Below are 57,671 nucleotides of genomic sequence, written 5' to 3'. Positions count from 1 at the left end.
TTGGCATCAACCTGGTCATTGCCCAACACCTCGAGGAGCCGAGCAAAGAGATTTGGCATCTGCATCCTGATCTGGTGGTGGCGCTCCGGCTCATTCGGGAAGGCGATCGCTGGTACCGGCCCGAAGAAGGGTGGCCGGAGGTCGTTCGCCTAACCCGCAACGATGCCGGCGAGCCGGTTTGCCTTGAGATCAAGACCGAATTCCTCAACGACTACCTCGTGGCGCGGGACATGCGTTTCTTTTGCTCTAGTTATACCGAACGGACGGCAGTGACCGAGAAAGACCCTGGCTATGGCTGGTCTCGCAAACCCATTAATGAGAAAAAAGGCCGAGATCAGCTCGAGTACATTACCGCGCCGGCGGGTTGGCCCCATCCTCACCGAACCTTCTTCACAAGGGGTGCCATATGGCGAACGGAGTGGCTGGACCCCGGTACGATCAGCACGCGCATCCGCGGCGATAAGGCGACCGATGAAGTCTCTTTTGTGACCAAGCCGGACGGTACCCGAGTGGCAGCAGGTCGGCTTGATGGAGATATCGGCTGGCTCTACTTTGACGCAGGAGTGGTCAATGCGCTTCTCCGACATCGCGGTGGACGGCTCCATTGGGCATCGAGAGATACCGGTGGTGTTGGTGCGACTTCGGACACAGTCCATTTTGGCGTAAACGACCTTGGCCTGATCACCGTTTTTGCCAAGGATATCAGCATGCTCAAGCCCTGGGAGCAGCGGACTTGGGCGGCCCACAATGTCACCCCCGATGGGGGCGTGTCAGAGGAGCTGTTCTCAGCGCAGATGATGGTGCAGCCGGCATCAACTAAGGCGCCCGAGGCCCTTATTGAAAAGGCTATTAATAACCTCGCTTCGAGCTTTCGCGAAAGGTACGGTCAGGAACTGCTGCGTGAGAATGCCCAAGTATCCGATATTCTCAGGCGGGCTCACCGGTTTCGCTGTGTGGAGACGGAGGGGCTGCTGGACCTTTCCAAGCAGGTGACGCGGCTGTTCACCGAACGCGTTGATGTTGATGCCGTACTTGCGCACTGCCCACCGCTCGCCAAGGGCGAGAAAAAGCCGGCGTCGCTAAAGGCTATTGAGCGGCTGTTGGGCACAATCCTACCCGAGGAACAGGCAAGGAAGATGATGGGGCCACTGTTTGGCCTTAACGATCTTCGCAATGCAGGATCGCACCTTGGTTCCAGTCTCGTGCAAAGTGGTCTTGAGCGCCTTGGCGTCGACGATAGAAAGCCACACGCCATGCAGGGCTTGCAACTGCTGGAGAGCGTGGTCAGTACGCTGCATGAGGTCGAGGGGGCGATTGCCGTTCCAAAGGCGTGACCGCCTCTGACAATAAGCAAGACTACCCGGCTCGTTTGATCGATCCGGGTAGTCAGAGCGGCTAGGCCGTTTCGGAATCGCCGCACCAAACAATCCGGCCTGAGCGCAACCAGAAATGCGATCTGCATCCTGTATTTCGCCAGACCGATGGTCGCAAAGTCGGCCGACCGTTTGCATTGACGGCAATGTCCCACCGAGGGTTCGCGCCATCGACGACGAGCATTTCGATAGTGGCGCCGCATGGACACATCATACCTACACTCCAGCGTTCGCCGTCGTCGATAGTGAGCACTAGGTCCCTGGAAAGGTCGTTGCCGCCCAGCGGCGGCTGTTCGGGTGCCGGAGTTCAAAAAGCGTCTGGTTGGTTGGTCCGCTTCAATTCTAAATGCGCCAAAACCAGACATTCCGCTTCCGGCCCCTCAGTTGCCCTTCGCGAGCGCTTCTTGTTGTTGAGATTGTTTCCAATCCCTTTCGAAAACGAAGTTGGACAAACGGGCAGCTTCAACCAGCCGCATCGAACGCCATACGGGCGACCTTGATTGCGGCTTGGCTTCGATTGGCCCATTGGACGAGGGATGCCAACGGTTCAAGAATTGTGGCGCCAAGGGGCGTCAGCCGGTACTCGACGCTTGGCGGCTTGGTGGGGAACACCGTGCGCGCGACCAGGCCGTCACGCTCCAAATCGCGAAGGGTCTGCGTCAGCATCCGCTTGGATATGTCCGGAATCGCCCGCAGGAAAGCGCTGAATCGGTGCGGGCCCACCGCGAGGGTGGCCAGGATCAGCGTCGACCATTTGTCACCGATGCGGTCCAGAACATCCCGCACCGGGCATTGGGAGTCGAGTGACCCGTCGGGCCGGCGCGCCAATACCAATCCGCTCGGTGTGGTATCAGGTGCCGGCACGGTTACTTCTGTCTCACCCTGTCCCAAAATTCTGCCTCCTTCACGACGGCATCGGTCTCACTTAATTACCTTGTGCCAGATATGAACCACAAGGAGAACGACCCATGCCCACGACGCCGAAGCTTTTCGTGACCGGCGCAGCCGGCCAGCTAGGCACGCTCGTCATCGACGCGCTGCTCGAGATGGTGCCTGCCCGTGCCATCGTGGCGGGCGTGCGGGATATCACCAAGGAAGCTGCAGCCAGGCTCCAGGACAGAGGCGTCGAGGTCCGTATTGCCGACTACTCCAGGCCGGAGACGCTGACGAGCGCGTTTGCCGGCGTGGATCGACTTCTCCTGATCTCCGGCAGCGAGATCGGCAAGCGAACGGTACAACACCGCAATGTCATCACCGCCGCCAAGGAGGCCGGCGTCGGCATGATCGCCTACACCAGCATCCTTCACGCGGATTCGTCTCCGCTGTTCCTCGCCGATGAGCATCGCCAGACGGAGGCCGCGCTGGCGGAGGCCGGCGTGCCGTTCACGCTGTTGCGGAACGGCTGGTATACCGAGGTCTTCACATGGCGCCTGCCCGCTGCCCTGAGCCAAGGCGTGCTCATCGGCGCAGCGGCAGAAGGGCGCATCTCGGCCGCTGCCCGCGCCGACTATGCCCTGGCTGCGGCGACGGTGCTGGCCGGAGAAGAGCATGCCGGCCGCATCTATGAATTGGCGGGTGACGCCTCCTTCGCACTGGCCCAATTGGCTGCCGTCGTGTCCGAAGCCTCGGGCAAACCGATCGTCTACCAGAACATGACCCCGGACGAATTCCGATCGGCGGCCGCCAGCGCGGGCGTACCGGAGATGTTTGCCGAGATCCTGTCGGACACCGATGCCGGCGTGGCAAAGGGGGCACTGCTCGATGAGGGCGGCGACCTGGCCCGGCTGATCGGGCGGCCGACGACCCCTTTCCAGGCCACAATCTCGGGGTTCGTCCACGATCAGCAAGCGGCCGGCCAGGCGCCGAGCCACACATAAACGGCCTCGTCTCCGCGCTGCATTTCTCCAGCTGCTTCCACGCCGGCGTGCTTCTGGCGCGCTGGCGTCTCGTGCGGCCCGAAGATCTGCTTCAATTGTCGCAGGTTACAAAAGCCATCCTAATTGCCGCTGTCTCGTGCTGCTGTATTTCATTCGCGATCTCGCCAATACCTTGGGGGCGCTGGCGCTAGGGTCGCCCGCTAAGTCCGGTCAAATCGCTCCCAACGATGGCGGTGAAGGAGCCTGCGACCTAAGCGCCGACAATTGTCTCTGAGCCACTTCAGTCCGGCCGCAACATGTTTTCGTCCCAACGAGAGCACCAGGAGCGCCACTGCCAAATAGGAGATCATGCTCGTACCGGGGACGGGGCCGGGAATCTGCACCAACGATACATCGTCCACCCGCAGCGGTGCCGTCAACAATCCGGGCAGGTTCGTAAAGACAAGGCTCGTTAAACCGGCAGGCAGGCTAACCGTGAGCGTATAGAGGTTGTATCCCCCCAAACCGAGTATCGTTACGTTGTAGGTTCCGAGGTAGGTCTGTCCACCGAGCTGGACGCTGAAGTTGAGGGTGCCTAGCGAAAGCGAAATCTGTGGCGCCAGGTAGAAACTCAATCGGTAAGAACCCGCAATCGGAATATTGATAGTTTGCGAAATTGTGCCGCCATTGAGGGCGAGCGAACCGAAATTGCCTCCTCCGTGCGCCGGTACCAACAACGTTCCCGCTGTTCGCCCGGATCCCCCGCCATACGTCCAACCGGAATTGTTTGTCTCAAAACCTCCGTTGGTAATGAGCTGTGCATGGGCTCGCACAAGCGAAACTGGCGAAAGAAGGAGGGCGAACACGACGAGCAGTGGTCCCCCTGCCCTGCGCAGTACATTCATGCCGTACCCCGGCCGCTATTCGTAGATCGACTCGCTCCGCAGGTTAACCCAAGGATGGAGAGGCTACAACCAGCCGATAGCGGCGATATGGCGTTGAGGAATCTTTTCTTATTTTCGAATATTCGACAGAGAAACGAATTCTTTCTTATTTGCTATTCTATATTTGAATGAAGATATTCTTAAATATAACTTTGCATGATTTTAATTATTCGCTGAGCATGGATTTAGAGCGTGCTTCATTTAGACGGAGGCATATCCGGATTTTGTAAGATAGTTATTGCATTCGCTTGGCGAGAAGGCGTGGAGCAGGTCTCCAACCTTTCGCCAAGCCGTCTCTACGGTTCTGGGTTCGGCCTTTCTGATTAGGTGTTTGAGCTTGGCGAAGAACTGTTCGATCGGATCGAGGTCGGGATTGTAGGGCGGCAGGAAGAGAAGGTGGGCGCCTGCCTGCCGGATGGCGCGTCGTGCCGCCTGGCCCTTGTGGCTGCCGAGGTTGTCGAGGATGACGATGTCGCCCCTGGCGAGGGTCGGGACGAGAACCCTCTGGACGTAGAGGGTGAAGATCTCGCCGTTGATCGGGCCATCGATGACCCAAGGTGCATCGACGCGATCGGCCCGGAGCGCTGCGATGAAAGTGAGCGTTTCCGAACGGCCGTGCGGTACGCGAGCTGGAAGGTGCTGTCCCCGCGGCGCCCAACCTCGTAACGGCGCCATGTTGGTCTTCACCCAGGTCTCGTCGATGAAGACGAGGCGGATGAGATTGATCCAGGCCTGATGTGCCTTCCAGCGAACCCGTCTCCGCCTTGAGTTTGCGCCACTTCGAGACGCAGGACGGGCTGATCTTCAGCGCCAGTCCAATGGAGCGGATCGTTTCCCCCGCCTCAAATCGAGCCCGTGCACGCCCGCAGAGATCTTCGGAATAAGGTCTCCTCATCCCTGCCGGCCGCCTTCTCCGGCAGAGATCATGCCGCCGCATAGGTTCATCGTATGCTGGCGTTGAATGTTCAAACGCCTTCATCCAGATCGGTTACTTCGACCGCGCGTCTACCAGCGAGCAGATCCTTTTGAGCACCCCGTGGAAGCATGAACTTCGGATCCTCGTCTGCAGCGAGCAATGACCTACTTATGGCGGTCAAACGATCGCATGGCCGCTGCTTCGTATGCGACGTTGCCGCAGTGGTGCTTTGGCGACAATTCGCAAATCATCCCCCATAGCTGGCGACAGCCGGCCCGAACATGCCGGGTTCCGGCTTGACGCCAAGGCCGGGGCGTTGCGGAACGGCGATGTGTCCCTCGACGATCCTTATCGGGTTGGCGCCGTCGTAATGGCCGTCAATATATTCCTGGGCGATCCAGGCCCCTTCGCAACGGCGCGGTTCGACTGTCGAAGCCAGATGCGTACATGCCGCCGCGATAATGTCGCCACCCCAGGCGTCGTCGCAGGTGTGGGGCAAGGATCGGATGGCACATATGTCACGCACCGTCGTCATCTTGGTCAGACCGCCGAGCCGGGTCACCTTGAAACCGAAGCCGTCGGCTATGCCCATGGAGACCGCCCGCAGCACGGCATTCTGATCCTCGGTGCTTTCGTCGAGATAGATGGGATGGCTGACCCTTCCCTTCAGGGTGGCGATCTCTTCCATGGTGTTGCAAGGCTGTTCGAGCACGAAAGGGATGGACTGGCACAAATGGCTGAGCTGCATGGCGGCAGCCACGGTCATGCCGCGATTGCCGTCGACGGCGATGCGCGCCTTGAAGCCGACCGCCTCCCAGACCTTGCGGACTGTTGCGACGTCCTGCTCGAGGCTGCGGCCGCCGATCTTGACCTGAAGGCGGGGATAGCCTGCCCTGACCTTGTCGGCGGCAATTCGCGCCGTTTCGTCCGGCTCGCCGACGATCAGGGAGTAGTAGCTCTCGACGCGATCCGTCAGCGCGCCGCCGAGCAGCGTCGAAACCGGAACGCCGAGCTGCTGGCCGAGGAGATCGAGGAAAGCGATATCGAGCGCGGCCTTGGCATAGCCGTGACCGTTCAAACGCTCATCCATGCGCTTGGCGAGCAGCCGAATGGACTGCACCTGCTGACCGATCAGGCCCGGAGCGATCTCGGCGATCGCTGCACGAGCACCGAGGGCATGCTGGGGCTGATAGACCGGGCCGATGGGACACGTCTCGCCCCAGCCCGTCAGCCCCTCCTCCGCCACCACTTCCACCAGAGTACTATCGAGCGATTGAACGTCATCGCTTGCCATCCGGTAGATCCCACCCTTCACGGGCAGAAGGACTTTATAGACGTTGATGGTCTTGATGCGCATTGTCGGGCTCAATATTCGTCGTTCAGGGCGTCAACAGCCGGAATTTCGCGGGAGCGCCGCGCGATATAATCACGCAGTTCCTCGTCTTTAGCCTGGTCCAACACCGGCTCCTGATAGTCGGCTAACAGATGCCTGGCGTGTTCGAGCGCCCGGCGGTTGATGTCCTTCTCGCCCTCGGCCTTCCACTGCTCGATCGAATTGTTGTCGAAGAGCTTTGGGATGAAGAACGCCGTCTGGAAATTGGCCTGCGTGTGCGGATGGCCAAGATAGTGTCCGCCCGGACCGACATCCCGCACGGCCTGCAGGGCTTCCTCGAAATCGTCCCACTGGATGCCCTGGGTCATGCGATATCCCATGGCGCAGACTTCGGCATCCACCACGAACTTGGCGATCGAGCAGTGCATGCCGGCCTCGTTCCAGCCGGCCGAGTGCCAGATATAGTTGGCGCCCGACATGAGGACCGCCATCATGGTCATGGCGCTTTCATAGCCGGCCTGGGCGTCGAAGACCTTGGCGCCGCCGAGCAGGTTCGACGTGCGCCAGGGGATATTGTAGCGCCGCGCCATCTGCCCGATCATGAAATTCATCAGGGAGATCTCGGGCGTGCCGGCCATCGGCGCCCCCGATTGCATCGAAACCGTCGACAGATAATGCCCATAGATCGCCGGGCATCCCTTGCGGATGACCTGGGTATAGGCCAGCGCCGAGAGCGCTTCGGCATTGAGCTGGGCGACCGCGGCAGCCGTCGACGCCGGCGTGTTCGCACCTCCCAGCACGAAAGGAGAGCACAATACCGGCTGGTTTCGCCGGCAGAATGCCCGCATCGCGCCCAACATGACCTGGTCCCATACCAGCGGCGAGTTGCCATTGCAGTTGCCGGTCGTCACCGCATGATTGTCCAGGAAGCCGGCGCCGAACAGGATATCACACATGTCGAGCACGTCCTCGGCATTCCTGGCCGAGGTGGTCATCCCCATGAAGATCTTGTCGGAATGCTTCATCGACGAATAGGTGATGTGGAGATGGCGGTGTGCGACCACGATGTCCATCGGCTCGACGATGTGATGCGCCGACGAATGCAGCGCCGGCATCATATGAGCGAGCTTATGAAAAGTGCCGAGATCCTCGTTCGTCGGCAGCCGCCTGACATCGTCGAGGTCGCGCAGATAGGGCGCGCCGGTCATCGGCACGAAGATGGAATTGGGACCGCCGAGTTCCACATTCTTGGCCGGGTTGCGCGCATGATAGGTGATATCGGGCGGGATGGTGGCGATCAGGTCCATCACCAGGCCGCGATCGAGATGAACGCGTTCGCCTCGTACATCCGCGCCCACCTTTTTCCAGTCTTCGAGGGCGACGGGATCGCGAAACACCACCCCGATCTCTTCGAGAATGGCCAAGGACGCCTGGTGGATGCGCTCGACCTGATCGGCATCCATCGGCTCGACCACGGGCAAGGCACGTTTGAGCGTGGGGAGCATGTCGACCTTGGGCGCCATTCGGATGGCGCGGCGGGCATCACGCCCGCTCCTTCGAGTTGTGCTCTCCTGAATGGTCACGCTCGCCTCCGCTTGTCTTAACAATACTGCGGCTAAGGCCTTGCAGTTACAGGGACTATTGCTGCAAGCTAGGGCGATGTCCTAATGCAAAAGTCTCACGCGCGTGTTGACTTAATTGCTGCCCCATTCGACCTTGGAAAGAAGCCCGGCTCAGCATGGTCCGCCGCTATTACGATCTGCCCTCTCTTACCACCCTGGCGGTTTTCGAAGCCTCGGCTCGGCATCTCTCGTTCAAGCTTGCCGCCCGCGAGCTCAATGTCACACCCGGTGCGGTGAGCCGGCAGATCAAGGCGATCGAGGACGAATTGGGTGTGCCGCTCTTTGCGCGCCTCGGTACCGGCGTAGCGCTGACGAGCGCGGGCGAGGATCTCTATGGGGTACTCTCGAACAGCTTTTCGCGAGCCGCCGAGGTCGTGCGGACGATCAAGCGGGGAGACCGCTCGAGGAACGTCACCATCGCCTGTACCGACGCCTTCGCCACGATGTGGCTGGTGCCCCGCATGCGCGGCTTCTGGCAGCGCTACCCCGAGATCACCGTCGACCACCTCATCTCCGACAATCCGCGCGATTTCCGCCGGGCCGAGGTCGAGTTGCGCGTGCGCTACGGACTTGGCTCCTGGGCGGACGAAACGGCCGAGCTTCTGTTCGACGACACCATCTATCCGGTTTGCGGCCGAGGTTTCGCCGCTGAGCATCGGGATGCAACTGCCGAAACGCTGGCCGAACTGCCGCTCGTTCACGTGGATTGGGTCGATCCGGAATGGTCGGATTGGGACGAGGTCCTGCGCCGGTCCAACATTCCGCACGGTCCCCTGCGGGGCCGGCGCTACGGGAAGTTCAGTGTCGCGCTTCAGGCCACCCAGGCCGACCAGGGCGTGGCCGTCGGCTGGCATCGACTGGTGCGGTCCCTGGTCGAGAAGGGGCGGCTCACGCGCCTGACGGACCTGGAAATACCGGCACCGGGCGGCTACTATCTGACCTGGAACGACAATAGGGTGCTGAGTCCGGCGGCCGAAACCCTTCGTAGCTGGCTGAGAGAGATCGCCGAGAGCGAACGGCAAGCCTTCAACTGAACGCGGGACCGGCGGGCAGAACGCGTTTCACCCTGGGCTTTGTTCCCTCACATTTCCCGGCCCGCGCGCCTTTGCAGCCACCACAGCTTCGCCTTGGCGCCAAGGGACATGAACGGTTCGGGATAGAGCTTGCGAGGCGCGGCTTCCGACAGCGTCTCCTCGACCATCGGCTCGCCGCTGCCGGCCGCCAAGTCGGCGATGAGCTTGCCATAGAGCGTGCCCTTGACCGTTCCCAGCCCGTTGCAGCAGCAGGCCGAATAGATGCCCCGCTCGACCTCGCCGAAGGCCGGCACGCTGTTGAGGGAAAGGCACAGATGCCCGGCCCAGCGAAACTCCGCCTGCACATCGGGCAGCATCGAGAACCGCTCGCGGAAGGAGCGGTCATGTGCCCGGCCAAAGTTTTTGACCAAATCTTCCGAAACCCGCATCGAGGGATTGTAGGTGCAGGAATTCCGCACCACGATCCGGTCTCCGAAGCGTCGGACGGTCGAGCCGAGCGGGTCGGCCGGGATGAGGCCCCAATAGTCCTCGCCGCCGAGCTGCGACATCTGTGACGAGCTCAGCTTTTGCGACATGCTCGCATAGAGGAAAATATGCATGAGGCGGCGGCGAAAGAAGCCAAAGCTCTCGACCTGCCCGTTTACCGTCATGATGATGCGGGGAGTCTCGACTTCGCCCTGCGGCGTCGACACCGTATGCGTCGCCCCGCTCTTGATCGAGACGACTGGCGAATTCTCGAAGATCTCGACCTTATCGGCGAGGCCGCGGGCGACACCGCGAATATAGGCTGCCGGCTGTATCATCACCGTGCCCGGCGTGAAGGTGCCTCCGGCATAGTAGGAGGTGCCGGTCACGCGGCGCAGATCGTCGGCGCCCAGTTTTTCGAACGGCTCGCCGAGGCTGGACAAATGCTGCTCGAACTCGGCCAGGACCCGCTGGCCTCGTTCCGTGGCGGCGCCATGATATTTGCCGGCCCGAATGAAATGAGGTTCCAGCCCGTATTCAGCGGCAGCACCGGCCGCGAATTCGATCGCGGCCCGGTTCATGCGGATCTGCTTGATGTCGTGGTCGCGGCCGCCCGCGTAGTTGTCGCTCGCCAGTTCGTGCGGCAGATCGATCATGAAGCCCGAATTACGGCCCGCGGCACCCCATCCGATCCGCTGCGCATCGAGGACGACGATGCGGGCGCCGGGCTGCAGCTGGCTCAGGCGGCGTACGGCTGCCATGCCGGCGAAGCCTCCGCCGATGACGACCCAATCGGCCCTGCGCCTGCCCTCCAGGACGCGCGGCGGTGGCGGTTTTGGCAGGAGTTCGTACCAGCCCGATCCGGCCAGGTCGGCCGGAGCCCTGATCGCAGTGTGGAGAGCCATGGCGAAGCCGGTTCAGTCGAGAGTCTTGGTCGCGCGGGGGTCGGAGATATCGGCCCAGACCGTCTTCAGCTCCGTGTACTGGTCATGGGCATGCAGGGACTTGTCGCGGCCGCCGAAACCCGATTGCTTGAAGCCGCCGAACGGCGTGGTGATGTCACCCTCGCCATAGCAGTTGATGGTCACGGTGCCGGCACGGATATCGCGCGCCATGCGATGCGCCTGGCCGAGATTGGCCGAGAAGACCGAGGCGGCAAGGCCATACTGGCTGTCGTTGGCGACGCGTACCGCCTCGTCGGCGCTTGCCACCGTGATGATCGACAGGACGGGGCCGAAGATCTCCTCCCTGGCGATCGTCATGCCCGGCTTGACGTCGTCGAAGATGGTCGGCTCGATGAAATAGCCCTTGCCGATCTTGCGGGCCTCGCCGCCGGCGATGATTTTCGCGCCCTCGGCCTTGCCCTTCTTGATGTAGTCCACGATCGTCTGGAACTGTTCCTTGGAGACGATAGCGCCGAGCCGGTTGGCCGGATCGAGCGGATCGCCGAGCGGCCAGTCTCTCAACTTGGCGATGATCTGCTCGACGAGCGCCTCCTTGATCTTCTCATGCACGATGAGCCGGGAATTGGACGAGCAGTTCTCGCCCATGTTCCAGAACACGGCCTGGGTGGCGTGCTGCGCCACGACATCGAGGCACTCGGCATCGTCCATGACGATGCAGGGGTTCTTGCCGCCGCATTCGAGCACGACGCGCTTCAGATTGCTCCTGGCCGAATATTCGAGGAATTTGCGGCCGATATCGGTGGAGCCCGTGAATGCGACCATGTCGATATCGGGATGCAGGCCAAGCGCCTGGCCAGTCACCTCGCCGGGGCCGGGCAGGATCTGCAGGACGCCGCTCGGCAGGCCGGCCTGGTGGGCGAGCTCGGCCATGCGCAGCGCCGACATGTTGGTCTGCTCGGCCGGCTTGACGATGACGGAATTGCCGGTGGCGAGCGCCGGCCCGATCTTCCAGGCCAGCATCAGGATCGGGAAATTCCAGGGCAGCACGCAGGCGACCACGCCGAGCGGCTGGCGCACGATCATCGAGACCACGTTGTCGCCCGAAGGCGAGGTCTGGCCGTAGACCTTGTCGGCGGCCTCGGCATGCCATTCCAGGCAATGCAGGGCCTCGGGAATATCGATCGTCTCGACGTCGAAGATCGGCTTGCCGCTCTCCAGCGTCTCGATGACGGCCAATTCGTGGGCGTTGTCCCGCAGCAGCTTGACGAAGCGCTTGAGCACGCTCTTGCGCTCGCTGGGATGGGCCCGCGACCAGGTGCCGGCCTCGAAGACCTGGCGAGCCTTCTCGACGGCGAGGTCCACGTCAGCCTTGCCACAGCTAGCGATCCTTGCGAGACGCTCGCCCGTCGCCGGATTGATGGAATCGAAGGTATCCGCGGACAGAGCCGGCCGCGCCTTGCCGTCGATCACCGCATTGGTCGGCAGCGGCAGGCTCTGGGCCAGGGCCGCGTACTCATCACGCGTTAAGAGCAACGACATTCGGGGCACCCTTCCTGATGGACTTGTTGTCGATGGAAGCGATCACTGCCTTGAGCGTGCGGATCGTATTCGCGAGTTCCCGCCGCTCGTCCTCTTCCAGCCCGCGCATCGGCTTGCGCACGGGCCCCGCCGGCAATCCCGCCAACTCGCAGCCATATTTGATGGCCTGGACGAATTTGCCGCCTTGCTCGAGCACGCGCATCAGCGGCAGCAGGGCGGACATGATCAGCCGGCCCTTGGCGAAGTCCCTTTCGACGACGCAAGCATTGTAGAGGGCGAGATGCTCCTCGGGCAGGCAATTGCCCGCGCCGCACACCCAGCCCCTGGCCCCCCAGACGAAGAATTCCAGCGCCTGGTCGTCCATGCCGCAGAACAGATCGATATGCGGATAGTCGCGCGCCAGGATGTGCAACTGGTTCACGCTGCCGCTGGACTCCTTGATGGCACGGAAATTGGTGTTGCGGCCGACGCGGTCGAGGAACTCGGTGTCCATCATCGTGCCGGTGCGGCCGGGGTAGTTGTAGAGCATGATCGGCATGTCGGCCGCCCGGTCGATCGCCAATGCATGGTTGGCGAGTTCCTGCTGCGTGGGCACCGCATAATAGGGCGAGCCGATCAGGATACCGTCATATTTCAGATCGCGGGCGATGAGCGCATATTCGATGCAATCCTCGGTCCGGATGGCGCCGACGCCGGCAGTCAGCGGCACACGGCCATGGGCGATCTTCGCGGCCAGCTTGAGCAGGCCCACCCGTTCGTCCCGTGACTGGGCATAGTACTCGCCCGTGGTTCCACCGACGATGACGCCGTGGACACCAGCCGCGATGAGATGCTCCAGGACGGTTTCGAAGCCGGCTCGATCGATCGACCCGTCCTCGTGGAATGGCGTGATGATCGGCGGGATGACGCCTTTGAAGGACATGGATTAGCTCCGCTGTAGCTCACGGAAGGATTGCGAAGAGACGCTACAGAAGTCCGGGCGCTTGGACAGTCGAAATAAAGTCAATCGGCAGGCTACTTTTTTGCGCCCGCTGGTTAGAGCAAATCCATGTTACGCATTTCTCACCTGATAAGGGTGACCTGAACAAAACTGAAAAGCTCGGCAATCCATGAATTGTCAAGCAACCATCACCAGGAGAGGGTACGATGTCGAAGATGCCGAGCTTCGAGGCTTCACGGCGACAATTTCTACAGTTGGGTGGTAGTGTGGCCCTGACGGCGGCGGGGTTTTCAACAACAGCTCTTGCTGATGCCTCGCGTCCGCTGGTCTATGCTTATGCGAATTGGTCCGATGCTCTCGCAATTACCTTTATCGGAAAGAAGCTGATCGAGGACAATTTTGGTTACAAGGTCCAGCCTCTGCAGGCCGATCCGGGCGTCATCTATGCCTCGCTCCAGTCCGGCAAGGTGGATGCCTTCTCGAATTCCTACATGCAGGGCACGGGCCCGCTGAAGGGCGACTACAAGGGCGGCCAGGCGGACTATGTGAAGAAAGTCGCCAGCGCGATCGAGATTCTCGGCGTCTCCGAAGGGCCGATGACGCAGGGCCTGGCGGTGCCCGACTATGTCGAGATCAACTCGATCGAGGAACTGAACGCGCACGCCGAGAAGTTCGGCGGCAGCATCGTCGGCATCGATGCGGGCTCCGGCCTGATGCAGTCGGCCGACAAGACCGTGAAAGCCTATGACCTCAAGCTCAAGCTCGTGGCGGGCAGCGAAGCGGCCATGGAAGCCGCTTTCGGCCGGGCCGTCGGCCGCAAGGACTGGATCGTCGTCACCACGTGGGAGCCGCTGCCGATGTGGACCCAGTACAAGATGCGCTACCTCAAGGACCCCAAGGCGACGATGATGGAAGAGCCGTTCTACTGCTTCCATGCCGTGCGCAAGGACTTCAAGGACAACTTCCCGAAGGCGCACGCATTCTTCCAGAAGTTCCACATTCCCAACGATCAGGAAGCGCTCGTCATGAGCTGGATCGACAAGGGAATGAAGCCCGAGGAAGCCGCTGCCAAGTGGATCGACGACAACAAGGGTAAGGGCCTCATCGAGCAGTGGATCGCCTAATTCTGCTTCTCACTTCGCCACGACGTTCGGGAGCGGATCTCTTCGTTCCTGAACGCCATCCCATTTGACGAGGGAGGGGTTGGATGGACGCCAGCAAACCGGCCATCGAAATCAAGGCACTGTACAAGCTCTACGGCCATAGCCCGCAGACAGCGCTGGACGCGCTGAGGGACGATCCGAGCGCCGCCAGCGTGCCAGGGCATTTCGTGGCCCTCAGGAACATCAATCTCTCGATCCAGCCGGGCAAGATCTGCGTGATCATGGGGCTTTCCGGCAGCGGCAAGTCCACGCTGCTGCGGTGTATCAACCGGCTCATCGATCCAACCGGTGGCCGGATCCTCATCGGCGGGCGCGAGATCACCGGCGCCGGCAAGAAGGATCTCCGGCAGATCCGCTCGAGCACGATAGGCATGGTGTTCCAGCATTTCGCGCTGCTCCCCCACATGTCCGTCGTCGACAATGTGGCTTTCGGGCTGCGCATTGCGGGCATGCCGCGCAGGGAGCGGCGGGCCAAGGCGTCCAGGGCGCTGGAACTGGTCGGCCTCAAGGATCTCGACAACCGCAAGCCTTCGAGCTTGAGCGGCGGCATGCGCCAGCGGGTCGGCCTCGCCCGTGCATTGGTGATGGATACGCCCATCCTGCTCATGGACGAACCCTTCAGCGCCCTCGATCCGCTCATCCGCGAGGAAATGCAGCAGGAACTGCTCCGCCTCCAGGCCACGCTCAACAAGACGATCGTCTTCGTCACCCATGATCCCAACGAAGCCGCGACGCTGGGCGACCGCATCGCCATCCTCCTGAAGGGCGAAGTCGTGCAGGAGGGATCGCCGATGGACATCGTGCTGTCGCCCGCCAACGACTATGTGCGCAACTTCGTCAAGGGCATCGACGTCTTCAAGGTGCTCACCGCCGGCCAGGTCATGGAGGCGGATGAGGGTTTCCAGGCCGCCGAATGGAAAAAGCAGGATGTCGTCAAGGTCGGCGCCGATGACCTCATCGCGCCCTACCTCGACCGGCTCTCGTCGGATTCGGGAACCCTGGCGGTGGTCCGGGACGATGGCAGCTTTGCCGGCCAGGTCACCGGCGCCTCCCTGCTCAAGGCGCTGGCGGCCAATATCTCGCCTCCGAACAGGAAGCCTCAGCCCGCTGCCGTCGCCGGCACGTCGAGCAGGAAAGGCGTGGCGGAGGCCATGCAGCGAGCAGTCTGATCATCGCGCCCAGCGCATGAACAAGGAGACGCGTGATGGATTTCTCGGAATTCGCCGACTCGATCGCCACGTCGATCGATGATTTCACTACCTATCTTTCGACGAACTACAGCTTCATCTTCGATTTCATCGGCTCGATCATCAACGGAATCAACGGTCCGCTGGCCACGGCACTCACCAGCGTTCCGGCCTGGGTCATCATCGCCGTCGCCGTCGTCGGCGGCATTCTGCTCGGGCGGATCACGCTCGCCGTTCTCGGCGGGGTAGGCCTCACCTTCATCCTTGCCATGAACCTCTGGGCGGCGGCGATGCTGACCCTCTCCCTCGTGCTGACCGCCGCCTTCATCGCCCTGCTGATCGGCATTCCCCTCGGCATGCTCATCGCCGAGTCCAAGAAGGTCAATGCGGTCGTCGAACCGGTCCTCGACTTCATGCAGACCATGCCGCCCTTCGTGCTGCTGGTCCCCGCGGTGTTCTTCTTCGGGGTCGGCACGGTTCCCGGCGTGATCGCCACGATCTTCTTCGCAATTCCTTTGCCGACGCGTCTCACGGCGCATGGCCTCAGGATGGTCGAAAGCGAAATGGTGGAGGCAGGGGAGGCCTTCGGCGCGGGCCGCATGACCATCCTGTTCCTGATCAAGCTGCCGCAGGCCTTCCGCTCGATCATGGCCGGCGTCAATCAATGCATCATGATGTCCCTGTCGATGGTCATCATCGCCTCGATGATCGGCGCGGGCGGGCTGGGCGACGAGATCATCCGTTCCATCTCCCGGCTTCAGGTCGGCAAGGGGGTGGAGGCGGGCCTGGCCGTGGTGGTTCTGGCGATCGTCATCGATCGCTTCTCCAAGCGCATCAGCCAGAAGGTCGATCCGACCGCCTGAGACGCCCTTCCGGCACGGGACCCATTGCGACGGTGCGGTCAGACCGCGCGGGGTTCCCGCGTCTTTGGCCGCGCCCATGAGACCTGTGCGGCGCGCGGGGAACTCAACCAAGACATGAGACTTTTGCAGCTTCAAGACACTGGAAACCAGCCCGATTTGAGGGAAACCTGCCCCAATTCCAGGCACATCGTTCACGGACATGGGAATGACTGACGATATCATCAAGACTGCAGTGATAACCGGCGCGGCGGGCGGCATCGGGCGCACGATTGCCCGCAAATTCATCGGGAACGGCTTTCGCGTGGTTCTCGGCGATGTTGACGCCGATCAGCTCGCTTCGCTCTGTACGGACCTCAACGCTGACGGCGAGGTGGCCTGGGCGGTGCCCGGGGATCTTCGAACCAAGGCCTATTGCGAAGATCTCGTCGATGCGGCGCTCGACAGGACCGGGCGGATCGACGTTCTGGTGAACAACGCCGGGATCATCACGCGCGGCAACATCCTCGAGACCTCGGACGACGACTGGATCAGGACCTTCGACGTCAATCTCACGGCGGTCTTCTATACCTGCCGCAGGGCGATCGGGCACATGAAGGCGGCAGGCGGCGGCGCCATCGTCAACATCGCGTCCTGCTGGGGTCTCTATCCCGGCCCGGGCCATCCAGCCTATTGCACCAGCAAGGGCGCAGTCGCCACGTTGTCGAAATGCCTGGGGCGCGACCATGCCCCCGATGGCATCCGGATCAACGCGGTATGCCCCAACGAGGTGAACACCCCGATGCTGCGCACCGGCTTCATCAAGCGCGGCTTCGATCCCGACACGGCCATCGACGAGCTCAACCGCAGCGTCCCCCTCGGCCGGATCGCCGAGCCGGAGGACATCGCCGACGTGGTCTGTTTCCTGTCGTCGGATGCGGCCCGCTACATCGCGGGCACCGCCGTCGAGGTCAATGGCGCCAAGCCGGTATATTGAGAGAAGTTCCATGTCGAAGAGACTTGAAGGCAAGGTTGCGATCATCACCGGCGGCGGGCGGGGCATCGGGCTGGGCATCACGCAGCGCTTTGCCGAGGAAGGCGCGCGCATCGCGATCGTGCAGCGAAACGCGCCCCCGCCCTCGATCCTGAGCGAACAGACGGTCTTCATCCAGGCCGATCTCACCCTCCCCGACGAGATAGCCGGTGCCGTGGACCGGACCGTCGAGCGCTTCGGCGGCCTCGATATCCTGGTGAACAATGCCGGCATCATGTTCGAGAAGACCGTCGAGGACATGTCCGAGGCAGATTGGGACCAGATGATGACGGTCAACCTCAAGGCGCCATTCCTGCTCACCAAGAGGGCCGTGCCGCTGATGCGGTCTCGCGGCGGTGGGAGCTTGATCAATATCGGCTCGATCGAGGGGATCGGCTCCAATCCCGGCCATCCGGCCTATTCAGCCTCGAAGGCCGGCATTCATGGCTTTACCGCTGCAGTCGCCGTCGATCATGGGCGGGACGGTATCCGCTGCAACGCGATCGCGCCGGGCTGGATCAATTCGGACCTCAGCGAGATCTACCTGGAAAGCATGCCCGACAGCGCGCGGATCCGACGCGAACTCCTGGCCATGCATCCGGCAGGCCGCCTTGGAGAGCCGCGCGACATCGGCAATCTCGCAGTATGGCTTGCATCCGATGAGAGTACATTCGCGACGGGGCAGGTCTTTGTCGTGGACGGAGGCCGCACCAAGAAGCTGCCACTGCCGATAGGCTGATTTTCATCCTGTTGTCGGCGGCTTGCGACCCTCGTTGCCAACTCACGCCGGTCGAACAATCGGTTCGGCCGGATGCCGTGGCGCCGAGCAACAATGCTCACCGCCTCATCTGGCTCATAGGCCTCCTGAACAAGGACAGGCTTTCCGGATGTTGACTAGCGCCGATGCCGCTCTGGTTCTCGACTCTTCCGTTTTCCGATTGTGGCTGGTCATAACCGGCACACTACCTCTCACTGAACGAGTGGAAGATCGTGGCCGCGAACTCGGGGAGTTGCTTTACACACTGATAGCGGGGTGCTCGCGCGGTGGCCGGACCTTTGAGTATCGGGGAGACCTCACGTCGCTGCCGCAACCGGCCGTGTAGTGGGATGGATCGCGTCCTTGTTACCTAATTCAGCAGGCGTGCGCGGTCGCTCCCATGAATCCCTATCGAGAGCTTCTTCTCACTGAAGGGTATGAGAAACTTCTCTCATTTCATTGACGCTCACGCTTGATTGTCTGCGTTGTAAAATACCCGGAATTTGCGACACATTACGCGGCAATAACCGATGCGTAAGAAGCTTTAGGAATTGCGCGACCGGCGGGCCTGCAGCTGCTTCCGTGACTTTCTCGGGACCGGTCTAGAGCATGTCCTGCGATCGATGAATCGATTGTGATGTGACAGGTGGCTTGTGAGCTGATTCAACATCTGCCTTGTGGGAGAGGTTGATGATGGGAAGAGCCCTGAGCGGAGATCTACGGTCACGGGTCCTGAAGGCCTCGGCAGAAGGCATGTCGGCGCGTCGGGCTGCAGCGCGGTTCGGTGTCGGCGTTTCGAGTGCGATCCGCTGGATAGCACGAGCGAAGGTAGGCGAGTTGGCGCCTCGGCGGCCTGGCCGTAACCGCTCCTCCAGCCTCGATGTGCATGAAGCCTTCATCGTCGGGCTGATCGAGGAACGTAAGGACATCACGCTCAACGAGATGGTGCGGCGGCTGGAGACCGAGCAATCGGTCGGGATCAGCCGCAGTGCCCTGAGCGCCTGGCTTCGTGGCCATGGCTGGACGTTCAAAAAAAGTCCGCACATGCACTGGAGCAGGATCGGCCCGACATCCTGAAACGCCGCCAGGCTTGGTTCGACGGTCAACTCGATCTCGATCCGGCAAGGCTCGTGTTCATCGATGAGACGGGGCTGTCGACGAAGATGGCGCGCTTGCGTGGAAGAGCGCCCCGTGGTGAGCGTTGCCGGGCGGGCGTTCCCCACGGTCATTGGAAAACGACCACTTTCACCGGCGCCCTGCGGTTGACCGGGATGACCGCGCCCTTCGTCTATGACGGCGCCATGAACGGCAACGCATTCCTTGCCTATGTCGAGCAGGTCCTGGTCCTGACCCTTGAGCCCGGCGACGTTGTCGTGATGGACAACCTGCCGGCCCACAAGACCGCCGGCGTGCGTAATGCGATCGAGACGGCAGGTGCGAGCCTGCTCTATCTGCCGCCCTACAGCCCCGACTTCAACCCAATTGAAAATGCGTTCTCCAAACTCAAGGCGCTGCTACGGGCAAAGGCCGAAAGGACCATCGATGCCCTATGGGAGGCAGTCGGCTCGATCATCCACCTCTTCAGCCCAGCCGAATGCGCGAACTACTTCCAGGCAGCGGGCTATGAACCAACTTAAACAAGATACGCTCTAGGTTCCATGCGGTCGCATAGTTGAGATTTTCCGAGGCTAGTCGCAATTAACTCGATCGAGTGCTATTTATTACGCGAATTGGCACTGCCCTTTTGCGCCCTCGCGTTCCCCGCTTCCGCGGCACTGTCTTTCCATGTTCTTCCCACCAAGTCGTCAGCGCTTGCATCGTAGGACCGAGGCCGCGGGCTTTTGTTGTGATCTCATATTCTACGCGCGGCGGCACCTCTGCGAAAACTGTGCGCGTCACGAGGCCGTCCTTCTCCAGTTCCCGAAGGCTCGCAGTCAGCATGTGCTGGGTGATGCCGGGGATCGCCTTTCGCAACTCGCCGAAGCGATAAATTCGCTGGTTTAGAAGCCACATGATCTCGAGCTTCCATTTGCCCGAGAGCATCGCGAATGCGCGGCGCATCTCGTCCTGCATGCTGAAATCGCTGTTATCCATTAGTCAGCTTTTCCATACTTACTGGCAATAATTCATCCTACTTGCCAATTTAATCCAACATAGCAAATTCAACATATTCAATCCACCACTGCGGTGACGCAGCGGCTGGAATGCCGCTGGATTAAACACACAGCGTCGCTGCGGTATCGCTACGATGAAGGAACTCTTATGACCTCAATATACATCTATTGGATCAGTACAGCCCTACTTTCATTGCTATATCTGTCATCGGCTTTCTTATACATCACCAAAAAAGACTTCGTGCGGCAGGCACAGGTCGATCTTGGCTACCATGCGCCTCACCTTGTGCCGTTCATGATCGTGGTGAAGATACTCGGCCCGATCGCGATCCTGTCGCGCGTCAGCTTGTCGCTCAGCGATCTCGCTTACGCCGGCATCTTCTACCACCTCATCCTGTCAGGAATGGCTCATCTCGGCGTGCGTAATGTCAAGGGTGCTCTGCCGGCAGCTATCGGTCTTGTGCTGCTAGCAGGTTCCTTCGTCACGCAGAACGCTGCACGCGAGGTGCCGTCCTCCTACGTCCAGGCCGCCGTCGTCCGATGACGCAGCCAGGACCGTCGCTCTCTTCATCAGGCGGCTCCAGTGAGTACGGCGATAGCCCGGCAACTTGGTTCGCACCGTCGCGCAAGCTGCACTGACACCCTCGTCTATAAACGCTTCACAAAGGACAAAAGCATGAGAATCTACGCTATCACCTTCGACTGCGAGAACCCTCAATCCCTGGCGGCTTGGTGGTCGCAAGCCCTCGGGATCGCGATCGGCGACGATTACGGCAACATCGTTTTGCTGCCGCCCACCGCCGACACACCCCTTTTGCTTTTCCAGAAGGCCACCGAAGTGCCGATCCAGCGGAACCGCGTGCATGCCGACTTTTCCACGCCCGACCTCGATGAAGAGACAGAACGTCTAGTCTTGCTCGGCGCATCGGTCGTCGAGAAGTTCAATCTGCCACAGATCCGCTACACGACCCTGACTGATCCGGATGGCAACAAGTTCGACCTCATCCAGGGATAGTCGAGCTAGATCGGCGCGGGCGGGCCTCGAATTCAACAGGGCGCGCCCGCGCAGCGAGAGTCAGCGAACTTCACTCACTTTCTTCTCTGACCTCGGTTTGCCTGGCCGGCATCCCGATAGCCCATTCAGCAAAAGGCCATATGCGCCAAGAAACCGGCGATAGCCATGAGAACGGCGGCCGAGCTGAGATCGATCATTGTCTCCATATGTTCAATTCCTCCTGGAACTATCGGCAGGTTCACGACGAGCGGATCTTTTTCAGACGCGAAGAAGTGTCTTGATGGCGCGGCGCTCATCCATGGCGCGGTAGCCCTCGGCGACATCGGCAAGCGGTAGCGTGAGATCGAAGACCTTGCCGGGATTGATCTTGCGCTCCAGCACCAGGTCCATCAGATGCGGCAGGAAGCGGCGCACCGGTGCCGGCCCACCCAGCAGGCTTTTCTGGGCGAAGAACAGGCCTTGGCCGTCGAGTTGGACGCCATGCGGCACGCCGACGAAACCGATATGGCCTCCGGGACGTGCGCAGGCGATCGCCTGCATCATGGATTCCTGGGTGCCGACGCATTCCAGTACCGATTCTGCACCGATATTGTTCGTCAGTTCCTTGATCCGGGCGACGCCCGCATCGCCGCGCTCCGAGACGATATCGGTGGCACCGAATTCGAGCGCGAGATCCTGGCGCGTCCTGTGCCGGCTCATGGCGATGATGCGCTCCGCTCCCATCTGCCTGGCCGCGAGGACGCCCATCAGCCCGACGGCACCGTCTCCCACGACGACAGCCGTCGATCCGGGCTCAACGCGCGCCGCATCGGCCGCATACCACCCTGTGCCGAGCACGTCGGATGCTGCGAGCAGGCTCGGTATGAGGTCGTCGTCAGGCATGGCCGCCGTCGCGACCAGCGTGCCATCGGCGAGCGGCACCCGCGCATACGGCGCTTGGGCATGGCTCATGAACTCGCGCTGTTCGCAGGAGGACTGGAAGCCGAAGCGGCAATGCGGGCAGGTATTGTCGGAAATGCAAAACGAGCCGACGACGAACTGGTCGGCCTTCACAGTCTTGACCGCGCTGCCGACTTCGACGACCACGCCGCAATATTCGTGGCCCATATGCATCGGCTCATCGACCGGCTGGAGCCCCCGATAGGGCCACAGATCCGAGCCGCAGATGCAGGACGCCGAGAGCTTGATGATGGCATCCGTGGGATGGAGGATTTTGGGCTCCTCGACTTGCTCGCAGCGGATGTCGCCGGGGCCATGAAGAACGGTTCCGAGCATGGGGTGCTCCTTTCGAAAGGTCTGGATCAGGCGATGCGCGCGATGCGCAGCGGGAACTTGCCGCGGATCAGCAGCGGCTCGCAGCCGCCGTCGAGACGGCCGAGCCGGATCAGGCCACGCGACCAGCGGTAGCTCGCGTAGAAAAAGGCGAGATTGCCCCAGGGCGCGTAGTAGCAAAGGTCGCCGGCACGCTCGTCGCCGAATGGGCCGCTACCCTCTTGGGTGAGCTTGCGTGGCAGGTAGCTGATCTTCTCGTTGTCGGCATAGTTGTCGATCGAGAGATCATCGAGCGGCAGCAGCGACGCGAAATCGTGCGCGGAGGGATTGTCTTCCAGTGTCGCCGTCATCGACTGACGATTGAACGAAATGCCAATCTTCATGGGCGCTGATCCTTGGGCGTATCCACGCGTCGTTCCGGCGAGACCGAGGGTGACTGTTGCAAGCAGTCCAGCCCGCAGAATGGTGCGACGGGTAATCGAGCCGGCATTCATGTCGCGATCCTTCGTTGGTCGATCGCGGCCGCGGCCGCAACAAATCCCGAGCCGAGCAGCAGGATGGCGCCGAGCGCGAACGGGCTCCACCACCCGAGGGCATCGAAGAGCAAACCGCCGAGGGCAGCCCCGAGCGTGATGGCGAGTTGGATGACGGCAACCTGCAGGCCGCCGCCGGCTTCGGCGTCATCGCGCAGAGCCCGGCTAAGCCACGTACCCCAGCCGACCGGCGCGGCCGTACCGAAGAAGCCCCAACCGATCAGCAGGATCGCAACGGCCACCGGCTTCGAGCCCAGCACGACCAACGCCGCAGCGATGAGCGCCATGACGAGCGGAATGGCGATCACGATGCTGTAGAGCCTCGCCCCCAACAATTGGCCAATGGCCCAGGTCCCCGCGACGCCAGCCAGCCCCATCAGCAGCAATATCGCCGAGAGCACGGACACGCCAACGCCGGTGACGCTTTCAAGGAACGGGCGCAGATAGGTGAAGAGCGCGAACTGTCCCATGAAGAGCAGGAAGATCGCGGCCATGCCAAGCGCCACCTGCCGGTGCAGCAACAGCCTGAAGACATTGCCGGATCTCTCGCGACCGCGCGGCGGCAGGGACGGCATGCCGATCCACTGCCAGATGAGCGCCAGCAAAGCCAAGGGCACCACGAGGAAGAAGGCGCCGCGCCAGCCGACATGGTCGCCGAGCAGGCTTCCCAGCGGTGCCGAGACCGTCGCCGCGATGGCATTGCCGGCATTGATCAGCGCCAGCCCCTTGGGCACGGACCCTTCCGGCACCAGGCGCATGACGATCGCCGTCGACATCGACCAGAACCCGCCGATGGCGATGCCGAGCAACGCACGTCCGATCATCAACACCGCGTAATTGGGCGCGAAGGTCACAATCAGGCCGGAAACGACCAACAGAAGGGAGAACGAGATCAACACGAGCTTGCGATCGAGCCGTCTCGTCAGGCCCGCAATGAACAGGCTGGTGACGACCGCGAAAATGCCGGAGATGGAGATCGCCTGCCCGACCCGCCCTTCGCTGATGCCGAGGTCGGCGGCAATGGGTGTCAGCAGGCTGACCGGCATGAATTCGGAAGCGATCAGGACGGCGACACACAACGCCATCGAGAGCACCGCTCCCCAGGCCATACCTGGTTTGACCAGCGCGTCATTATAGGTTGTGTGCATGATTCATCTTTCGTCACGGTGCGGTTGCCCACGCAGCCGCCTGCTTTCGAGATGATGTAGCAGGCCGAGATCGATCGGATTAGGCGCCATTAATCGCTTGGATTTATCGATAGGCAGCATAAATCTCCGGATGCCGATTGCGGCGTGTCGCGTGACGAGCCTTCGCCCAAGTGGCCAACAAAAATCTCCTCCACCCCCTCGACAGCTCAGGTTCAACGAATTGACGGCTTCGTGTTACTGGTGGGAGCCGAGGAACTCGACAATGATCCGGCGTTCATCGGCACTGTTGAAGCGCTGGGTCATTCGTGTGCCGCGAACCATCGCGGATGGATTCGCAAGGAATGTTTCCAGAGTCTCGGCGTTCCAGGTCACGTCGGAAGCCTTGAGGGCCGGCGAGTAGTTATAGCCCTGTACGCTGCCGGCCTTGCGGCCGATCAATCCTTGCAGAGTGGGGCCCACGCCGTTGCGCGGCGTCCCAACCTGGTGGCAGGCACCGCATCGCTGCTGAAACAGCTTTTGGCCCTGGGACGGGTTTTCCGCTTGCGCATGGGCAGCATTCGCACCCATGCCAATCGAAAGGGCCGCCATTGCGGCCGCTACAATCTTGCTCACCCTTGCAATCCCTTAAAATCGATCTTGGACAATGGCAGGCTGCGAATGCGCTTGCCGACGAGCGCAGACACCGCGTTCACGACAGCGGGTGGCACCCCTGGAAGGCCCGGCTCGCCGATGCCGCCCATCGGCGCCCCACTCTCGACGATCCGCACATGCACATGCGGCATGCGATCCGGCGTGAGAATGGAATAGCCGTCGTAGTTTCTTGCCTGCGGCATCCCGTCGACATAGACGACCTCTTCGAGCAGGGCCGAAGACAGCCCGAGCGTAACGGCCGAATGCACCTGAGCCTCGATGATGGCGGGATTGACGATGCTGCCGGGGTCGATGGCCACCCAGACGTCGTGAACCGCCACCTCGCCGTCTCGCAAGGACACTTCGGCGATGGTCGCGACTTCGCTACCAAAGGGCGAAGCCATGGCGACACCGCGGGCGCGCCGCGTACCGTCCTGTGCCGTGAAGGGGCCGCGGCGCCACCCTCCGGAGAGATCTGCCACGGCCTCCAGCAACGTCCTGTGGCGAGGACTGTCCGCAAGCAGGCGTCGGCGCAGCTCATAGGGATCCTGCCTGCCGGCATCGGCCATTTCATCGAAGAAGGTCTCGTAGAAAAAGTCGTTCATCGAATGACCGACCGAGCGCCAGAAACCGATGATCGCGGGATCGTCGACATGAATCTGCCCCACGCGCCGGTTCGGGATCGCATAGACCTTGCCGGCAATTCCCTCGACGGCGGAGCTGTCGACCTTATCAGGCTTACGGCCGAACCAACGCCCGGTCGGCCCTTCGCCCACCGCCACTGCCTGCAGGGCGACCGGCAGTCCTTCGGCATCGAGCCCGGCGCGGAAACGAGCGACGCCCATAGGCCGCAAGGCATCGCGCAGGAATTCCTCCTCACGGCTCCAGATCAACTTGACGGGGCGACCGGCCGCCTTTGCCAGCATGATGGCCTGCGGGAATGGATTGGCCGTCTGGTAGAGAAAGTGTCGACCGAAAAAGCCGCCGAGCATAGGCGAATGGATGATGACCTTGTCCGGCGCGATGCCGGCCACTTTCGCCGCCTCGGCCTGGAACATTTCCGGCGCCTGGTTCGGGAGCCAAAGTTCCAACGATCCGTCCTGGTTCCAGCGAGCGAGGGCGGATGGCGGCTCGAGCTGGCCGTGAACCAGATATGGTGCGTCATAGGTCGCTTCGACGATACGCGCAGCCGAGTGCAGGCCGGTGGCGACGTCACCCGCCGCTTCGAAGGCAATCCCGTCGCCTGCCGTCGCCTTCAGCATGGCCTTTCGAGTTTCCGACGAGAAGTCAGCCGGCATGGTGCGCAAGGTTCCAGGCGCGGCTTCGATCCAGCTCACCTGCAATGCCTCGACGGCACGGCGCGCCCGCCACCAGCTCGACGCCAGGACGGCGACGGCCCCTGCGAGCCGATGCACCGAGTGGACGCCGGGCATGGCCTTGACCTGTTCCTCGTTCGCGAACGCGCCGGGTTCGCCGCCGAGCCGGGGGCTGTGCTGAACGGCGGCGTGAAGCATGCCTTCGACCGCAAGATCGATGGCATAGCGGGCCTTGCCCGTGGATTTGTCGCGCACATCCAGGCGCGCTACCGGCTTGCCGATCCAGCGAAACTCCGATCGGCTTCTGAGTGGCACGTTCCCGGGAACAGTCAGTTCCGCAGCCGCAGCCGCGATATCTCCATAGGCAAGCGCGCGACCGGATGCAGCATGCACTACGCGCCCAGGCTCGGTGGTCAGCGTGGAGAGCGGCACGCCAAACCGCGTGGCCGCGGCCTGGAGCAACATCTGGCGGGCGGCGGCGCCGAGCCTGCGCATCGTCTCGTAGCTCATGCGCACCGACATGCTGCCGCCGGTGAAACGGGCACCGCCCGTCAGCAGATAATCGGCGCCCGGCGGCGCTCCTTCCACCACGAATTGCGTGGGCTCGACATCGAGTTCCTCGCCGACGATCTGCGCCATGGCCGTGAAGATGCCCTGCCCGCCCTCGATGAAGGCGCTGCGGAACAGGACCGTGCTGTCAGGGCGGATCTCCAGAAACGCATTCACCCTGGTCCCCGGCACAATGGGCGCTGCCGCCTGGGCATTGACGCGACCACCAGGCAGGATGGCCCCGAGCACCAGCCCGGCGAGCGAACCACCGATGAAGGCACGTCGGGACAAATTCAGCGGCTTGTCGACCTCGAGGGTCGAGGATGCAGTCTGAGGAGCGATGGCGTTCACGATGTCTTCCTCAGGCTTGCGCAGCCTGCCGGACGGCAGACGCAATGGCGTTGTAGGTTCCGCACCGGCACAGATTGACCATGGCGCCTGCGATTTCCTCGTCCGTGGGATGAGCGCTCTGCTTCAGAAGCGCCGTCGCCGCCATGACTTGTCCCGATTGGCAGTAGCCGCATTGCGGCGCCTGGTTCGCCACCCAGGCGTCGACGACTTTTCGGCCAACGGCATCGTCGGTGATCGCTTCGATGGTCGTGATCTGGGCGTTGGCCACGCTTTCGACCGGTGTCACGCAGGATCGCGTTGCCTGCCCGTCGACGAGAACCGTACAGGCGCCGCATTGCGCCAGCCCGCAACCATATTTGGTGCCGGTCATGCCCAGGCCGTCGCGCAACGCCCATAGCAAGGGGGTATCCGGCTCGACGTCGATCTGACGCTTCAATCCGTTGATGGTCAGCTCCATGCCTGTCTCCTTCGGACTGCTCGGCAAGATGGCGATGCGGGACAGACGAGTGCCCCTCCTGCTCCAAGCTAGCAGCCGATGGCAACGCGCATTAGTTGGCTCAATTCGCTTGCATTAATCGATGGGCGCCATAAATCTTCAGGTGGCTTATGGAGAGCGTCGATGGCCAAGGAAGACTTCAGCAACCTGTTGTGGTTCCTGGCCGTGGCCGAAGAACGCAGCTTCACCAAGGCTGCTGCCAAACTCGGCATTGCCCAGTCGACGCTCAGTCACACCATCAAGCAGCTCGAAGATCGCATGGGCATCCGGCTCCTGACGCGGACCACCCGCAATGTCGCGCCGACCGAAGCGGGCGAGCGCTTGCGCCAAACACTGGCTCCGCGCGTGTCCGAGATCGAGACCGAGATCGCAGCGCTCATGGAATTCCGTGACAAGCCGGCTGGCAAGATCCGCATAACGTTGTCGGACCATGCTTTGAATTCACTGGTATGGCCGAAACTCCGGCCTGTTCTGGCGTCCTATCCCGACATCAAGCTCGAGTTCAGCGTCGACAATGGTCTTCGCAACATCATCGAGGACGGCTTCGACGCCGGTATCCGGCTTGGAGAAAGCGTTGAGAAGGACATGATTGCCATCCGTATCGGGCCGGACTGGCGCATGGTCGCCGTCGCCTCGCCCCTCTACCTCGAGGCGCATACCCCGCCGGCGCATCCCCAAGACCTGATCCGGCATAATTGCATCAACATGCGCCAAGCCACGGCCGGCGGTCTGTATGCCTGGGAGTTTGGAAGAGACGGACAGGATTTGCGTGTCAGAGTGGATGGCCAGCTCACCTTCAGCACGTCCTATGCGATGATCGATGCGGCCTTGAGTGGCTTGGGCGTCGCCTTTTTGCCAGAGGACCTCGTCGAGTTCCATGTCGCCTCTGGAGATCTTGTCTTGTTGCTGGACGAATGGTCGCCCAAATTTGCGGGGTACTACATTTATTATCCAAGCCGGCGCCAAAACCTGCCCGCATTCAAAGTCATCGTGGACGCACTTCGGCATCGGAATGCTTGATCGTCACTCGCCGCTCGTTCGGCAGGCCGATGCTCCAAGATCTACGACCATTGCGGCTCGATGAATCGAGCTGAGCGGCTACCGGGAACGCAGCTGAGAGGAGCTCTCCTGCTCCGCGCGGTATGCGGAAACGTCGATGTGACGCCGAAGCGCGGCGGCTCTGAACGCTGTTATCGATCAACGATGCAATCATGCCGGTCGCTCCGAGCGGCTGTGTCGCAAACGGAGCATCGGGATCTGACAGCCGCGAGACGGTTTATCCGCAGGGCGCTTCAGCGGCATGACCGACCCTAGCGCACTGTCATCGAAGAGGAGTGCTATTGTGCCGCCTTAGTAGCCTATTCGCCTGATCGGATCGGAGCGATTGCCGTAGTGCGCCTTACCCGAAATGGAGGTATGCGTGTCCGACCCCACAAGCCGATGAGATCATGGTTGCCATCGCCGACCACGGCCGCCCGCTGCCGCGCGTCGGGCCTGACCAAGCCGAGTCCAAGGGCAAGAACGACCTGCGCTGAAGGCCGTCCCTCAACATGCCTCCGTCTTCCCTGGCGAGGCCGAATGCCGAGGAAGAACCACGGCAGATCAGAGCTGAAAGCCGCTGGTCTCATCCGGGCTTGAAGCCGATCACCATCGAATCTGGCCCCAACAGCCGCTCGACGCGCGTGGAGACGAAACCGGCGTCGTGCATCCAGGCCTGGCAGTCCGCGCCGGTGTAGTCGAAGCCTCCGCGGGTTTCGATCAGCATGTTGAGGCTCATCAGCAGGCCGAAGGCGTTCTCGCGGCGCTCATCGTCGATGACGGCGTCATAGGCGATCACAGCCCCGCCTTCCGGCAGTGCGGCGAAGGCCTTTTCCAACAGCATTTTCTTCTCGGTGAGATCCCAGTCGTGCAGGATATGTCCCATCACGATCACGTCCGCGGTCGGCATCGGGTCGTCGAAGAAACTACCGGCCTGAAAGCGGATCCGGTCGGCGAGGCCTTGCTGGGCGACAAACTCCTCGAAGATCGGCTGCACGGCAGGCAGGTCGAAGCCGATCGCCTTGAGATGCGGATGAGCCCGCGCGACCACCACCGGCACCATACCTTGCGCCGCACCCACATCGGCGAAAGTCGTGTATTTCGACCAGTCGAACTTGGCCGCGATCGCTTGCGCCGCTCCAGCGCTGATGCCGCTCATCGCCTTGAGAAAGCCGCGCAGCCGTTCCGGTTCCGCATAGATCGCGGCGAAGAAGTCCTCGCTGTGCTTGCCTTCGTTCTGCATTTCCCCCGTCTGCAGGGCTTCGGTGAGCGAACCCCAGAAGCCGTAGAGCCGGGCATTGGCCATTTCGAGGATGCCGCCGACATAGGATGGCTTGGCCTTGTCGAGGAAGAGGTCCGTATCGGGGGCATTGCGGTAGATGCCGTCCTCGCGTTCGAGCAGCTTCAGGGCCACCAGCGTATCGAGAAAGTCGCGAGCCGCGCGGGGATGCAGCTTCAGCCTGGCCTGCAGGGCCGGCAGGTTGGCCGGGCCGGCTGCGAGCTCGGTGAAGACCCCGAGTTCGACGGCGCTGAGCATCGCCTTGGAGGCCCAGAAGCCCATGCCAAGCTGCATGATGTGGTCCGGCGTCGTTGCGCCCATCGCTCGTCTCCTCGCAAATCTTATCGTTGATTGGCGTCCGGGTCCGGTGCAGAAACCGATGCGATCCGACAGCGGCCCGAAGCCGGAGACGTCCCGCTTGTCGCAGCACCATGCAAGGAAAATATATCGTTTTGCGATGGGATGGAATTATCAACAATCATAGGTTGCGATAACGATCGGGGGCCGGAGCAGAAACTGCCACTCGGCCTGCCCGCAAACGGTCTCGGCCGGCCCGAAGCCGCGTCCGCCCCGACACGTCCCTGGCTTTCGCAACTGGTTACGGGAACGACATCCCTGATTTGAATTTGCGATTGTAAGTGATGGATTTTGCTTGTGGGGCAATGGACCTGAGAACACGAGACCTCGCCAAGTCATTGCTTGAGCGAGGTCTTCATCTTCAAACTTGGTTGCGGGGGCCCGCAACGGCTTTCATCATAACACCGCCAACCCCTTGATTTCGTTCAGGATTGACGAATTCGAGAATGCCAAACAGCTCGCCGCGTAGCTCGGCATGGATCTCGCCACGCTTCTCACCCGGCGTGAGCACGATCTGACCGATGAGCGAACGCAGAGCTTCGGCCGCCTGTCTTCCGCCCTCGTCATTGGCAAGCACCTGCGTGAAGTGCTCCACCCGCTTGCGGTAGAGATTGGCGATGTTGGGATGCAGGTCGGGCACGTCGGTTGGTGCCTGCGCCAAGCGCGCGGTGATCTCGGCCTTCTGGCGCTCCAGGTCCTCCATGCGCGCCTTCATGGTCGGCTGGTATAGCCCATCCTCGATCGCCGCCATGATGCCGGCGATGGCACGTTCGATCTTGTCCAGCGCCTTGCGATCCTGCTCGCTCTGGGAGCGGCGCTCCTGGTTGAGCCGATTGGTCTCCTGGGCATAGGCCTTCACCGCCTCGGCCACGGCATCGGCCGAGACCAGCCTTTCCTTCAAGCCTGCAAGGACACGCTCCTCGATTTTCTCTTGCATGATTGTCCTGCCATTGTCGCATGTGCCGCGGCGCTGGTGGTTGAGGCAGCCAAAACGCTCTTTCGTGAACAGGCCGTAGCGTCCGCCGCAGCAGCCGCAGGTGAGCAGGCCGGAAAGAAGGGAGGCCGGCCTCTTCATGGTGTGCAGCCTTCTTGCCCTGGCATCGCGGATGCCGATGGTGACCGCCTCGAACTTGCTGGCGATGACCTTCTGCCTGTCCTTCACGGCGTGCCAGAGCTTGTCGTCGACAATCCTCAGATGCGGCACCTCGGTGCGGATCCATTTGGCCGACGGATTGATCCGCGACACGCGCTTGCCGCTGGTCGGATCCTTGATGAAGCGCAGGCGGTTCCAGACCAGCACGCCGGTATAGAGCTCGTTGTTGATGATGCCGGTGCCCCGGATCACATGGCCTCGCACGCTGGTGTCACCCCAGTGCCGGCCAAGAGGGCCGGGAATGCCCTCCTTGTTGAGATCGACGGCGATGGCCTTGGGACTTTTGCCCGTAGCGAATTCCTGGAAAATGCGTCGGACGATCTTGGCTTCCTCCGGCACGATCTCGCGATCGCCGCGGATCGGCTCGCCTTCAGCGTCCAGCTTCTTCATCACCCTGTAGCCGTAGCACAGCCCTCCTCCTGCCTTGCCCTTCTCTACCCTGCCCCGCAGGCCACGATGGGTTTTAAGGGCCAGGTCTTTGAGGAACAGGGCATTCATGGTGCCCTTGAGGCCGACATGAAGTTCGCTGATCTCGCCCTCCGCCAGAGTGACGATGGTGACACCTGCAAATTTGAGATGCTTGAACAAGGTGGCGACATCGGCCTGGTCGCGGCTGATGCGGTCGAGCGCCTCGGCGAGCACGATCTCGAACTGGCCGCGCTGGGCATCGCGCACCAACTGCTGGATGCCATGCCGCAAGATGGTGCTGGAACCGGAGATGGCCGCGTCCTGATAGGTCCCCGTCACGCTCCAACCTTCGCGCATTGCCTGCTCGCGGCAGAGGCGAAACTGATCCTCGATGGAGGCGTCCCGCTGGCTATCGGAGGAATAGCGGGCATAGAGCGCGACACGGGTCATGGTGGATCAACCTCTCTCTTTCCTAGTGGGGGCTCATCCTTCTTCCCCCTGCCCTTTTCCTTTCGGCGGCCCGGCCGATTGTCATTGGCCGCCCGGTGCTTTTCGAACGCTTCCCGGGCCAACTGCCGACCGACCACCCGTGCAATGTCGAGCACGATGCGATCCAGCTTCGCGGGACCGCTGTCCTCGCCGGCACGATTGGAGCCAGCGCGTTCGGTGTTGTCGTTGGACGGGGCCGAAGGTGTCGGCCCTGTCTTGGTTTCTTCTGCCATCAGGTCGCTCCCGTGAATGGATCGACCTGCCATCAGACGCCTTCGATGAACGAAGGAAAGCACGAAGTTCATGGCGTAGGGCCATGGCGTGCAATGACTTGCGCATTGCGGTTTTGCCTCATACGCCAGACTTACCGGAAGCGAGGCTGGAGAACCTTGATCTCGATCATCCAGCCCTTCGCAAATCGACATGTCTGACGTCGAAACCGCTACGCTGCCTTCTTCCTTCTGCCCTTGCTGGGTGCGGGAGGGGGTGGTGGCGGAGCGCTGATGGCCTTCCGGCCTTGTTGGCCGAGGCCGAGTTCCTTAGCCAGACGCGAGCGGGTGGCCGAATAATTCGGCGCAACCATGGGATAGTCCGAAGGCAGCCCCCACTTCTCCCGATACTGCTCTGGCGTCAGGCCATGGGCCGTTCGAAGATACCGGGTCAGCGACTTGAGTTTGCGCCCGTCTTCCAGACTGATCAGATAATCCGGGGTGATGGATTTCTTGATCGGAACGGCGGGTTTTGGCGGAGTATCAGCTTCAACCGGCCTGGGATTATTCAGACCGGTCAGGCTTCCATGCACAGCGCGGATCAGATCCGCAAGGGAAGCGGTGGCAACCTGGTTGTTGGCGACATAGGCCGAGACGATGTCGACCGTCAGGTCGACCAGACTTGTGTCTTCTTCGAGCATGTTCAGTCACTTTCTTTTTTGTGTCGATGTCGAAGTGAGTGACATTTTTCTTATATGCGCAGCTTTGTGGACCCGATCGCTACGCTGACGCAGATTCTCAGGCAAATTCCGGTAACTGTAAAGCTCATCTGCAAAAATGACCGCAATCTCAGCAGCACTGTTTCGATGATTTGTGAATTATTCCTCGACCATCGGTTTGCCCTGCCTCAATCAGGACAATTGCCGGCAGCCAGAGAACATCCGAATTACATTCGCCTGTCTCCGAACATCGAACCATCTGCCTAAAGCAGAACGAGCTGCTCGCTCTTGTCAGCCAGAACTCGCACCTGGTGACGTTCCCGCCACTCGGCAAATTCCATGGTGACGATCTCACACAAGGGTGCGACGCCGCGCCATTGATCGCGATAGATGCTGGTGTCGATGCCAATACCACAGTCCATGAACAGGCCCGTTCGCTGCTCAAACTCGACGCCTGCCCCTGAGGTCAGCCGCTCGAAGCAGGGACGCCCGGAATAGCGGAACGATGTCGAGCCTTGCGGCAGGAGGAATACGCCGTTGTCCGCAATCTGAGAGGCGACGTCGATCACCGCGAACTCGAAGGATTTAAAGCCACGGCGACCGCCCGATGTCGCCACCTTGCCGAAGGGCGGATTGGCAATCGCCCAGTCGAACATGGCTCCCTCAAGCTCGTCCTTCCGCCATTGCCGCCAGTCGAGCACATCGGCGCAGATCCAGCGCGCTTCCGGCAAGAGTTTGCGGCCGATCTCAACGAAACGCGGATTGATCTCGACGCAGGTCAGTTCCACCTCGCCCCGCCATTTGGAGCGCTGCTGAACCCAGTAGGCGAGACCACCGATCCCAGCACAGAGGTCAATGACCCGGCCCTGCCCTGGCTCAAGGGCAAAATCGGCCGCCAGATCCATCGGCGAGAAGAACGCGCCTGCAGCCGTGACATTGTTCTCTGCTATCGGATGCCAGTTCTCCAGGACGAAATCCTTCTCGTCCTCGCTCAGCACATCTTGCCTCAGCAAGGCTTCCGCCTCCGCGTGCACCTTCATCTCCGCTTTGCTCAACTTGCCCATCCTGCTGCTCTTTCCGTTGGATCGGCGAAGCAGGTGCCCGCCTGCTTCCCGAGCTCGTGCGGAACAGCGTGTGGGTGGGGGGCAAGCATGAATTGGGGAGGGGTTTCGCCCGCCCGCAGGGCGCCGCCCCTATCGGCGGCGAGATTGTCTGAGCGCAGCGAAGAGAATTTCGGGGAGACCCCAGTTCATGCTTGCTGGGGAGGGAGAGCAGCGTTCTCCCTCCCGTCTCTCACGAAATCACGGCAGAGCGTTTGTCGGCGCGCGTAAACCGGTTCCGGCAAATACCCAAGTTATGTCCGACATCTCAAGAAGCTAGGAAAATGATTTCCAAAGTGACCCGGTAAGATTTCTGAAAATCGCAGATCTGTAATTTGTGAAGCACGTCCCGCTCTGGAAGCGACCGGCTACATCCTTATTGTCAAGATCGTTCACTAAGACTGACGAGGAGCACCATCTGGTGGCTGCGTTTGTGCTCCCGCCACAAGCTGTTGCCGCTGTAATGCTGACAACTCTTCTTCATAAGCGTTCGCCTCATGAAACAAGCCGACCGATCGATCCTCCCAGTCTGGCCCCAGGATTTCGGCGGAGATCATATCCCGTTTTACGCCAATGTGATCAAGACGCGCTGTTATCGGCGGATGAGTGTCGATCGGGTGGCTGATCTCGCCGTCGTCAATTGCAACTGCAAGAAGGTGTCCCTTTACCCCCGTATATGTGTTGGAACAGTAGTGCTGGAAAAAATCAGAGAGGTTTCTATGGGTCCCTTCCTCGTTCGAGCCCGCAACGGCGTTGCTCAATACGTCACTCCACAACGGCGAATAGAGACCGACCTTCAATAAGGCAACTCCGAGGCCCATCGGACTGGCGGCACGCATTCCGACAATGTCAGCCTCGAACTCCCGCTCACGACCGATCCGGCTCGCTGCTTTTGAAAACTCATAGAGGCAAAGACTGAGTATCGCCTGAACCGGAATGGAATAGAAAGTACTCCATCCCCAGCTGGCCTGCGATGCGGTCAATGTACGTTCAAGCCGAACAAAGGCTGGCGCGAATTTGCGGGAGTAGACAGTATCCTTACCTATAAAATGTCCAAGCTCATGACCGATAACAGCAGCGAGCTCCTCTTTCCTCAGCACGCGGCAAAGAGGAAGGGAGAGATAGAGCGTTTCACCGTGGAGGATTTTGTCGCTGCCTGCCAGACTTATCGGTTCCGAGGTGACATAGAATGTCGGCTCCAACCCAACCACGACATGATCCGGCGAAGAAGCACTCAGGCGCCCTGCCAGTCCATCCAGGAAAGTGAAGAAAGAGGGTTCCTCCTCGCGAACCAAAGTGTGGCCCAGCACTGGCATGGGTGGGCGCTTGAGGAAAGCCAGCGAAGCCATCAGTACGGCGATGCCGACCAGTATCCCGCCTCCGCCAAGGATCAGGACCAGGTTGAAGTGAACACTGCCGAGTGTTTGCGTTTCCGCCCGAATAATCGTCGCCGCCACCAAGATACCCTGCAAGATGACGGCAAGGCCGACAGCCAAAGTCACGATACGCACGGTTGGGCCGAACAGGCTGGCAAGCGCATTCCTGTTGCGTCCCACGGCGAACGGCACGACCAGTGAAAGAACAATCGCCATGGCCCCCAGAAGAAGGGTCAAATAGATAGTGCTATCGAAGAAAGCGAAATCGGACGGCCTCGATTTCTGCGCGTGAACGATGAGCCAGGATAAGGCCGGCACGAGCGCGATCGAGACAATGAGGATAGCAACTCTCTTGAGGACAAACTGCACGTCTCAGAGCTTTCTGAACGGGATCGAGGAAGGGACGCGAAAGGGTAAATCATAGTACGGCTGCGCCCATTGCCCCAATCTCCAGACACCGTCCTTAATTGCGATTCAGCCTGTAATCATATTGCCTGGTACGACCAAAATTCGGATCGTTTCCCAGGCGAATGCCTCCGTTTCCTGTCCCAGAATTGAAGCTCTTTGGTGGACCACTTTCATCATCAACGCTCCATTTTGACGCTGGCGATGGTAATGCGGGATCGGCTGTCCTGGCCGGAAGTCCAGCATTGTACGACTTTTTATGGGTGAGCCTCTTGTTTCCCGCCAAGGCAGGGTTTGCGAGCAGCGAGCCTATAGCCACAGCTATAACCAGGACCATTTTCATTCAGTCACTCCAGAATTTCCTTAATTTCCATAGGTGTGTTGGTCGAGGCAGGCTCCATCAGCCGATATCGCCTACCTCTCCTTCAGAGCCTCGCTCGCGACCTCGACCAGGGGCGAGAAGACATATTCGAGGATCCTGCGGCTATCGGTCTTGATCTCCACGGTGGCGGCCATGCCGGGGGTGAGCGTTACGCGATGGCCATCGGCATCCATCACTTCGCGATCGGGGGTCAGCGTAACCGGGAACACCAGGTTCTGAGTGCGCTCTGCCCCAGCGAAGGTTGACTTTGCGATCTGAGCGGCCGGATTGCCCTCGAGCTGGGCGGCATCCGGCTCGGGAATGGCGTCGGTCGCGACTCTGGCGACCTTCGCATTGATGGTGCCATAGCGGGTGAACGGGAAGGACTGGATCTTCACCACCGCTTCCTGCCCTGGCCTGACGAAGCCGATATCGGTGTTGAGCACATAGACCTGGAGCTGAAGCTTGGAGTCGTCCGGCACGATCCGCATGACTTCCTGTCCGGGAACGACGACCTGGCCGATGGTACCGATGATGGAGGCCTGCACCGTGCCCGAGATTGGCGCCAGGATGGTCTTACGCTCACGCTGGGCCGTGGCCTTCGCAAGCTTCTGGGTGAGATCGTCGATCTGACGTTCGGCCTCTCCAAGTTTTGAGGCATTGTCGGAGACGAAGGTCTCGACCGTCTTGTCGATCTCGCGCGCCAGTACCTCGGCGCCGGATTCAGCCTCCGCCAGTTCGGCCTGGTGAATGGCCAACTGCGTGATCTGATACTTTAGGGTCTCGGTGGCATCGATGACGCTGGCTTTGGTCACCGCCTGCTTGGCCTCGGCCGTCGAGCGCATGGTGACACGCTCCTGAAGGGTGGCGATCAGGGACTGCTGGGTTTCGACGGTTTGCTGGCTGCGATCCCGCGCAATCAGCTTGGCCTGGCGCTGGGCCTGCAGCGAGGCGAGGCTCGAGCCGAGCTGGCTGAGGTCGGAATTGAGGATGTGCTGTTCGCGGCTGTGTAGAAGCTCGGGGATGTCATCGCTCCAGGCAATGGAGGGCGGCGGTGTCAGCTTGCGCTGATGGGCGGCCTCGATGGCCACGCGCCGCCGAGCCGCCTCGGCCTTGAAGGAGGCCAGGCTGCGGGTGAGGCCCGCTTCCTCCGCCAATTCCTCGGTGGCATCGAGCGCGAGGACTACCTCGCCCTGCTTGACATGGCTGCCGTCGACGGGTGGCAGGGTTTTGACCTTGCCGGCCTCCAGCGGCTGGATGATCTTGACCTTGCCGGTCGGCTCGAACTTGCCCTGCGCCACCGCGATGATGTCGATGCGGCCAAAATAGGACCAGAGCAGCGAGACCACCACGAAGGCGCAGATGATCACGATCAGGGCCATGCGCACCGGTGAAGGCGGCGTCTCCAGGATCTCCAGGGCCGGCGCCAGGAACTCCTGGTCGGAGCGACGCGGCTTGAGGCGCTTGGGCGGCCTGGGGATCGGCTGGCCGGCATTGGGCGGCGGAGACTGCGCGTTCATTCGGCAGCCTCCATCCTGTCGTTCTGCAGGGCCCACAGCCTGGCATAGACACCGTCGGGTCTGGCCAGCAGCTCGGCATGGCTTCCGATCTCGACGATGCGGCCATCCGCCATGCCGACGATACGGTTGCAGGGCCGGACAGCGGCGAGGCGATGGGCGATGATGATGACCGTGCGCCCCTGGACGATCTGGCGCATATTGGTCTGGATCACCCGCTCGCTCTCATAATCGAGTGCCGAGGTCGCCTCGTCGAAGATCAGGATCGGCGGATTGGTGGCCAGGGCTCTTGCAATGGCGATGCGCTGGCGCTGGCCGCCGGAGAGATTGGCGCCGCGCTCCTCGATGATGGTGTCATAGCCGGCCGGCAGCTTGGCGATGAACTCGTCCGCCCCGGCAAGCCTGGCGATGGCGATGACATTGGCCCGCGGCAGGGCCGGATTGGCGAAGGCGATGTTGTCGTGGATGGAGCGGTTGAACAGGAGGTTCTCCTGCAGGACCACGCCGATCTGGCTGCGCAGCCATGCCGGATCGACCTGGGAGAGATCGGCGCCGTCGAGCAGCACCTGGCCTTCCTCGGGCGTATAGAGACGCTGGATCAGCTTGGTCAGGGTCGACTTGCCCGATCCGGACGCGCCGACGATGCCGATGACCTCCCCGGGCTGGACGGAGAGCGAGACAGACTTCAACACTTCGGGTGACCCGGGCCGGTAGCGGAAGGTGACGTTCCTCAGTTCGATCAGGCCACGGGGCGGCGGCAGCACCAGGCTGGTCTGGGGCGAGCGCTCCATCGGCGTGTTGAGGATGTCGCCGAGCCGGTCCATCGAGATCTTGACCTGCTGGAAATCCTGCCAGATCTGGGACAGGCGCAGCACCGGCTGGGTCACCTGCCCAGCGATCATGTTGAAGGCGACGAGGGCCCCGACCGAGAGTTCGCCATCGATCACCGCCTTGGCCCCGAACAGCAGCAGCAAGGCGGTGGAGAACTTGGAGACGTATTGGATGGCGTTCTGGCCACCGGCGGCCAGCATGGTGGCGTCGAAGGAGGTCCGGACATAGGCGGCCAGGCGCTCGGACCATTGGGCGTGCATCACCGGCTCGACCGCCCCGGCCTTGACGGTCTGGATGCCGACCACCGCCTCGACCAGGAATTGCTGGGAGACGGCGCCGCGGTTGAACTTCTCCTCGATCATCTTGCGCAAAGAAGGACGCACCGCCACGGCGATTAGGATGTAGAGCGGGATCGAGCCGATGACGATGAGGGTGAGCTTCCACGAATAGGCCCAGAGCACCGCGATAAAGACGATGGTGAAGACGAGGTCGATGGCCGAGAACAATCCCTGGCCGGTCAGGAAGTTGCGGATAGTCTCTAGTTCCCGCACCCGGGCCACCGTCTGACCGGCCGAGCGTGTCTCGAAATACCCGAGTGGCAGGCGCAACAAATGGCCGAACAGCTTTTGGCCGAGTTCGACGTCGATGCGGTTGGTGGTGTGGGAGAGAGCGTAGCTGCGCAGATATTGCAGCACCACGTCGAACAGGCCGATGATGGCGATGCCGGCGACCAGCACGAACAGGGTGGAATAGCCCTTGTGGGAGAGAACCTTGTCGACCACGACCTGGAAGAACAAGGGCGTCACCAGGGCGAAGATCTGCACGAAGAGCGAAGCCAGCAGCACATGGGCGAGCGGCTTCCTGTAGCGCCAGAGCGAAGGCAGGAACCAGCCAAGGCCGAAGGAGCGTGGATCCGAGCCCGCCCCGCGCAGGCGCCGGCCGATCAGAACGACCTGGCCGCCGATCTCCGCGAGCAGGGCCTCCAGCTCAAGCTCTCGATCGATGCGGGTGATGGGATCGACCAGGCGGAACTTGCCACTGGGGTTCTTGCCGCCGAAGACCTGGAAGGAGCCATCGGCCACCCGCACGATCGCCGGCACTGGGATGGTCTCCAGGCGCTTGGGCGTAAGCCGGCCCACGATACGGGCCTTGAGGCCGATCATGGTGGCGGCGCGCACCAGGTCGCGCTCACCGGCCAGCCGCCCGGTCAAAGCGAGTTCTCCGGCCAGATGCTTGGGGTCGGCGGCGATGCGGAAGAAGGCGGCAATGCCGCACAGAGCCCTCAAGCCGGAATCGAGCGGCTCGGTTGGGGAAGCAGAGGCGGAAGCTTGGTCCATGAAGACTCGGAGAGAAATAACGGAAAACGCCGCAGGCCGGCGCGCCTATCGGGAAGAGGAACCCCAGCCGCCATGGGTAGGCTCGCTGCCGCCACCGGAAGCCAGGAACCCGCCTTGGAAGGGATCGTGGTGCGGACCGATCGTGGCTGAGCCCGACTGCGTCCAGGAGGCCAGCGTGTTGATCCAGCCGTCGAAGAAGCTGTGAAGGGCTTCGGACGCCGGTGTCGAGGCAGGCTGGGCGCGCGCTTCGCCAAACCAAGGTGAGGCGCCAGAGCTGCCGCGCACGGGCTCGTAAACGAAATGCGCTCCGTGATCGCCGGCGCTTCCACCGCGGCCGGGGCCGGCATTGTGCCAAACGGCGGACTGTTCGCCCTCAGCAGACGTATGGCCGGTTTGAGAGGGCGCGTCACGAAAAACGGACCAAAAGCGCTGACTGAAATCGCGAGACATGAGCAATGATCTGAAGTGGATAGAGGAAGCGCGGGAAGGGAAACTCTCCTTCCCGCGTCGACGCGTTTGTCAGTCGGGCTGCCAATGGCGAGCCCGACCGGGAGCACTCCTCAAGTGAAGTGGAAGTTGCTCTGCTGCAGGCTCGACACCGTGGTGTTCTTCAAGGTGATCACGTCGTTGGCGTCGGCCGTGATGATGGTGTCCGCGCCCGATTGCGTAGTGTGCGAGAGCAACGTCGCCCAGTCTGCAAAGACGTTATGGTCGATGTTGATCTGATCGGAGCCGGCGCCGGAAGCGCCGTAACCGGTGATCGTGCTGTGGCCGATATTGGAGGTGAACACGAACGTCTCCGACGTGCCGTTCACGCTGATCGTAGAGTTGGCGCCGACATTGATGACGTCGTTGGAGCCGGTCAGGGTAATGGAGGCATTGGCAGCCAGATTGACCGTGCTGTTGGAGATAGTCGCCTTCTCGTTGGCTTTGTAGACATTCAGCGTATTGCCAGTCCCCGTGGCCACGAACGTGCCACCATCCCAATCCATGTCGAGTTCGTTGTTGTTGCCATTCACCGTCATCGAGCCACCCGGCCCCATGCGCACGGTGCCATTCGCAATCGTCACCGTGTTGCCGGTACCTGAAGCGTTGGAGATCTGGCCGCCGGATCCAGTGACCTTGACCGTGTTGTTGCTGCCGAACAGGATGGCCTGGCTGTTGGCAGCGACATTTACGGTCGCCGAGCTCGCCGTCAGATTGTTGTTCACACCGCTGACGTTTACGACATTGGAGGTGCCGCCAGTGATGCTGAGACTGGCGGCATTGCTCAGATTGAAGACATTGCCCTTACCGGTAACAGTCGCCGTGTCGGTTCCCCCGCTCAGCGACAGGGTATTGAAGTCGCCGTTGATGGTGGCGGTCACATTGGCGCCACTGGCACTGGCCGTCAGGCCGTCTGCCTTCATGACAGCCGTTGCCGTGTTCGGGCCACCGGCGGTGGTTGGCGCCTTGGTGGTGACCACAGACATGTCCTGGCCATTGGCACTGACATTGTTCACCACCGTTTGCTTGAATGAACCATCGGCATTGTAGTCGGTGATGGTCTCAGTGATCGATCCGTCGATATGGGTAAGGGAACTGTCGATATGGTCGATAGTGCCGTTGTTGTCGGTATCAGCCTTCAACGTCGTGACCGTGCCATCTGCACTGATCGTTTCCGTTCCCTTCGCCACGACGGTACCGCTGGCATTGACGTCCTGGATGGTGCCAACCTGCGAGCCATCGATCTGGGTCTGCCAAGTCTCGGTATGCTCGAAGGTACCATTGCCGTCATAATCGGCCTGCAACGAGATCGACAGGCCATCAGCACTTGTGTTTTGGATTATCTTAGAGGCTACCGTTTTGTTGGAGGTAGCGACGGCCGAGTTCCATAGCACCCTGCCCTTGATCGGATCGAGCGCCTTGGCGGCCGAATCGTTGGTGACGGTCAGAGTGCTGGAACCGTCAATATTCTTCACCGTGGTGAAGGTTTGATGGGTGGCGAGGCTACCGGTCGAACTCCCTTCCCAGCTCGCGCGGCCGAAATTCCAGACCCCGCTATATCCCGCCCCTATTGCCGCCCGCGCAGTCCCATAGGAGTCTCCTGCTCCCAAGATACCACGACCATTGGTGAAGCGCGTATTGCTGCCCCGGAAATCCACCGTCGTCGTCGTTGTTTTGCCATCCGCGCTAACGGTGGTTGTCGTGCTCATCAACACGACATCCACAACCGTCGTGCCCCATTGGACGGAACCAAACCCATCGCTGGAGCTTATCGTGCTCGTCCGATAATCCTTGATTGTCTCCGAATAAGATCCATCGGCATTGTAGGACCGAGTGATGGCCCGTTTGTTATCGACGGTGCCATCGCCGTTATTATCCCAGGTAATATTGGTTTTTAGGCCATCGTAACTGGTTGTCGTCTTCATCTCGTTGAGCTTGGAGCCGTCCAACGCGTAGTTGGTGAGATATTCGTTACTGCTACCGTCAGCGAGTTGGAAGGTATTGTCGATCTGGTCGTAAACACCATCAAGGTTGATGTCGCGTTGGACGGTAAAGGTACGCTCGACGTCCTGGATGGCGGTGACAGTATTCTCGAAATGGCCATCCTGGAACTGATCGGTACGCCAGACGATGGTCTGGCCGCCGTCATAGGTCACGGTCTTGGTACTGTTGTACTTGTCAGCGCCACCGATGCCGTCCGTATCGATCCAGGACGAGACGGTGCGGCCATCGGCTGAGGTGTTTGTCACCGTCCGCGCCATCTGGGTCGTGCCGTTGTTGCTGATGACATCTCGCGATGTGCTGCCATCGGCATTGACGGTGGTGGTGTCGGTCTGACTCTGGTTAAGCGTACTCGATGACCAGGTGTTGGTGACGCTCAGCCCATTGCCGCTGGTGTTGGTGACGTAGCGGCCGGTTTCCACGCCCGCCTTTGAATAGACATGGGTAGCGGTCTTCGAACCATTGGCATTGAGGACGATCTGATTGGTCTCGCCGGCATCGAAGGAGCCATTGCCATCGAGGTCGAATTGCTTCGACACGTTCAGGCCATCGGCACTGGTGGTGATGACCGTCTTGTCCTTGGTGGTCACAGTATAAACAGGCGCTGCCGAGGTCGCCACGCCACCACTCAGATTTGCATCGATGATCATCTCCACGTTCGAACCGTCGGAATTGAGCACGACGACATCCGTGGTTTGCGTTTCGGCAAGGCCATCGCCGTTGGCGTCATACTGGATCGTGGTGGAAAGACCATTGGCGCTGACGGTCTTGTAGCTCCCGCGAGTTCCGCCATAGCTGCGCCCCGAGGCCGACTTCACGGTGCCGTCCATGCCCGATGTCGTCACCGAACCATCCGCATTGACCCGGGTGACCGTGGTCTGGTCGACAACGGCGTCACCGTTAAGATCCTTGGTCACGGTAGTGGTCAGTTGGTCGGCGCTTATGGTGGAGGTCGTCTTGTCGTGCAGGGTATTATTGGCGTTGTTGTTCGCGACCACCGTGGTCACCGAGCCATCGGCATTGTAGGTCTTCACATTGGTGTTGGTGCGATCGATTGTACCGTCACCATTGCCATCCATCTGCGATGTGACGGATAGCCCATTGGCGCTGGCGGTCGTGATGACCTTGCCGCGCAAGAACGTCGTGCCGAGATAGTCACTGTAGGTCTCGGTTTTCGAACCATCGGCATTGAGAACCGTCACGTCGGTGATCGTGTAGTTGACGGTTCCATCGCCCTCTGGATCGATGCTCAGTGTCGACGACAGTCCATTGGCGCTGACCACCTTGGTGGTCGTCGAAGGTGCAAGGCCGATTGTGTAGGTCTTGTCCAACGTGGTTACGGAGCCATCGGCATTCACCGTTACAACGCGGGATTGGTCGATATTACCGTCTCCGTCGACATCCGTGTTCACGCTGGTCGTGCGCTTGTCCCCGCTGATGGCGGTAGTCGTCTGGTGGATCAGTGTCCCATTGCCGGCCTTGGTGGAGACCGTCTCGCTGGTTGAGCCGTTGGCATTGAGGGTTTTGACGTCCGTGACGGTCTGATCCGTTGTGCCGTTGCCGTCGATATCCTTGGTCGTGGTAACGGAAAGCCCGTTGGCCGAAACCGTGGTTGCGGTGCGGCTCAAAAGAACCGTGCCGGCGCCATTATAGCTGGACACGGTCTCGGTTCGTGAACCATTGGCATTGATCACCGTGGTATCGGCGGTTTTGGCATCAAAGGTGCCATCCCCATTGATATCGTTCTGCGTGGTGACCGAAAGCCCGTTACCGCTGGTGGTAAAGACCTGCTTGCCGAGCAAAGCCCCATTGCCGCTGAATACCGACTTGGTCTCGGTCTTGGAGCCGTCGGCATTCAGAACGACGAGGTCGCTGGTCGAGCCATCATAGACGCCATCGCCAGTCAGGTCGCTCTGTACTGTCGTGCTCAGGCCGTTGGCGCTGGTCGTCGTCAGCACCTTGCTGATCAGGCTGCCATTGGCGGCGAAGTCGGAGACCGTGCTGGTCGTCGAGCCATCGACATTAGTGATGCGGACCCGCGTCTCATCGACGTGGTCATCGCCGTTGCCGTCAATGTTGACCGTCGATGTCAGCCGATCAGCGCTGTCGGTCGTCACGCTCTTCGAGAGCAAGGCCCCGGAGTTGCTGGTGACCGACACGGTCTCGGTGCGGCTGTTGTCGGCATTGAGAACGATGGCATCAACCGTTGTGCGGTCGGTCGTGCCGTTGCCGTCGAGATCGTCCTGCCTGGTCGAGGTCAAACCATTGGCCGTGGTCGTGATGATCGACTTTCCCGCCAGCGTACCGTTGGAACCGGTATTGGTTATTGTCTCGGTGCTCGAGCCATCCGCGTTCTTGACGATCACATCCGTATTGATGAGATCGTAGGTGCCATCGCCGTTGATATCCGTCTTGGTGGTCTTGGTCAGGCCATCGGCTGACGTCGTGGTCAGCGTGCGACTGATCAGCGTGCCGTTGGAAGCGAAGTTCGACACCGTCTTGGTGGTCGAACCGTCGGCGGCCGTCACGATCGAAACGGTCTGGTCGGTAGTGCCGTTGCCATCGGCATCTGTACTAATGGAAATCGTCTTCTTGTCAGCGCTGGTCGTGGTCACTGTCTGGCTGAGCAGGGTGCCGTTGCCGGACTTGTCCCAAACCGTCTGCGTCCTGGTGCCATCGCCGGCAATCACTGTGCCATCGAAGCGAATTTCATCGGCCGGTCCGTCGCTGTTCCAGTCGAAATATTCCGTATTGCTCAGCCCGTCGGCGCTGATGTTGGTGGTGTGAATGGTTCGCTCGGAGCCGTCGGCATTGTAATCGACGATCCAGGTCACGTGGGTGCCGTTCGCCGCCACGCTTCTCGAGATCTGCTCCACCGTGTCGAAGGTGCCGTTGCCGTCTTCGTCGACCTGGATGGTGGAGGTAGCGCGATCGGCGCTCGTGATCGTAACAGTCTTGTCGAGGACCGTGCCGTTGCTTCCCGTATCCGTGACAGTCTGTGTCCGGTTACCACTGCCATCCACCACGGTCACATCGGTCTCGATCTGATCGAAGCTACCCGAGCCTGCATGGTCGATCTTGGTGGTTTTGGACAGGCCATTCGCGCTGGCGATCACCTGGGTCTGGTTGATCGTGGTTCCATTGACCGCGAGGTTGCTGGTTGTGGTCGTGGTCGAGCCGTCCGCTTCCAGGTTTTTGAGCTGCCTCTGGTCGACGATGCCGTCACCGTTCTGATCGACTTCCGTCTTCACCCAATGCAGATCGGTCGAGCGCTCCGTCCTGGTCGAGTCCCGCAGCGAGCCATCGGCATTGTAATTGCTGACAGTCTCGATGTTGGAATAGGTCGCCCATTTGCTGTCGACAACCGTTTGCGAGCGATCGAACACGCCATCGCCATTGTCGTCATATTCGATGGTCTTGCTGGTGCCGGCGGCGTTCGCCGTGACAACATTCTCAAATGCCTTGGAGCCATCCTTGTTGTAGCCAAGGATATCTGTGGTGACCGAACCATCTGCGTTGGTGATCTTCGTCTGCTTAACTACATAACTGCCCGATTCCGTCGCCAGGGTGGCGTCACCAACCACACCCGTCGTGCCATCGGTTCTGGTAAAGGTCGTCGTACCGGTAATCTTCGAACCATCGTTGAAGGTTTGTCCGCTTCCGGTCGGGGTGAGGTCGATGGATTGGATGCCGAGGGAAGCAAGGCTTACCATCTGACCGTCGACCATCACCTTAAAATTGGCCCAGTTGGCATCGCCGGCGTCGAGCTTGCCGTTGTGATTGGTATCGAAGACGTTCTTCAGTGCCTCAAGGTCGCTATCGGCAGTCGAGTCCCACTCGGTAAAAGCATATTCCTTCGAATTGCTGATCTTGCCGTCTCCATCAGCATCGAAGATCAGAACGCCATCGCCCTTACCAGCCCAGGCCGTACGATGCTGATAGCCATCGCCTTTATCGTCTACAAATTGTGTCGAAGAAGACAGGGCCGTCACATTCAGGCCGTCGCCGTCGAGATCAAGAACGACAGGCTTGCTGCCCATGTTCTCGCCGCTGCTGGCGCTGGCGCGCCCTCCCATGCCATTGCTATTCATCCCCGGGCCCGCAGGGCCCGTGCCTGCAGTGGCACCACCACCCGAGGCGTTGCCTCCACTACCATGGCTAGTAGTGCCCCCCCCAAACGAAGTACTAGGTCCGGAGAACCCCAACGCGCGCGCGAGGCCACCGCCATCGGTGGCTGCTGGATTGGAGCCAGCGGGATTAAAGCGGTCCAGCCCAGTGTTTCGGTGCGGGTCAAGCCATGGATTAGACAAGGCACTCTGATTAGCTGCAAGCGCTTGATCATAGGTGTTATGATAAAAACCTGCAGCATCACGGAAGCCGGCATCCGTCTGGGTATTCAACGGATTGCTGCCCGGGGCTCCGACGGTTGGATGGCTGGATGGAGCGCTTCCGGCTAAGCTCTGTGGGGGCACTGATGTGTCCACACCAAAGGCGCTTAGAATGCCTCTGGCAGCTGCAGTAAGTGCACCGACGAGACCACCTGCGATCCCTAAACCAGCGCTAATTGCGCCCCCTAACGCATATGCAACCACTCCCAACGCATTGGAAGCTATACTCTCTAAGGCTCCTGAAATATTACCTATCGAAAGATTTGCGAAAAAGCCGGCCGCACCACGCAACGCGGATATTCCTACCCCAAGTAGGCCGCCAAATATAGATCTAATCCCAATAGACGCCCCGTCACCAAGATCACCTAATATCGAAGACTTATTATGAACACGGATGCCGCCGGCGATGTAAGTATGAAAGTCGGCTACCTCAAAATTGTAGGTACGCCATCCACGCTTAATCGATGGCACCAGGGCGATGTCACCTTCGAAGCCATAAAAGATTTCCTCTCCTTCTTCAAAGAGGTGGCGTGTTTCCTGCGAATATGCAATCAGGTTAGGGAAGCTGTTCAGGTGAACGTTGGCGTTCGAGTGAGCTTGTATGCCCGTCCGCGCACGGACCTCCACAGGCCGACCGTCAACCTGCCTTACGATGGCGCGGTCAGCTTCAAGGACGGCAGCAATAGTCAGCCAATCTCCGTTGTCGCTCAGCACAACATGCCCCGGAGTCATCCTCAAGCCATACAGGTCGATGATGGTATCCGTAAGATTACGGAAGAGACGGGTAACTTTTTTCGGCTGAAACCGTCCTTTGCCACCCTCGGCCTTTGGATCGAACGCCATGACCTCGTCACCAATAACGATTTCGTCGATTGGCTTTTCTGTTCCATCCGCCATGAGGATTGGAGTGCCGGCAAGAAAGCAATGCGGGAGACCTCCCTCCTCATCGTCGCCATAATTCTTGAGGTATGCTCGATCGGTGGGAAGAGGAAGGCCTTCAAAAGCTGGATAAGCTAGCGAATCGAAGACAAAAGACGCCTTCCTCGGGTCGGCTCCGTTCTCCGCCGCATACGCAAACCCGGCCACAAGTCCCGTGCTAAATCCAATAAGAGGAGCAACTGGCGAAAGAGGGCTTCTTTCGGCACCATACTGAGCACCTCGACCATATAATGCCCCGACGGACGTCGCACTAAGTCCCACACTAATTGATTTCGCAGCTGTGCTGGGTGGGTTATATGCCCCCCCAATGGCGGCACCCAATGACGCTCCAAATGCTGGCGCACTATAATCTTTGCCGACCTCACCAGCGACCTGTGAGGCAGTTCCCTTTATATCCATAGCATCCCCCAATCACTGACATTCACTAAAGAGCCAATACAGAAGGAAGACCGGCTCAATTTACCCAATCGACGACAATAGTTAGCAAAACAAGAATAATAATTATCGCCTTTATCCAGATAGATATATCTGATATAATAATTATTGCATAAAGACCAACAGCAAAAACCACACAAAACAATATTGATCTTAATATCTTATATGTATTTGCGTGTTTTATTTTTTCCAAAAAATGTATTATAGAGCCGTTCACTTGCATTTATTTTTCCTTACCTTACGGCGCACTTAGATCGTGTCAACATCGTCGAATAAGGTGCTTCCATCCAAGAGACGGGACTCCACACTGCCCATTCTATCTGGTCATCCGCGCAGGCAAAAAGAGCGACGCCGTCCGGAACGGCCACATTGAATACGAAACATCACTCAACTTTCTGCGCGCCGGCGAGGTCTTGATAATCAGGCAGATCGACCGCCTAACTCGATCAAACTGTGATCTCCATGATATCGTCCACTTCCTTGGGGCAGAGGCGCTCACCCTGCATGCGACCGAACAACCGATTGACGCCTCGACATGCCCAGCGCCTTCGCCATGTTTGAGGCCAATCTGTGACGGAGAACGGCAAATGAAAGCATAGCCTCTCTCATGCACATCAATTCTACAATAATCCCAATAGTGCCAAACTCATTCTTCAGGACCATACGCTTTATTAATGCAGCGAAATCTTACCGAAGCCGCGAGCTTCTAAAGATCTTAAAATCTTGCAAAGCCTTATACGCATTCCACATGCGATCGAGCCGCCTCACGAGGCACCGACCGGCGACAAGCACATTTGCAACCGACTCAAACCTTCATCCTTACTAAAGAGGCGTTACCCTATCTTGGATGATGGCTTGGAAGGCGCATCCTGATATAGGCTCGGGGGCAACTGATACTTACGATTTTGTAATTCGCAAATTTTATTTATGTTGGCAAGTGGAAAAACTCCATTTCTCTTGTATTTCTAGCCATTTTAATGTTGGAGGTAGATAATTACCATATCTGGTGGCAATTTTAGAGGAAATTTGAATACGAACTCAAATGAATTGTGGATCTCTTCTCTACATTTTGGACATCTCAAGAGATATTCAGGCACGAAAATCTCAAAACGCGCGCATTTCGGCACACAACGCTTCCCGGTACAATTCTCTTTTTATCGTGACAAGACGCACAATATAACGGACTTATTTCGGTTGACCGCCGATCCCACCAAGCATGCTTAGCGTAGGATCCGTTCTACTGGGCTTGGCCTTCGCGACCTTGAGGATTATGAGTTGTGCCTGATCTCCAAACCGACGCGCGATCGACAGCGCAGATCCGTATCCGCTAAAGTCAGCGCCCTTTCCGGCTATTTAGGCACCGTTGACAAACTTAAGATCTCGATCCTATTGACAACATTTCGTACTCGCAAGAGTCTCGATAATCTATTCTATTTGGAATAGTATACAAGTGAGCGAAGAAATTTCCGTCTACGCCAGTCTTCATTGGTTCCCCTCACCAGGTTCGGACTGGCGCCCGCGATTTCGAGCTTTGGCCAGTGGCAGCGCGAACGTCGAAGCATGGGAGGAAGCGGTCCGGCTGGCAGGCCATCGACTGAATTTTCAGCTCACCAATGCTCTGTCCGAGATCGTCGTCCGATTATTCAGTTACAGCCCACCGGATTTCATTCGAACCAGACCGGAGCGCATGGCCGTCCTGTCGTCATCGACGACCACCCATCTGTTACCCAGCCTCCGCGTCGGCGCATTGCGCCGGGGAATCTGGCTCGACATATATGAGTGCCCCTATGGGCAATATCGGCAGGATGCTTTCCAGGCACAAACAGCGCTGACAAGCTTCGAGCCTACCGCCGTCTTGTTTTCCATCGATGCTGTCGAGATCAGTAAGGGCATCCGCGATTGCCGTACCTCAGCTGAGAGCGAGGGGCTGGTGGAGAAGGTCTGCAGGGACCTCAATGGCTTGTGGGATGCCGTGAGGGAGAAGCGTCCTTGCCGTGTGATCCAGCAGGCGATACTGCCATCCCTACCCTCCAGCTTCGGCAACAATGAGCATCGTTTTGCCGCCTCGCCAAGCGCCTTCATCTCGAAAATTAATTCCCGGCTTCGGCCGCTTGCGGATATGGCAGGCATCGATCTTCTGGGGCTCGATGACCTGGCTGGGCGAGATGGATTAGCGGCCTGGCACGATCGTTCATTCTGGCTGAAAGCCAGGCAGGAAATCTCCCTTACCGCGGCACCTCGCTACGGCGACCATGTGGCCCGCCTCCTTGCCGCCCGTCAGGGTCGCACGGCAAAATGCTGTGTCATCGACCTCGACAATACGCTTTGGGGTGGCGTGATCGGCGATGAGGGGCCGTCCGGGATCGCCATCGGTCAGGGCAGCACGTTGGGCGAGGCTTTTCTCGATTTCCAGAGCTATCTGCTCGATCTTCGCCAGCGAGGCGTGATGCTGGCGGTGTGCTCCAAGAACGACGAGGCGATTGCGCGCGCGGCCTTTACGGCCAATCCAGAGATGCTCCTGAAGGAGAGGGACTTTGCTTGTTTTGTCGCCAATTGGCAGGACAAGCCAAGCAATCTTCGCTCGATCGCCGAGACCTTGTCCATCGGGCTTGATAGCCTGGTCTTCGTCGACGACAACCCCTTCGAGCGCGACCTGGTGCGCCGGGAGCTCCCGATGGTCAGTGTTCCCGAATTGCCGGAGGATCCCGCCGCTTATCCCGCCTGCCTTGCCGACGCCGGCTATTTCGAGGGCGTCGCCATGACCGATGAAGATTGGGCGCGAGCGGATTATTATGCGAGATCCCAAGCGCGGATTCAGGCCGCTTCGACGGCAACAGACCTCCGAAGTTATTTGGCCGACTTGGATATGATGCTGACATGGGCGGAAGTGGACGAAACGAGCCTCGGCCGGACGGTTCAGCTCATCAACAAAACCAATCAATTCAATCTGACAACGCGCCGTTACACGGAAACGGAAATTCGCGCGTTCATGGCTAAATCGAACTATGCCTGCCTGCAATTCCGCCTTGCGGATCGTTTTGGGGACAATGGCCTTATCGCAGTCGTGATCGGGAGCACGTCGAAAAACCGGCAATTCGTCATCGATAGCTGGTTGATGAGTTGTCGCGTGTTGGGTCGCGGAGTCGAGCAGGCAATGTTGAACGTGGTTGCCGAGGTGGCCAGTCGCATGGGAGCCTGCGATATCATCGGCACCTATCGGTCAACAGACAAGAATGCGATGGTGGCCGATCATTACAAGAAGCTGGGTTTCCGAACGCTCGAAGAAAATACCTATGGGCTTAAACTGGACTCGTTTATCCCTCATCCCAGCCAAATTCGGATTACGGAGCTGAAGTCGTGATTTCTGAAGCCGAAGTTTATAGCGCGATGAGGGAGATTTTCTCCGACGTCTTCATGCGCGATGACATTGAGATCTCACCAAGCCTGTCTGCCAAAGACGTCAAAGAGTGGGATTCTTTCAAAAACGTCGAGGTCATCCTGGCGACAGAAACCTACTTTACTGTCAAGCTGACCTCGGCGGAAATCGACAATTTGCGCACGCTCAGTGATCTGGTGCGTATCGCTGCACAACGCGGTCGCTTGCCGGCGCATCCGGCATAGTGGAATTCGTTTCAGCCGGGGCGATTGCTGCACTGGTTTTCACAACGCCATTGGCCCTGCTCGGGAATAGTTGCCTGATCAGGAAGCCTGAAAGGCCCGGATCAGGGGAGTCATGGTCTCAAGCGCATCGGCATTGTGGACGCGAGCCACGACGGCGGTTTGATCAGTGAGGATCCGCGGGAGCCGTTCCACTCTCATTTTTGCTTCGCTAGCCAGTTCGGCGCACAAGATCTCGCCTGCCGTCTTTGCCATTACATATTCCGCCATGCCCTGCGGCCTGGTCTCGACAGCTATGGTCGATGGATAGAAATAAGCGGGAACAGGACCGAGCGCCCGATAGACCTCATGGAAGGCATCGACGTAGAATCTCAAAAAACGACGATGCAGCTCGACATCGAAGCCAGGACCTTTCTGCACAAAGATCTGTGGGCTCGCGAAGTAATAAACGTGCGTGAGGCTGGGCAAGTCGCTGAGTTGAGATGAGGCGGGGTTTGTCGCGTCGAAATGGCGAAACTGGCAACCGATCTCCCCCGCTACGCGTTCGGCATCCTCTCTTCCCACAGCATAGGTAATGATCGGACGCCCTCCGCCGGCAGCGACAAGCTTGGCGGCGACTTCTCCCAGCCCCCTGGATCCTCCGAGTATCAGGGCCGAGGAGCCAGCAAACTCCGTCGGGGATATGCCTGCCGCCGCCGCCTCCATCGACGGGCCCACAACAGGGGGTTTACGTTCGAACGCGATGGTCCTGCCTGCGATACCGCTGCCGGCCACTTTGAGAACAACAATCGAAAACCGTTCGTCAGCGCGTTCGACATTGAACCCTATACCACCGTCACCAGGCGACTGCTCGATAAGGTCGACCTCCACCATCGACAGGATGGAGTTGAGGCCCGGATTGACCATGCCGACAAGCCGGGAGATCTGGCCAAGCGCCGAAACACGAGAGACACCGATCGCCACGCTCAACTTCGGATACGCAGCCCCGATATCTTCCAGACCGACAGGCGGGGAAAGCAAGTTGTAGACAGGTACTGCCGCGCTGCGGATTGGGCCGAATTTTAGGAAAATGGACAGAACGCCAATACTTCTGCATCGAACATCAATTTCCGCTCCGAATTCATCAGATTTAACAACAGAGCATTCAACATTTCTATCCAGTGCAATGAATTTCTCAAATTTTGCTTTAATACTAGAAATATTAGACAGAGATATATGCTCTGCCAGGCTATCTAACGCCCAAAGCAACACGTTCATACCATGAACAACAGGCTCACCAGCCTGTGTACGCCGCGCCAAGATGCAATCCATATGCATTGGGTTCGTATCGCCGGTTAATCGCGCAAACTGTTGTTGGTCAAATTCGTTAAAAACTCGGCTTTCCGACATAATCTAATCCATCCAGTCCCGTGCTTGCTGACAAGAAATATCTTGTGATGTATTTTGTGCCTTATCAAAGCCTATGTATGATTATATCACGCAGAATCTAAATTTATGGCATAAAGGATTTTACTTATTGTCATTTAACAATAATTCTCAAGAATTCGCTTATCCCATGGTCTAAAAGTGAAGGGCGATCGTCAAACCGAAAATCTGGAAGCGGGCCCATAGGTTCTCGGCCTCTTCTCAAATAAACTAGTCGGTCGATATCCGGTTGGAAGCCATTTTTAGAGAAAAACAATAAACGGTAGTCAACACCGACGTTTCACGAAGTTGGAAACTTTTACATCTCGAACCACACACTTTCCTAAGCTTGATAGCGATACGAAACCAGCCAAATCCTCGGATATCGTTGCGACTCTCAAAACTTAAATTACTCTGCTGAACACGATACACAAGTGAACGGAAATTGCCTAAGCGGGAAGAGCCAGCGTTACCAAAATTTGCATGCGCAATATGCAAGCTTTGAAGGCCGTAATGCCAGGATCGATAGGGTAGGTGCAAACTTGAAAAGATCGTCGATCAACGGACCGCTCGCAGCGGTTCCAATGAGAGCTGGAAAGGTCGGCCGCTTGCTGAGACGCGGTAGGCACACCGTGATCAAGGCGTTGCTGGCTGTCCCCACCGCTGTGTTTCGGCGTTTACCCTTTTCCGCACGGGAAAGAGTATTGACCTATCTCACGCCAAGACTTGCGCGTAGCGCATTGTTTCGCAATTCGGCGGTGCGGCGTTTCTACGTTGAATCGGCACATTTTGCTCTCGTCAAGGGAGAATTCGCCCGCGGTCTAGCAACTTGGGAATTGATCCTGGCCACCTGGCCGGACAAGGCAGTCGGCTACCGCGGCACTTCGGGTGCTCTGCGGGCGTTGGGGCGCCTGGACCGTGCAACCGATGTGATAGAAAACGGATTAGTCCGTTTCCCTGACGACGAGTTGATCATTGCTGAAGCAGCGAAAGTTGCCCAGCACTGGGGCAAGTGGCAACAGGCTTTCGAGTATTGGCAGCGCATTGTCCAGCGTCCCGGTGCGAGCCTGGAGTGGCTGCATCATTATGCCCTCGCCTTGATAACGCTGGGCCATTTCGACACTCTCGATACTCTTCTGCGGGATCTGCGCCCGCGTCATCCCGACTTCCACGGGTTCCTGGCCATGGAAGCATTACTGGAGGGCGCGCGACGAAATTACGATCGCTCCTTGGAATTGTGGCGCGAATTCCAACGCCGCCGCCCGGATGATCCCGTTGGTTGGGAGCACTATGGCCGCATACATCAGGCACGAGAACTAGCACGGCTTGAGATCGATCAAGATTCAAACTTGCAAGATGAAGCCAGCCCAGTCACAGGACCCGTGGAGATCGTGGTCATCGAGGATGAGCACCGCCGGGACTTGCTCATGAGCTTTGAGAGCATTGGGCGCGACTGTGAGTTCGGCCTCGTCCAGCGCCGCTTTGGTGCAGAACCCCTCGGCCTGTTGCGTTTCAACGCAGTCAGTTACGGCAGCCTCATTTCGGCACTGGCGCATCGATTTGCTGATATGGGAGCGCCCGAGACCACAGAGCTGATAACTCAACCAAACGGCGAGTTCTTCGTACAGGATCGGCGCTGGGGTCTGGGCATGCATACCTTCGTTTTTCAAGGGCAGCAGGCACCAGAAACTTTGTACACGAAGTTGTGTCAGCGCGTGAAATTTCTAAGAGATAAGCTTCTGTCGGATCTTTCTGAGGGACGAAAGATCGCCGTGTTTAATTCCGCCGACATCACTGAAGAAGAACTCCGGATTTTGTATCGGGCATTGAGGGCGATCGGACCTGTTACTCTTCTAAACGTAAGGCCACTCTCATCAAAGATGGACGGTTGGGCGGGGACAGATCCGGGTGATGTTCTCCAAATCGAACAGGCTTTGTTCGTCGGTTATCTGAGGCGTTCTGGCATTACGCAGGCCCTCACTTGGGATATCGCATTTGACGATTGGGTTAGTATTTGCACAAAGGTCAAGAACGCCGTCAATGCGCGAGATTTAGCGGTTCATGATCAGGCTTCGTAAATTGATGCGGCGCGCAGTGGGGGCGCATTCACCCAGGCATAGCGGCCCAGCGGATCAGTCGGGGATTCTGCCGACTAACGCATTCGAGGATTATGAATCACGGCCTCCAAGTATCCAGAATTGCATCGACGCCATTCCGGGTTGGAATAGCCAATTTCCTCCGGAATATGACGTCGTCGCTGGCAACCGCGTCCCTTTTTTGGATGATCGCATTCTTTGGGCCATCGAGCGCTTTGGAGGCGTTGCCGGTGCCGATGTTCTCGAGATTGGCCCCATGGAGGGCGGCCACACATACCTGCTTCACCAGAACGGCGCCACCATTACCGCCGTGGAAGCCAGCAAGCGGGCATTTCTGAAATGCCTTGTCACAAAGGAGATCACGAATCTATCCCGAGCCCGCTTCCTGCTTGGTGACGGTGTTCAGTATCTCGAGACTGTCGAAAAGCGTTACGATCTGATCGTCGCCTGCGCTGTGCTCTACCACATGCGCGATCCTATCCGTTTTCTGGAAGCTGCGGCGGCGCGGACAGATGCTCTTTATGTCTGGACCTCCTATATCGACGAAAGTGCTCTTCCGCCCGAGAAAAAGGCGTCCAATCGCTTCGATCCCATGCGAGAAATTCGCGACTTCAATGGGACATCCGTCACGCTCTATCGGCGTGACTACGCTAACGTCTACCTGAACCCCGACTTTTGCGGCGGAATCTACAACGAGCCACGATGGATGTCCCGTTCATCCATTCTCGATATTTTGAAGAGCTTAGGGTTCAATCACCTGGAAATAGCCCACGAGCAGCGCCCTTATCCCGCAGAGCATTGCTTTTCCATTTTCGCCCGACGTATTGGAAGTTGAAACATTCAAGGATACTTGGCGCACGGGCTTCAAATCGCGATCCGAGTGCCCGTCTGCGTCTCATGTCATTCAATCAGCGGATCGTGGCCTTCTGAGGCGAACACCTTCTCCGCCATCAATCTCAGGAATGAAATCTATGCCGGCCCGCTCCAGCGCTTGACGCAGTGCTTCAACCGTCACCGCGTTCGCTTTTAGAGGGCCAGACTGAGGTTCCAGTCTCTTAATCGTCGCAATGGAAACTTTTGACGCTTCAGCAAGAGCCTTCTGGTTCCAGTTTAACAGTGCCCGAGCCGCTCGTACCTGCTCACTTGAAAGCGTCATTAAATGAGCCCATTAGCATTATATGATGCCAAAAGAATTGACATTTGTTACCAGCGCGATAGCTTCCAGGTGGTAGCTACTCGTTCTCTATGTTGCCGAAGCGGCTGTGAAGGGTGGTAGGACACCCCGCACAGCCTGACCACAACCAAGCTGCAAGGAGCTCGGATCATGGCTGATTCCGACCATAGCATGACTTTGTCTTTCGTCACCCGCCGACGCCTGCTGGTGGGCACGGCGTTGACCACGCTGACTTGGCCATTTCAGGCCAAGGCGCAGGCAGCCGAACCGCAAACTGGTCACGGCAGCCCGGATCCTGCACTGCTGGCGTGGCAGGCGTGGAAAACCGAAGCGCTCAGGACCGAAGCGCTCTGCCACAAGCAGCAGCGGCTCGAGACGAAGCTGGTCCGAGAAATCGGCTTCCCCCGGACCACACTTCGCCTGCCGGCGAGCAGCGAAGCACTGGAATTCTTCTCGCCGGAAGACATCGAGGCCGTTTGTGGCTCAGCCCCTGAGATGGCTGACCTGAGTACTAAGGCCAAGGCGGAGTTGGCCGAGCATCAGGCGCGCTGGGACGTGGTCGATGAGCAGATCGGCTACTCGGCCACCAAGCAGGCGGAGGTGGAAGCCGGCGAGCGCGAACAAGAGCTCGTCGAGGCTTTGACCGCCACGCCGGCCACCTCGCTTGCTGGCATCGCGGGCAAGCTCGACATGATCTTCCACGAGGGCACGATCTGGGAGGACGACACCGAGTTCCCTCAGCCGCAGATCCGCTCGGCGCTGCGTGACCTGATCCGCCTTGGCCAGGCCCTGGAGCCAAATGTCGTCATGCCGGGCAGCGACCGTGAGACTTCTCGCGCTCGCCAGCATGTTTCTGGCGTATAGCCCGCTAGAGTGCCTTTCGCCTTCACAAGAGCTCGTTGCCCTCGCCTTTTGGCGGCAAAGATACTGGATCCGTGGTCCAACGGCCGATCTCGGATCCATGGCCCGATCTCTCTGATGCCAATCCAGATCCGGGACGAGGTGCCTGCGGGCTTTCCTGCTATTGATAGGATGGTCGAGCCAGGCCAGGAGTTCTCGCCGAGCGCGGGGGGCAGCCCTGCGTTTCGGCTATCATGGAATGTCGTGCTGCGACAATCAAAACACGACTTGAGTCTCCTCGTCTGCTCATCCAGATTGTCGAGCGAAAATCCTTTCGATCTGTCGAGATCCGTATGTGTTGATACCGGAGTGAAACTCCCC

Annotated in this window: 45 protein-coding genes and 2 pseudogenes (1 of these 47 running past the window's edge); 19 read left to right on the top strand and 28 right to left on the bottom strand. The window is 59.7% G+C overall.

All coding sequences use genetic code 11. The annotated features are described in order from the left end of the window. Positions 1-1,334, top strand: partial view of a hypothetical protein gene (locus tag ACIGJE_RS26050; RefSeq protein WP_415085338.1) — the 3' portion only. Its footprint begins 289 nt before the window's first position; 1,334 of the gene's 1,623 nt are visible here — the last part of the coding sequence; its start codon lies off the left edge, out of view; it ends in the stop codon at positions 1,332-1,334. A 61-nt stretch (positions 1,335-1,395) separates the two neighbouring features. Here ACIGJE_RS26050 and ACIGJE_RS26045 read toward each other — a convergent pair whose 3' ends face one another. Then, positions 1,396-1,626, bottom strand: a complete 231-nt coding sequence (locus ACIGJE_RS26045; RefSeq protein ID WP_483680797.1) for a ubiquitination-like system serine protease family protein — start codon at positions 1,624-1,626, stop codon at positions 1,396-1,398. A 209-nt stretch (positions 1,627-1,835) separates the two neighbouring features. Then, on the bottom strand, positions 1,836-2,207 hold the full coding sequence (locus ACIGJE_RS26040) for a winged helix-turn-helix transcriptional regulator (RefSeq protein WP_415085417.1): 372 nt from the start codon (positions 2,205-2,207) through the stop codon (positions 1,836-1,838). Between the two features lie 134 nt (positions 2,208-2,341). Here ACIGJE_RS26040 and ACIGJE_RS26035 point away from each other — a divergent pair, with 134 nt between their 5' ends. After that, entirely contained in the window at positions 2,342-3,250 is a 909-nt protein-coding gene (locus tag ACIGJE_RS26035) for an SDR family oxidoreductase (protein ID WP_415085336.1), read from the top strand. A gap of 200 nt (positions 3,251-3,450) precedes the next feature. Here ACIGJE_RS26035 and ACIGJE_RS26030 read toward each other — a convergent pair whose 3' ends face one another. The 4 genes and pseudogenes from ACIGJE_RS26030 to ACIGJE_RS26015 form a co-directional block, all read right to left on the bottom strand. Beyond that, positions 3,451-4,134: a carbohydrate binding domain-containing protein gene (locus tag ACIGJE_RS26030; protein ID WP_415085334.1), complete on the bottom strand. Its 684-nt coding sequence runs from the start codon at positions 4,132-4,134 to the stop codon at positions 3,451-3,453. A 240-nt stretch (positions 4,135-4,374) separates the two neighbouring features. Continuing rightward, positions 4,375-4,935, bottom strand: a pseudogene (locus tag ACIGJE_RS26025) (IS630 family transposase); the annotation flags it as partial. Between the two features lie 401 nt (positions 4,936-5,336). Beyond that, a complete protein-coding gene (locus tag ACIGJE_RS26020) occupies positions 5,337-6,446 on the bottom strand; it encodes a mandelate racemase/muconate lactonizing enzyme family protein (protein WP_415085332.1) in 1,110 nt (369 codons plus the stop codon). An 8-nt stretch (positions 6,447-6,454) separates the two neighbouring features. Beyond that, on the bottom strand, positions 6,455-8,005 hold the full coding sequence (locus ACIGJE_RS26015) for a trimethylamine methyltransferase family protein (RefSeq protein ID WP_415085330.1): 1,551 nt from the start codon (positions 8,003-8,005) through the stop codon (positions 6,455-6,457). A 155-nt stretch (positions 8,006-8,160) separates the two neighbouring features. Here ACIGJE_RS26015 and ACIGJE_RS26010 point away from each other — a divergent pair, with 155 nt between their 5' ends. Then, positions 8,161-9,078 (top strand): LysR substrate-binding domain-containing protein, encoded by a 918-nt coding sequence (locus ACIGJE_RS26010; RefSeq protein WP_415085328.1) that lies wholly within the window; start codon positions 8,161-8,163, stop codon positions 9,076-9,078. A 47-nt stretch (positions 9,079-9,125) separates the two neighbouring features. Here ACIGJE_RS26010 and ACIGJE_RS26005 read toward each other — a convergent pair whose 3' ends face one another. The 3 genes from ACIGJE_RS26005 to ACIGJE_RS25995 are packed head-to-tail and all read right to left on the bottom strand — an operon-like array spanning position 9,126 to position 12,909. Next, on the bottom strand, positions 9,126-10,448 hold the full coding sequence (locus ACIGJE_RS26005; protein ID WP_483680795.1) for an NAD(P)/FAD-dependent oxidoreductase: 1,323 nt from the start codon (positions 10,446-10,448) through the stop codon (positions 9,126-9,128). A 12-nt stretch (positions 10,449-10,460) separates the two neighbouring features. Next, positions 10,461-11,987: an aldehyde dehydrogenase gene (locus ACIGJE_RS26000; RefSeq protein ID WP_483680794.1), complete on the bottom strand. Its 1,527-nt coding sequence runs from the start codon at positions 11,985-11,987 to the stop codon at positions 10,461-10,463. Beyond that, the gene (locus ACIGJE_RS25995; protein WP_483680792.1) at positions 11,965-12,909 is read right to left on the bottom strand and encodes a dihydrodipicolinate synthase family protein; all 945 of its coding nucleotides are present in this window, start codon (positions 12,907-12,909) and stop codon (positions 11,965-11,967) included. Before ACIGJE_RS25995 ends, ACIGJE_RS26000 begins: the two co-directional genes overlap by 23 nt. Positions 12,910-13,133: 224 nt before the next feature. On the opposite strand from ACIGJE_RS25995, the gene ACIGJE_RS25990 reads away from it, so the two are divergent. The 5 genes from ACIGJE_RS25990 (at position 13,134) to ACIGJE_RS25970 (ending at position 17,888) form a co-directional block, all read left to right on the top strand. Further along, positions 13,134-14,051: a glycine betaine ABC transporter substrate-binding protein gene (locus ACIGJE_RS25990; protein WP_483680791.1), complete on the top strand. Its 918-nt coding sequence runs from the start codon at positions 13,134-13,136 to the stop codon at positions 14,049-14,051. 83 nt (positions 14,052-14,134) lie between these two features. After that, positions 14,135-15,259 carry a quaternary amine ABC transporter ATP-binding protein gene (locus ACIGJE_RS25985; protein ID WP_483680790.1) on the top strand — a complete coding sequence of 375 codons (1,125 nt, stop codon included), beginning with the start codon at positions 14,135-14,137 and terminating at the stop codon, positions 15,257-15,259. Between the two features lie 35 nt (positions 15,260-15,294). After that, positions 15,295-16,140, top strand: coding sequence for an ABC transporter permease (locus tag ACIGJE_RS25980; RefSeq protein WP_149250092.1), 846 nt, complete (start codon positions 15,295-15,297; stop codon positions 16,138-16,140). Positions 16,141-16,345: 205 nt separating this feature from the next. Beyond that, positions 16,346-17,113, top strand: coding sequence for an SDR family NAD(P)-dependent oxidoreductase (locus ACIGJE_RS25975; protein ID WP_311940183.1), 768 nt, complete (start codon positions 16,346-16,348; stop codon positions 17,111-17,113). 10 nt (positions 17,114-17,123) lie between these two features. After that, positions 17,124-17,888 (top strand): SDR family NAD(P)-dependent oxidoreductase, encoded by a 765-nt coding sequence (locus ACIGJE_RS25970; RefSeq protein ID WP_311940181.1) that lies wholly within the window; start codon positions 17,124-17,126, stop codon positions 17,886-17,888. A 47-nt stretch (positions 17,889-17,935) separates the two neighbouring features. Here ACIGJE_RS25970 and ACIGJE_RS25965 read toward each other — a convergent pair. After that, positions 17,936-18,010: pseudogene (locus ACIGJE_RS25965) on the bottom strand (hypothetical protein); the annotation flags it as partial. 589 nt (positions 18,011-18,599) lie between these two features. Here ACIGJE_RS25965 and ACIGJE_RS25960 point away from each other — a divergent pair. Further along, positions 18,600-19,543, top strand: a protein-coding gene (locus ACIGJE_RS25960) for an IS630 family transposase (RefSeq protein WP_483680307.1) whose coding sequence is annotated in 2 segments (ribosomal slippage) — positions 18,600-18,933 and positions 18,933-19,543 — 945 coding nt in all. Because the reading frame shifts where the segments join, the coding sequence is not laid out codon by codon here. Between the two features lie 61 nt (positions 19,544-19,604). Here ACIGJE_RS25960 and ACIGJE_RS25955 read toward each other — a convergent pair. Continuing rightward, positions 19,605-20,000 carry a winged helix-turn-helix transcriptional regulator gene (locus tag ACIGJE_RS25955; RefSeq protein WP_311940179.1) on the bottom strand — a complete coding sequence of 132 codons (396 nt, stop codon included), beginning with the start codon at positions 19,998-20,000 and terminating at the stop codon, positions 19,605-19,607. 168 nt (positions 20,001-20,168) lie between these two features. Here ACIGJE_RS25955 and ACIGJE_RS25950 point away from each other — a divergent pair, with 168 nt between their 5' ends. Both ACIGJE_RS25950 and ACIGJE_RS25945 read left to right on the top strand, forming a co-directional pair. Then, positions 20,169-20,564, top strand: a complete 396-nt coding sequence (locus ACIGJE_RS25950) for a DoxX family protein (protein WP_311940177.1) — start codon at positions 20,169-20,171, stop codon at positions 20,562-20,564. A 39-nt stretch (positions 20,565-20,603) separates the two neighbouring features. Further along, the gene (locus tag ACIGJE_RS25945; RefSeq protein WP_311940175.1) at positions 20,604-21,035 is read left to right on the top strand and encodes a VOC family protein; all 432 of its coding nucleotides are present in this window, start codon (positions 20,604-20,606) and stop codon (positions 21,033-21,035) included. A 258-nt stretch (positions 21,036-21,293) separates the two neighbouring features. Here the strand turns inward: ACIGJE_RS25945 and ACIGJE_RS25940 are convergent, their stop codons facing one another. The 6 genes from ACIGJE_RS25940 to ACIGJE_RS25915 all read right to left on the bottom strand — a co-directional run bounded on the left by ACIGJE_RS25940 (position 21,294) and on the right by ACIGJE_RS25915 (position 27,291). Then, entirely contained in the window at positions 21,294-22,310 is a 1,017-nt protein-coding gene (locus tag ACIGJE_RS25940) for a zinc-dependent alcohol dehydrogenase family protein (protein WP_415087360.1), read from the bottom strand. Between the two features lie 26 nt (positions 22,311-22,336). Next, a complete protein-coding gene (locus tag ACIGJE_RS25935) occupies positions 22,337-22,801 on the bottom strand; it encodes a cyclophilin-like fold protein (protein ID WP_415087359.1) in 465 nt (154 codons plus the stop codon). Further along, positions 22,798-23,988, bottom strand: a complete 1,191-nt coding sequence (locus ACIGJE_RS25930) for an MFS transporter (RefSeq protein WP_311940172.1) — start codon at positions 23,986-23,988, stop codon at positions 22,798-22,800. Before ACIGJE_RS25930 ends, ACIGJE_RS25935 begins: the two co-directional genes overlap by 4 nt. Before the next feature lie 234 nt (positions 23,989-24,222). Further along, positions 24,223-24,600, bottom strand: coding sequence for a c-type cytochrome (locus tag ACIGJE_RS25925; RefSeq protein ID WP_311940171.1), 378 nt, complete (start codon positions 24,598-24,600; stop codon positions 24,223-24,225). Next, entirely contained in the window at positions 24,597-26,834 is a 2,238-nt protein-coding gene (locus tag ACIGJE_RS25920; protein ID WP_311940170.1) for a xanthine dehydrogenase family protein molybdopterin-binding subunit, read from the bottom strand. Before ACIGJE_RS25920 ends, ACIGJE_RS25925 begins: the two co-directional genes overlap by 4 nt. A 10-nt stretch (positions 26,835-26,844) precedes the next feature. Then, a complete protein-coding gene (locus tag ACIGJE_RS25915; RefSeq protein ID WP_311940169.1) occupies positions 26,845-27,291 on the bottom strand; it encodes a (2Fe-2S)-binding protein in 447 nt (148 codons plus the stop codon). Between the two features lie 162 nt (positions 27,292-27,453). Between ACIGJE_RS25915 and ACIGJE_RS25910 the strand changes: the two genes are divergently transcribed. Beyond that, entirely contained in the window at positions 27,454-28,350 is an 897-nt protein-coding gene (locus ACIGJE_RS25910; RefSeq protein WP_415087358.1) for a LysR family transcriptional regulator, read from the top strand. A 604-nt stretch (positions 28,351-28,954) separates the two neighbouring features. Here the strand turns inward: ACIGJE_RS25910 and ACIGJE_RS25905 are convergent. The 10 genes from ACIGJE_RS25905 to ACIGJE_RS25860 all read right to left on the bottom strand — a co-directional run bounded on the left by ACIGJE_RS25905 (position 28,955) and on the right by ACIGJE_RS25860 (position 46,487). After that, positions 28,955-29,968, bottom strand: a complete 1,014-nt coding sequence (locus ACIGJE_RS25905) for a methyltransferase (protein ID WP_483680786.1) — start codon at positions 29,966-29,968, stop codon at positions 28,955-28,957. Positions 29,969-30,365: 397 nt separating this feature from the next. Further along, on the bottom strand, positions 30,366-32,015 hold the full coding sequence (locus tag ACIGJE_RS25900; RefSeq protein ID WP_483680784.1) for a recombinase family protein: 1,650 nt from the start codon (positions 32,013-32,015) through the stop codon (positions 30,366-30,368). Further along, positions 32,012-32,287 (bottom strand): hypothetical protein, encoded by a 276-nt coding sequence (locus ACIGJE_RS25895; RefSeq protein ID WP_483680782.1) that lies wholly within the window; start codon positions 32,285-32,287, stop codon positions 32,012-32,014. The genes ACIGJE_RS25900 and ACIGJE_RS25895 overlap by 4 nt, the downstream gene beginning before the upstream one ends. A 209-nt stretch (positions 32,288-32,496) precedes the next feature. Further along, on the bottom strand, positions 32,497-32,964 hold the full coding sequence (locus tag ACIGJE_RS25890; protein ID WP_483680780.1) for a Ros/MucR family transcriptional regulator: 468 nt from the start codon (positions 32,962-32,964) through the stop codon (positions 32,497-32,499). Positions 32,965-33,245: 281 nt separating this feature from the next. Beyond that, complete coding sequence (locus tag ACIGJE_RS25885; protein WP_483680779.1) at positions 33,246-34,046, bottom strand: methyltransferase; 801 nt, start codon at positions 34,044-34,046, stop codon at positions 33,246-33,248. A gap of 431 nt (positions 34,047-34,477) precedes the next feature. Then, positions 34,478-35,827: a M48 family metallopeptidase gene (locus tag ACIGJE_RS25880; protein WP_483680777.1), complete on the bottom strand. Its 1,350-nt coding sequence runs from the start codon at positions 35,825-35,827 to the stop codon at positions 34,478-34,480. 450 nt (positions 35,828-36,277) lie between these two features. Next, positions 36,278-37,744, bottom strand: coding sequence for an HlyD family type I secretion periplasmic adaptor subunit (locus ACIGJE_RS25875; RefSeq protein ID WP_483680775.1), 1,467 nt, complete (start codon positions 37,742-37,744; stop codon positions 36,278-36,280). Continuing rightward, positions 37,741-39,909: a type I secretion system permease/ATPase gene (locus ACIGJE_RS25870; protein ID WP_483680774.1), complete on the bottom strand. Its 2,169-nt coding sequence runs from the start codon at positions 39,907-39,909 to the stop codon at positions 37,741-37,743. The genes ACIGJE_RS25875 and ACIGJE_RS25870 overlap by 4 nt, the downstream gene beginning before the upstream one ends. A gap of 45 nt (positions 39,910-39,954) precedes the next feature. Further along, positions 39,955-40,194, bottom strand: coding sequence for a hypothetical protein (locus ACIGJE_RS25865; protein WP_483680772.1), 240 nt, complete (start codon positions 40,192-40,194; stop codon positions 39,955-39,957). Between the two features lie 275 nt (positions 40,195-40,469). Then, positions 40,470-46,487 carry an adhesin gene (locus ACIGJE_RS25860; protein WP_483680771.1) on the bottom strand — a complete coding sequence of 2,006 codons (6,018 nt, stop codon included), beginning with the start codon at positions 46,485-46,487 and terminating at the stop codon, positions 40,470-40,472. Between the two features lie 681 nt (positions 46,488-47,168). Here ACIGJE_RS25860 and ACIGJE_RS25855 point away from each other — a divergent pair. The 4 genes from ACIGJE_RS25855 (at position 47,169) to ACIGJE_RS25840 (ending at position 51,779) form a co-directional block, all read left to right on the top strand. Next, positions 47,169-47,801, top strand: a complete 633-nt coding sequence (locus tag ACIGJE_RS25855; protein ID WP_483680769.1) for a hypothetical protein — start codon at positions 47,169-47,171, stop codon at positions 47,799-47,801. Positions 47,802-48,304: 503 nt separating this feature from the next. Beyond that, the gene (locus ACIGJE_RS25850) at positions 48,305-48,757 is read left to right on the top strand and encodes a recombinase family protein (protein WP_483681179.1); all 453 of its coding nucleotides are present in this window, start codon (positions 48,305-48,307) and stop codon (positions 48,755-48,757) included. 851 nt (positions 48,758-49,608) lie between these two features. Continuing rightward, on the top strand, positions 49,609-51,519 hold the full coding sequence (locus ACIGJE_RS25845; RefSeq protein WP_483680768.1) for an HAD-IIIC family phosphatase: 1,911 nt from the start codon (positions 49,609-49,611) through the stop codon (positions 51,517-51,519). After that, complete coding sequence (locus ACIGJE_RS25840; RefSeq protein ID WP_311939230.1) at positions 51,516-51,779, top strand: acyl carrier protein; 264 nt, start codon at positions 51,516-51,518, stop codon at positions 51,777-51,779. Before ACIGJE_RS25845 ends, ACIGJE_RS25840 begins: the two co-directional genes overlap by 4 nt. Positions 51,780-51,857: 78 nt before the next feature. On the opposite strand, the gene ACIGJE_RS25835 is transcribed toward ACIGJE_RS25840, so the two are convergent. Next, positions 51,858-53,165, bottom strand: coding sequence for a MaoC/PaaZ C-terminal domain-containing protein (locus ACIGJE_RS25835; RefSeq protein ID WP_483680766.1), 1,308 nt, complete (start codon positions 53,163-53,165; stop codon positions 51,858-51,860). A gap of 719 nt (positions 53,166-53,884) precedes the next feature. On the opposite strand from ACIGJE_RS25835, the gene ACIGJE_RS25830 reads away from it, so the two are divergent. The 3 genes from ACIGJE_RS25830 (at position 53,885) to ACIGJE_RS25820 (ending at position 57,314) form a co-directional block, all read left to right on the top strand. Next, complete coding sequence (locus ACIGJE_RS25830; RefSeq protein WP_483680764.1) at positions 53,885-55,258, top strand: tetratricopeptide repeat protein; 1,374 nt, start codon at positions 53,885-53,887, stop codon at positions 55,256-55,258. After that, entirely contained in the window at positions 55,242-56,111 is an 870-nt protein-coding gene (locus ACIGJE_RS25825) for a class I SAM-dependent methyltransferase (RefSeq protein WP_483680762.1), read from the top strand. The genes ACIGJE_RS25830 and ACIGJE_RS25825 overlap by 17 nt, the downstream gene beginning before the upstream one ends. 489 nt (positions 56,112-56,600) lie before the next feature. Then, positions 56,601-57,314, top strand: coding sequence for a hypothetical protein (locus ACIGJE_RS25820; protein WP_483680761.1), 714 nt, complete (start codon positions 56,601-56,603; stop codon positions 57,312-57,314). The last annotated feature ends 357 nt before the right edge of the window (positions 57,315-57,671 follow it).

This window comes from Labrys sp. E2SS-1L (assembly GCF_057073705.1).
The sequence above is the reverse complement of the archived record's forward strand: the minus strand, read 5'-3'. Positions and strand labels throughout refer to the sequence as shown.

Coding starts and splice junctions, on each gene's coding strand:
- ACIGJE_RS26035 (WP_415085336.1), top strand. CDS start 2,342: ATGCCCACGACGCCGAAGCTTTTCGTGACCGGCGCAGCCGGCCAGCTA.
- ACIGJE_RS26030 (WP_415085334.1), bottom strand. CDS start 4,134: ATGAATGTACTGCGCAGGGCAGGGGGACCACTGCTCGTCGTGTTCGCC.
- ACIGJE_RS26020 (WP_415085332.1), bottom strand. CDS start 6,446: ATGCGCATCAAGACCATCAACGTCTATAAAGTCCTTCTGCCCGTGAAG.
- ACIGJE_RS26010 (WP_415085328.1), top strand. CDS start 8,161: ATGGTCCGCCGCTATTACGATCTGCCCTCTCTTACCACCCTGGCGGTT.
- ACIGJE_RS26005 (WP_483680795.1), bottom strand. CDS start 10,448: ATGGCTCTCCACACTGCGATCAGGGCTCCGGCCGACCTGGCCGGATCG.
- ACIGJE_RS26000 (WP_483680794.1), bottom strand. CDS start 11,987: ATGTCGTTGCTCTTAACGCGTGATGAGTACGCGGCCCTGGCCCAGAGC.
- ACIGJE_RS25995 (WP_483680792.1), bottom strand. CDS start 12,909: ATGTCCTTCAAAGGCGTCATCCCGCCGATCATCACGCCATTCCACGAG.
- ACIGJE_RS25990 (WP_483680791.1), top strand. CDS start 13,134: ATGTCGAAGATGCCGAGCTTCGAGGCTTCACGGCGACAATTTCTACAG.
- ACIGJE_RS25985 (WP_483680790.1), top strand. CDS start 14,135: ATGGACGCCAGCAAACCGGCCATCGAAATCAAGGCACTGTACAAGCTC.
- ACIGJE_RS25980 (WP_149250092.1), top strand. CDS start 15,295: ATGGATTTCTCGGAATTCGCCGACTCGATCGCCACGTCGATCGATGAT.
- ACIGJE_RS25975 (WP_311940183.1), top strand. CDS start 16,346: ATGACTGACGATATCATCAAGACTGCAGTGATAACCGGCGCGGCGGGC.
- ACIGJE_RS25970 (WP_311940181.1), top strand. CDS start 17,124: ATGTCGAAGAGACTTGAAGGCAAGGTTGCGATCATCACCGGCGGCGGG.
- ACIGJE_RS25955 (WP_311940179.1), bottom strand. CDS start 20,000: ATGGATAACAGCGATTTCAGCATGCAGGACGAGATGCGCCGCGCATTC.
- ACIGJE_RS25950 (WP_311940177.1), top strand. CDS start 20,169: ATGACCTCAATATACATCTATTGGATCAGTACAGCCCTACTTTCATTG.
- ACIGJE_RS25940 (WP_415087360.1), bottom strand. CDS start 22,310: ATGCTCGGAACCGTTCTTCATGGCCCCGGCGACATCCGCTGCGAGCAA.
- ACIGJE_RS25935 (WP_415087359.1), bottom strand. CDS start 22,801: ATGAATGCCGGCTCGATTACCCGTCGCACCATTCTGCGGGCTGGACTG.
- ACIGJE_RS25930 (WP_311940172.1), bottom strand. CDS start 23,988: ATGCACACAACCTATAATGACGCGCTGGTCAAACCAGGTATGGCCTGG.
- ACIGJE_RS25915 (WP_311940169.1), bottom strand. CDS start 27,291: ATGGAGCTGACCATCAACGGATTGAAGCGTCAGATCGACGTCGAGCCG.
- ACIGJE_RS25910 (WP_415087358.1), top strand. CDS start 27,454: ATGGCCAAGGAAGACTTCAGCAACCTGTTGTGGTTCCTGGCCGTGGCC.
- ACIGJE_RS25905 (WP_483680786.1), bottom strand. CDS start 29,968: ATGGGCGCAACGACGCCGGACCACATCATGCAGCTTGGCATGGGCTTC.
- ACIGJE_RS25900 (WP_483680784.1), bottom strand. CDS start 32,015: ATGACCCGTGTCGCGCTCTATGCCCGCTATTCCTCCGATAGCCAGCGG.
- ACIGJE_RS25895 (WP_483680782.1), bottom strand. CDS start 32,287: ATGGCAGAAGAAACCAAGACAGGGCCGACACCTTCGGCCCCGTCCAAC.
- ACIGJE_RS25890 (WP_483680780.1), bottom strand. CDS start 32,964: ATGCTCGAAGAAGACACAAGTCTGGTCGACCTGACGGTCGACATCGTC.
- ACIGJE_RS25885 (WP_483680779.1), bottom strand. CDS start 34,046: ATGGGCAAGTTGAGCAAAGCGGAGATGAAGGTGCACGCGGAGGCGGAA.
- ACIGJE_RS25875 (WP_483680775.1), bottom strand. CDS start 37,744: ATGAACGCGCAGTCTCCGCCGCCCAATGCCGGCCAGCCGATCCCCAGG.
- ACIGJE_RS25870 (WP_483680774.1), bottom strand. CDS start 39,909: ATGGACCAAGCTTCCGCCTCTGCTTCCCCAACCGAGCCGCTCGATTCC.
- ACIGJE_RS25860 (WP_483680771.1), bottom strand. CDS start 46,487: ATGAATAGCAATGGCATGGGAGGGCGCGCCAGCGCCAGCAGCGGCGAG.
- ACIGJE_RS25855 (WP_483680769.1), top strand. CDS start 47,169: ATGAACACGGATGCCGCCGGCGATGTAAGTATGAAAGTCGGCTACCTC.
- ACIGJE_RS25835 (WP_483680766.1), bottom strand. CDS start 53,165: ATGTCGGAAAGCCGAGTTTTTAACGAATTTGACCAACAACAGTTTGCG.
- ACIGJE_RS25825 (WP_483680762.1), top strand. CDS start 55,242: ATGATCAGGCTTCGTAAATTGATGCGGCGCGCAGTGGGGGCGCATTCA.
- ACIGJE_RS25820 (WP_483680761.1), top strand. CDS start 56,601: ATGGCTGATTCCGACCATAGCATGACTTTGTCTTTCGTCACCCGCCGA.